General features: G+C 70.4%; 56 protein-coding genes and 1 tRNA gene (1 of these 57 only partly in view). 32 read left to right on the top strand and 25 right to left on the bottom strand.

The features are described from left to right. On the bottom strand, positions 1 to 308 hold the 5' portion of the coding sequence (locus ABS772_RS17405; protein ID WP_350396053.1) for a Wadjet anti-phage system protein JetA family protein. 1,105 nt of this gene lie to the left of the window's left edge; only the first 308 of its 1,413 coding nucleotides appear in the window; the start codon lies at positions 306 to 308; the stop codon falls past the left edge of the window. A 98-nt stretch (positions 309 to 406) separates the two neighbouring features. Further along, positions 407 to 643, bottom strand: a complete 237-nt coding sequence (locus ABS772_RS17400; RefSeq protein ID WP_350396052.1) for a hypothetical protein — start codon at positions 641 to 643, stop codon at positions 407 to 409. Between the two features lie 171 nt (positions 644 to 814). Here ABS772_RS17400 and ABS772_RS17395 point away from each other — a divergent pair, with 171 nt between their 5' ends. Together ABS772_RS17395 and ABS772_RS17390 are read left to right on the top strand one after the other, a co-directional pair. Beyond that, positions 815 to 1,489 carry an HAD family hydrolase gene (locus ABS772_RS17395; RefSeq protein ID WP_238254700.1) on the top strand — a complete coding sequence of 225 codons (675 nt, stop codon included), beginning with the start codon at positions 815 to 817 and terminating at the stop codon, positions 1,487 to 1,489. Positions 1,490 to 1,714: 225 nt separating this feature from the next. Beyond that, positions 1,715 to 2,083 carry a hypothetical protein gene (locus tag ABS772_RS17390; protein WP_238254701.1) on the top strand — a complete coding sequence of 123 codons (369 nt, stop codon included), beginning with the start codon at positions 1,715 to 1,717 and terminating at the stop codon, positions 2,081 to 2,083. A 67-nt stretch (positions 2,084 to 2,150) separates the two neighbouring features. Here ABS772_RS17390 and ABS772_RS17385 read toward each other — a convergent pair whose 3' ends face one another. Further along, a complete protein-coding gene (locus ABS772_RS17385) occupies positions 2,151 to 3,047 on the bottom strand; it encodes an HpcH/HpaI aldolase/citrate lyase family protein (RefSeq protein WP_238254702.1) in 897 nt (298 codons plus the stop codon). A gap of 179 nt (positions 3,048 to 3,226) precedes the next feature. Between ABS772_RS17385 and ABS772_RS17380 the strand changes: the two genes are divergently transcribed. Continuing rightward, positions 3,227 to 3,616 (top strand): tautomerase family protein, encoded by a 390-nt coding sequence (locus tag ABS772_RS17380; RefSeq protein WP_009864586.1) that lies wholly within the window; start codon positions 3,227 to 3,229, stop codon positions 3,614 to 3,616. Here the strand turns inward: ABS772_RS17380 and ABS772_RS17375 are convergent. Continuing rightward, positions 3,600 to 4,514, bottom strand: a complete 915-nt coding sequence (locus ABS772_RS17375) for a LysR substrate-binding domain-containing protein (protein ID WP_350396050.1) — start codon at positions 4,512 to 4,514, stop codon at positions 3,600 to 3,602. The genes ABS772_RS17380 and ABS772_RS17375 overlap by 17 nt on opposite strands. Before the next feature lie 113 nt (positions 4,515 to 4,627). Between ABS772_RS17375 and ABS772_RS17370 the strand changes: the two genes are divergently transcribed. From ABS772_RS17370 to ABS772_RS17355, 4 genes are all read left to right on the top strand, one after another. Next, on the top strand, positions 4,628 to 5,830 hold the full coding sequence (locus ABS772_RS17370) for an MFS transporter (RefSeq protein WP_350396049.1): 1,203 nt from the start codon (positions 4,628 to 4,630) through the stop codon (positions 5,828 to 5,830). 154 nt (positions 5,831 to 5,984) lie between these two features. Next, positions 5,985 to 6,350, top strand: a complete 366-nt coding sequence (locus ABS772_RS17365) for a hypothetical protein (RefSeq protein ID WP_350396048.1) — start codon at positions 5,985 to 5,987, stop codon at positions 6,348 to 6,350. Between the two features lie 140 nt (positions 6,351 to 6,490). After that, the gene (locus tag ABS772_RS17360) at positions 6,491 to 6,718 is read left to right on the top strand and encodes a hypothetical protein (RefSeq protein WP_350396047.1); all 228 of its coding nucleotides are present in this window, start codon (positions 6,491 to 6,493) and stop codon (positions 6,716 to 6,718) included. Further along, positions 6,719 to 7,000 (top strand): hypothetical protein, encoded by a 282-nt coding sequence (locus ABS772_RS17355; protein ID WP_238258391.1) that lies wholly within the window; start codon positions 6,719 to 6,721, stop codon positions 6,998 to 7,000. A 582-nt stretch (positions 7,001 to 7,582) separates the two neighbouring features. On the opposite strand, the gene ABS772_RS17350 is transcribed toward ABS772_RS17355, so the two are convergent. The 4 genes from ABS772_RS17350 to oxlT all read right to left on the bottom strand — a co-directional run bounded on the left by ABS772_RS17350 (position 7,583) and on the right by oxlT (position 12,391). Beyond that, a complete protein-coding gene (locus tag ABS772_RS17350) occupies positions 7,583 to 9,163 on the bottom strand; it encodes an acyl--CoA ligase (protein ID WP_350396045.1) in 1,581 nt (526 codons plus the stop codon). 2 nt (positions 9,164 to 9,165) lie between these two features. Continuing rightward, positions 9,166 to 10,173 (bottom strand): 2-dehydropantoate 2-reductase, encoded by a 1,008-nt coding sequence (locus tag ABS772_RS17345; protein WP_238258268.1) that lies wholly within the window; start codon positions 10,171 to 10,173, stop codon positions 9,166 to 9,168. 119 nt (positions 10,174 to 10,292) lie between these two features. After that, positions 10,293 to 11,069 (bottom strand): fumarylacetoacetate hydrolase family protein, encoded by a 777-nt coding sequence (locus tag ABS772_RS17340; protein ID WP_238258270.1) that lies wholly within the window; start codon positions 11,067 to 11,069, stop codon positions 10,293 to 10,295. 11 nt (positions 11,070 to 11,080) lie between these two features. Beyond that, complete coding sequence (gene oxlT / locus ABS772_RS17335) at positions 11,081 to 12,391, bottom strand: oxalate/formate MFS antiporter (RefSeq protein WP_350396044.1); 1,311 nt, start codon at positions 12,389 to 12,391, stop codon at positions 11,081 to 11,083. A 300-nt stretch (positions 12,392 to 12,691) separates the two neighbouring features. Here oxlT and ABS772_RS17330 point away from each other — a divergent pair, with 300 nt between their 5' ends. Both ABS772_RS17330 and ABS772_RS17325 read left to right on the top strand, forming a co-directional pair. Continuing rightward, entirely contained in the window at positions 12,692 to 12,895 is a 204-nt protein-coding gene (locus ABS772_RS17330; RefSeq protein ID WP_350396043.1) for a CsbD family protein, read from the top strand. 132 nt (positions 12,896 to 13,027) lie between these two features. Beyond that, positions 13,028 to 13,444, top strand: coding sequence for a CsbD family protein (locus ABS772_RS17325; protein WP_238255049.1), 417 nt, complete (start codon positions 13,028 to 13,030; stop codon positions 13,442 to 13,444). Here the strand turns inward: ABS772_RS17325 and ABS772_RS17320 are convergent. Further along, positions 13,428 to 14,360 carry a sensor domain-containing diguanylate cyclase gene (locus ABS772_RS17320; protein ID WP_350396041.1) on the bottom strand — a complete coding sequence of 311 codons (933 nt, stop codon included), beginning with the start codon at positions 14,358 to 14,360 and terminating at the stop codon, positions 13,428 to 13,430. The genes ABS772_RS17325 and ABS772_RS17320 overlap by 17 nt on opposite strands. A 158-nt stretch (positions 14,361 to 14,518) precedes the next feature. Here ABS772_RS17320 and ABS772_RS17315 point away from each other — a divergent pair, with 158 nt between their 5' ends. The 3 genes from ABS772_RS17315 (at position 14,519) to ABS772_RS17305 (ending at position 16,541) form a co-directional block, all read left to right on the top strand. Further along, positions 14,519 to 15,295, top strand: coding sequence for a creatininase family protein (locus ABS772_RS17315; protein ID WP_350396040.1), 777 nt, complete (start codon positions 14,519 to 14,521; stop codon positions 15,293 to 15,295). A gap of 140 nt (positions 15,296 to 15,435) precedes the next feature. Next, positions 15,436 to 16,131 carry a hypothetical protein gene (locus tag ABS772_RS17310; RefSeq protein WP_350396039.1) on the top strand — a complete coding sequence of 232 codons (696 nt, stop codon included), beginning with the start codon at positions 15,436 to 15,438 and terminating at the stop codon, positions 16,129 to 16,131. Then, entirely contained in the window at positions 16,128 to 16,541 is a 414-nt protein-coding gene (locus ABS772_RS17305) for a PIN-like domain-containing protein (protein ID WP_350396038.1), read from the top strand. The genes ABS772_RS17310 and ABS772_RS17305 overlap by 4 nt, the downstream gene beginning before the upstream one ends. Here ABS772_RS17305 and ABS772_RS17300 read toward each other — a convergent pair. The 4 genes from ABS772_RS17300 to ABS772_RS17285 all read right to left on the bottom strand — a co-directional run bounded on the left by ABS772_RS17300 (position 16,526) and on the right by ABS772_RS17285 (position 21,469). Then, entirely contained in the window at positions 16,526 to 17,797 is a 1,272-nt protein-coding gene (locus ABS772_RS17300) for a glycosyltransferase (protein WP_350396037.1), read from the bottom strand. The two genes, ABS772_RS17305 and ABS772_RS17300, sit on opposite strands and share 16 nt — an antisense overlap. A 50-nt stretch (positions 17,798 to 17,847) precedes the next feature. Beyond that, the gene (locus tag ABS772_RS17295; RefSeq protein ID WP_350396036.1) at positions 17,848 to 19,134 is read right to left on the bottom strand and encodes an alpha/beta hydrolase; all 1,287 of its coding nucleotides are present in this window, start codon (positions 19,132 to 19,134) and stop codon (positions 17,848 to 17,850) included. Between the two features lie 274 nt (positions 19,135 to 19,408). Then, a tRNA-Thr gene (locus ABS772_RS17290) sits at positions 19,409 to 19,484 on the bottom strand. Between the two features lie 248 nt (positions 19,485 to 19,732). Continuing rightward, the gene (locus ABS772_RS17285; protein WP_350396034.1) at positions 19,733 to 21,469 is read right to left on the bottom strand and encodes a putative bifunctional diguanylate cyclase/phosphodiesterase; all 1,737 of its coding nucleotides are present in this window, start codon (positions 21,467 to 21,469) and stop codon (positions 19,733 to 19,735) included. A 415-nt stretch (positions 21,470 to 21,884) separates the two neighbouring features. On the opposite strand from ABS772_RS17285, the gene ABS772_RS17280 reads away from it, so the two are divergent. Next, positions 21,885 to 22,223 carry a DUF167 family protein gene (locus ABS772_RS17280; RefSeq protein WP_350396033.1) on the top strand — a complete coding sequence of 113 codons (339 nt, stop codon included), beginning with the start codon at positions 21,885 to 21,887 and terminating at the stop codon, positions 22,221 to 22,223. Here the strand turns inward: ABS772_RS17280 and cmk are convergent. Beyond that, positions 22,210 to 22,842: a (d)CMP kinase gene (gene cmk, locus ABS772_RS17275; RefSeq protein WP_350396031.1), complete on the bottom strand. Its 633-nt coding sequence runs from the start codon at positions 22,840 to 22,842 to the stop codon at positions 22,210 to 22,212. The two genes, ABS772_RS17280 and cmk, sit on opposite strands and share 14 nt — an antisense overlap. 29 nt (positions 22,843 to 22,871) lie before the next feature. After that, a complete protein-coding gene (gene aroA, locus ABS772_RS17270; protein ID WP_350396030.1) occupies positions 22,872 to 24,233 on the bottom strand; it encodes a 3-phosphoshikimate 1-carboxyvinyltransferase in 1,362 nt (453 codons plus the stop codon). A 354-nt stretch (positions 24,234 to 24,587) separates the two neighbouring features. Here aroA and ABS772_RS17265 point away from each other — a divergent pair, with 354 nt between their 5' ends. Further along, a complete protein-coding gene (locus tag ABS772_RS17265) occupies positions 24,588 to 24,854 on the top strand; it encodes a hypothetical protein (RefSeq protein ID WP_238258893.1) in 267 nt (88 codons plus the stop codon). A gap of 167 nt (positions 24,855 to 25,021) precedes the next feature. Next, positions 25,022 to 25,396, top strand: a complete 375-nt coding sequence (locus ABS772_RS17260; RefSeq protein ID WP_238258892.1) for a TIGR02300 family protein — start codon at positions 25,022 to 25,024, stop codon at positions 25,394 to 25,396. Between the two features lie 31 nt (positions 25,397 to 25,427). Here ABS772_RS17260 and ABS772_RS17255 read toward each other — a convergent pair whose 3' ends face one another. The 3 genes from ABS772_RS17255 to ABS772_RS17245 form a co-directional block, all read right to left on the bottom strand. Further along, entirely contained in the window at positions 25,428 to 26,150 is a 723-nt protein-coding gene (locus ABS772_RS17255; RefSeq protein WP_407942999.1) for a ferredoxin reductase, read from the bottom strand. Between the two features lie 13 nt (positions 26,151 to 26,163). Then, complete coding sequence (locus ABS772_RS17250) at positions 26,164 to 26,769, bottom strand: sulfite oxidase-like oxidoreductase (protein ID WP_350396025.1); 606 nt, start codon at positions 26,767 to 26,769, stop codon at positions 26,164 to 26,166. A 139-nt stretch (positions 26,770 to 26,908) separates the two neighbouring features. Then, a complete protein-coding gene (locus ABS772_RS17245; RefSeq protein ID WP_350396023.1) occupies positions 26,909 to 27,436 on the bottom strand; it encodes a hypothetical protein in 528 nt (175 codons plus the stop codon). Positions 27,437 to 27,762: 326 nt separating this feature from the next. Between ABS772_RS17245 and ABS772_RS17240 the strand changes: the two genes are divergently transcribed. The 4 genes from ABS772_RS17240 to ABS772_RS17225 all read left to right on the top strand — a co-directional run bounded on the left by ABS772_RS17240 (position 27,763) and on the right by ABS772_RS17225 (position 32,389). Then, the gene (locus ABS772_RS17240) at positions 27,763 to 29,961 is read left to right on the top strand and encodes a TonB-dependent siderophore receptor (RefSeq protein ID WP_350396022.1); all 2,199 of its coding nucleotides are present in this window, start codon (positions 27,763 to 27,765) and stop codon (positions 29,959 to 29,961) included. A gap of 42 nt (positions 29,962 to 30,003) precedes the next feature. Then, positions 30,004 to 31,185, top strand: coding sequence for a PepSY-associated TM helix domain-containing protein (locus ABS772_RS17235; RefSeq protein ID WP_350396021.1), 1,182 nt, complete (start codon positions 30,004 to 30,006; stop codon positions 31,183 to 31,185). Positions 31,186 to 31,264: 79 nt separating this feature from the next. Further along, positions 31,265 to 31,996, top strand: coding sequence for a Crp/Fnr family transcriptional regulator (locus ABS772_RS17230; RefSeq protein ID WP_350396020.1), 732 nt, complete (start codon positions 31,265 to 31,267; stop codon positions 31,994 to 31,996). 180 nt (positions 31,997 to 32,176) lie between these two features. Then, entirely contained in the window at positions 32,177 to 32,389 is a 213-nt protein-coding gene (locus ABS772_RS17225; protein ID WP_350396019.1) for a DUF4287 domain-containing protein, read from the top strand. A 767-nt stretch (positions 32,390 to 33,156) separates the two neighbouring features. Here ABS772_RS17225 and ABS772_RS17220 read toward each other — a convergent pair. Further along, complete coding sequence (locus ABS772_RS17220) at positions 33,157 to 34,938, bottom strand: ATP-binding response regulator (RefSeq protein ID WP_350396062.1); 1,782 nt, start codon at positions 34,936 to 34,938, stop codon at positions 33,157 to 33,159. Positions 34,939 to 35,404: 466 nt separating this feature from the next. Here ABS772_RS17220 and ABS772_RS17215 point away from each other — a divergent pair, with 466 nt between their 5' ends. The 9 genes from ABS772_RS17215 to ABS772_RS17175 all read left to right on the top strand — a co-directional run bounded on the left by ABS772_RS17215 (position 35,405) and on the right by ABS772_RS17175 (position 44,143). Next, a complete protein-coding gene (locus ABS772_RS17215; RefSeq protein ID WP_238257066.1) occupies positions 35,405 to 36,154 on the top strand; it encodes a response regulator in 750 nt (249 codons plus the stop codon). A 156-nt stretch (positions 36,155 to 36,310) separates the two neighbouring features. Further along, positions 36,311 to 36,580, top strand: coding sequence for a hypothetical protein (locus ABS772_RS17210; protein ID WP_350396018.1), 270 nt, complete (start codon positions 36,311 to 36,313; stop codon positions 36,578 to 36,580). A gap of 11 nt (positions 36,581 to 36,591) precedes the next feature. Beyond that, a complete protein-coding gene (locus tag ABS772_RS17205) occupies positions 36,592 to 36,795 on the top strand; it encodes a hypothetical protein (protein ID WP_350396017.1) in 204 nt (67 codons plus the stop codon). A 172-nt stretch (positions 36,796 to 36,967) separates the two neighbouring features. Further along, positions 36,968 to 39,247, top strand: coding sequence for a HAMP domain-containing sensor histidine kinase (locus ABS772_RS17200; protein WP_350396015.1), 2,280 nt, complete (start codon positions 36,968 to 36,970; stop codon positions 39,245 to 39,247). A 20-nt stretch (positions 39,248 to 39,267) separates the two neighbouring features. Next, a complete protein-coding gene (locus ABS772_RS17195) occupies positions 39,268 to 40,893 on the top strand; it encodes an ABC transporter substrate-binding protein (RefSeq protein WP_350396013.1) in 1,626 nt (541 codons plus the stop codon). Between the two features lie 246 nt (positions 40,894 to 41,139). Further along, positions 41,140 to 42,087 (top strand): helix-turn-helix transcriptional regulator, encoded by a 948-nt coding sequence (locus tag ABS772_RS17190; RefSeq protein WP_283206867.1) that lies wholly within the window; start codon positions 41,140 to 41,142, stop codon positions 42,085 to 42,087. Positions 42,088 to 42,349: 262 nt separating this feature from the next. Then, positions 42,350 to 43,210 (top strand): serine O-acetyltransferase, encoded by an 861-nt coding sequence (gene cysE, locus ABS772_RS17185; protein ID WP_238255543.1) that lies wholly within the window; start codon positions 42,350 to 42,352, stop codon positions 43,208 to 43,210. A gap of 137 nt (positions 43,211 to 43,347) precedes the next feature. Next, positions 43,348 to 43,563 carry a DUF3126 family protein gene (locus tag ABS772_RS17180; protein ID WP_003604163.1) on the top strand — a complete coding sequence of 72 codons (216 nt, stop codon included), beginning with the start codon at positions 43,348 to 43,350 and terminating at the stop codon, positions 43,561 to 43,563. 250 nt (positions 43,564 to 43,813) lie between these two features. After that, positions 43,814 to 44,143, top strand: coding sequence for a DUF6949 family protein (locus ABS772_RS17175; protein WP_238255542.1), 330 nt, complete (start codon positions 43,814 to 43,816; stop codon positions 44,141 to 44,143). Between the two features lie 27 nt (positions 44,144 to 44,170). Here ABS772_RS17175 and ABS772_RS17170 read toward each other — a convergent pair whose 3' ends face one another. Next, positions 44,171 to 44,803 carry a S24 family peptidase gene (locus ABS772_RS17170; protein WP_238255541.1) on the bottom strand — a complete coding sequence of 211 codons (633 nt, stop codon included), beginning with the start codon at positions 44,801 to 44,803 and terminating at the stop codon, positions 44,171 to 44,173. 222 nt (positions 44,804 to 45,025) lie between these two features. Between ABS772_RS17170 and ABS772_RS17165 the strand changes: the two genes are divergently transcribed. Continuing rightward, positions 45,026 to 45,391 (top strand): DUF952 domain-containing protein, encoded by a 366-nt coding sequence (locus ABS772_RS17165; RefSeq protein ID WP_350396011.1) that lies wholly within the window; start codon positions 45,026 to 45,028, stop codon positions 45,389 to 45,391. Beyond that, positions 45,388 to 46,464 (top strand): quinone-dependent dihydroorotate dehydrogenase, encoded by a 1,077-nt coding sequence (locus ABS772_RS17160; protein WP_350396010.1) that lies wholly within the window; start codon positions 45,388 to 45,390, stop codon positions 46,462 to 46,464. Before ABS772_RS17165 ends, ABS772_RS17160 begins: the two co-directional genes overlap by 4 nt. Before the next feature lie 24 nt (positions 46,465 to 46,488). Here the strand turns inward: ABS772_RS17160 and ABS772_RS17155 are convergent, their stop codons facing one another. After that, positions 46,489 to 46,818, bottom strand: coding sequence for a hypothetical protein (locus ABS772_RS17155; protein ID WP_350396009.1), 330 nt, complete (start codon positions 46,816 to 46,818; stop codon positions 46,489 to 46,491). A gap of 26 nt (positions 46,819 to 46,844) precedes the next feature. After that, complete coding sequence (locus ABS772_RS17150; RefSeq protein ID WP_350396008.1) at positions 46,845 to 47,135, bottom strand: hypothetical protein; 291 nt, start codon at positions 47,133 to 47,135, stop codon at positions 46,845 to 46,847. Positions 47,136 to 47,501: 366 nt separating this feature from the next. Here ABS772_RS17150 and ABS772_RS17145 point away from each other — a divergent pair, with 366 nt between their 5' ends. Continuing rightward, on the top strand, positions 47,502 to 49,820 hold the full coding sequence (locus ABS772_RS17145) for an FdhF/YdeP family oxidoreductase (RefSeq protein WP_350396007.1): 2,319 nt from the start codon (positions 47,502 to 47,504) through the stop codon (positions 49,818 to 49,820). Further along, positions 49,817 to 50,119 (top strand): hypothetical protein, encoded by a 303-nt coding sequence (locus tag ABS772_RS17140; protein WP_350396006.1) that lies wholly within the window; start codon positions 49,817 to 49,819, stop codon positions 50,117 to 50,119. Before ABS772_RS17145 ends, ABS772_RS17140 begins: the two co-directional genes overlap by 4 nt. A 22-nt stretch (positions 50,120 to 50,141) precedes the next feature. On the opposite strand, the gene ABS772_RS17135 is transcribed toward ABS772_RS17140, so the two are convergent. The 3 genes from ABS772_RS17135 to ABS772_RS17125 all read right to left on the bottom strand — a co-directional run. Next, positions 50,142 to 52,064: a PAS domain-containing sensor histidine kinase gene (locus ABS772_RS17135; RefSeq protein WP_350396004.1), complete on the bottom strand. Its 1,923-nt coding sequence runs from the start codon at positions 52,062 to 52,064 to the stop codon at positions 50,142 to 50,144. Positions 52,065 to 52,411: 347 nt separating this feature from the next. After that, entirely contained in the window at positions 52,412 to 54,559 is a 2,148-nt protein-coding gene (locus tag ABS772_RS17130; protein ID WP_350396003.1) for a TonB-dependent receptor, read from the bottom strand. Positions 54,560 to 54,709: 150 nt separating this feature from the next. Beyond that, a partial coding sequence (locus tag ABS772_RS17125; RefSeq protein WP_350396002.1) for a DNA translocase FtsK occupies positions 54,710 to 55,209 on the bottom strand: 500 nt, incomplete at its 5' end.

Below are 55,209 nucleotides of genomic sequence, written 5' to 3'. Positions count from 1 at the left end.
TCGAAATCGACCACCGGCACGTAGCGCTCGCGCCGCTCCACCAGCCACCCCGCCTCGATCAGCCGCCGGAACACCGCCGAGCGCCGCTCGATCGGATCGACGGGGGTGGCCTCGTCGTCGGCGATCTCGGCCTGGCTCCAGCCGACGGAGAAATCGCCGATCGCCGCCAGAAGCTCGCTCTTGCGCAGGGGCTCGGCGGCGTCGCCGAACACGCGCGCGTGCAGGTGCAGCAGCAGGGCCGCGTTGAAGGCGCGGCTCGGCGAGGCCAGCGGGCGGAAGAGGTCGTCGGCGAGATGGGTGAACAGCATTTTTTCGCGCCCAGCCGGTATCACACCGCGCGCGGGCTAGGCCAATCCGGACGCCTCTGTCCGCCGATTTGGCTCTGGATGCCGGCGTCTCGTCGCGATCACCGCACCGTGGTCAGCGCCTCGGGCCTGCCGAGCAGGTTCAACGGGCAGCACCGGGCGAGGCCGGGATCCGCGGCGCATACCTCGCCGAGGATCGCCCGCAGGTCGTCGAGACGGGCAACCGCGAACTTCGCCGCGAGAACGGGACACCACAGCGCGACATCGAGCGCTTCGAGTACGAAGACAGCTTTTTCCGGACCACACGGCATGTCATCAAATGATGCCATGCCGTCCACCTGATTTCCACTCCGACCACGACGATCCTTGAACGGAGAAGATCAGTCGTGACCGTCCGAATGAGGCGGGCAATGCATCCCGGCCCGGCACCGGCATGAAGCGCCGGAGGCGCGTCGCGGGAACGCATCGTCGGCCGAGCCCCTTCCATCACGGAGACCGCAGGAGCCCCCATGCGCATCGAAACCGTCTTCCTGTTCGACCTCGACGGCACGCTGGTCGACAGCGTCTACCAGCACGTGCTCGCCTGGAAGGAGGCGCTCGACGCGGAGGGGATCCCGCTCTCGGTCTGGCGCATCCACCGCAAGATCGGGATGAGCGGCGGGCTCTTCACCAACCAGCTGCTGCGCGAGACCGGGCTCGACATCGATCCGGAGCGGATCGACCGGCTGCGGCGGCTGCACGCGGAAGCCTATGGCCGGCTCTCGAAGGGCGTCGTGCCGCTGCCGGGCGCCAAGGAGCTGCTCGCGACGCTCACCGACAACGGCATCCCCTGGGCCATCGCCACCAGCGGGCGGATGGAGACCGCGGGCCACAACCTCGTCGCCCTCGGCGTCGATCCCGATCAGGTGCCGGTGGTGACGCGCGACCTCGTGAAATACGCCAAGCCCGATCCCGACCTGTTCCTCGCCGCCGCCGAACGGCTGAAGGCGCCGATCGAGCACGCGGTGATCGTCGGCGACTCGATCTGGGACATGCTGGCGGCCCGCCGCTGCCGCGGGCTCGGGGTCGGCCTGCTGTCCGGCGGATACGGCACGGAAGAGCTGGAGCGTTCGGGGGCCGTCAGGGTCTACGACGACCCCGCCATGCTTCTGCAACATCTCGACGAGGTCGGCGGGCGGCGCTGAGCGCGACGGCGGCGATACGGCCAAGTTCAGATCGGCGCTGAGCCGCAGTCAAACCCATGCATGGTGCAGCCGCGCGATCCTGACAATTGGATGAACGGGCGCTTGCACCAACGTTCATGCGACAGGATGCAACGTGAGCTTCGGCACATCGAGAGTGAACCGAATCCAGCACGTGCTCGTTGGGGTGCCAATGGATCGGCGATCCACCTCTTTCGGAGAGACTTGATGAAGAAGCTTGCGATTCTGTCCGCCGTGGCCGTGCTCGGCGTGGGCGCCCTGTCCTCGACCGATGCCGAAGCCCGCTGGCGTGGCCGCGGCGGCGGCGGCGCGATCGCGGCCGGCGTCGTCGGTGGTCTCGCGGCCGGCGCGCTGCTCGGCGCGGCCGCCTCGAACAGCTACGGTTACGGCGGCTACGGCTACGATTACGGCTATGCCCGTCCGGTCGCCGGCTACGGCTATGGGTACGGCTACGGCCGTCCCGCTTACGGCTACCGCAGCGTCGGCTACTACGACGACGGCTACTACGCCCCGCGTCGCGCCTATGGCGGCTACTCCTGGGGCGGCCCGGCCTACGGGTACGGCTACGGCTGGTAAGCCCTTCCGCCGTCACGGCCTCTCATGACGGCACGGCCGCGCCCTCCCGGGCGCGGCCGTTTCGCGTTCAGGACGCGGAGGCGGCGTCGCGGGCGGCGATGGTCTCGGACCAGACCACGGCGCGGCGGGCCATGTCGATGTGCTGGCGCTCGTACATGCGGCCCTCGACCTTGATCGCCGCACGCTTGGCGTTCTCCGGCAGGTTGAACGCCTCGATCACGAGGCGGGCGCGGCGCACCTCCTCCTCCGTCGGGGCGAACGAGGTGTTGGCGGGCTCGATCTGGTTGGGGTGGATCAGCGTCTTGCCGTCGAAGCCGAGGTCGCGCGCCTGCCGGCACTCCTCGCGGCACCCTTCCGGATCGGCGATGTCGTTCCACACGCCGTCGAGGATGATCAGCCCCTCGGCGCGGGCCGCGGCCAGGGTGAACATCATCCAGGGCAGCATCGGCACGCGTCCGGGCACCAGCTGCGCCCAGGTGTCCTTCGCCAGATCGTTGGTGCCGAGCACGAAGCCGGTCAGCCGGTTGCGGCGGTCGCGGCGCGCCTTGGCGATCTCGTGAATGTTGAGGATCGCGGCCGGCGTCTCGATCATCGCCCAGACGGCGATCGATTCGGGCGCGTCGAGCGCTTCCAGCGCGTCGGCCACGCTCTCCAGCACCGCCGGCGACGACACCTTGGGCATCAGGATCGCGTCGGGCTTGGCCTGGATCGCCGCGCGCAGGTCACCGTCGCCCCAGGGCGTCTGCGGTGCGTTCACCCGGATCACGAGTTCGCGATGGCCGTAGCCGCCGCCCATCACCGCCGCGCAGACCTGCTCGCGGGCGAGCTCCTTCTGCTCCATCGCAACGGCGTCCTCCAGATCGAGGATCAGCGAATCGGCGGGCAGCGTCTTCGCCTTCTCGAGGGCGCGCGGGTTCGATCCCGGCATGTAGAGAACGCTGCGGCGCAACCGTAGATCGGACATGTCTCACCTCCTCCTTGGGGGCCGATGAGGGGTGCCGCGCCCCGCTCCCTGCCCTCGTTTGAATGCATAATACGAAAAATCCCGATCGGTTGGAAGCGGCCGGAAGCGAGGCTACTTAACCGCGGGCGCCCGGCGACCGCCAGGGGCGCATCCCCGCCGCGAGTTCTGGAGAGTGATTCATGCCCCTGATGCGTTTCGACCTGATCGAGGGCCGCAGCGACGCGGAGCTGAAGGCTCTGCTCGACGCCGCGCACGAGGCGATGCTCGAAGCCTTCCAGGTGCCGCCGGGCGACCGCTACCAGATCGTGACCGAGCACAAGCCGTCGCGGATGATCGTGGAGGATACCGGCCTCGACATTCCCCGCACGCGGGACGTGGTGGTGGTGCAGATGATCACCCGGCCACGCGGTCGCGAGAAGAAGGAGCTGTTCTACCGGCTGCTCACCGAAAAGCTTCAGGCGGCCTGCGGCATCGCCCCGGCCGACGTGATGGTCTCGACGGTGGAGAACACCGACGAGGATTGGTCGTTCGGGCACGGCCGGGCGCAGTTCCTCACCGGGGAATTGTGAGGGGCCTCGTCGGGACCGGCCGCGCGCCCTCCGCTACCAGCCAATCGATGAAGGCGGTGAGGGCGGGCGACTTGTCGGCGTCGAACGGCGTCAGGGCGAAATAGGCCGCCCGCTCGACCCGGATCTCCGGAAAGGGCGCGACGAGCCGGTCTGCCGCGACCATCCGGTCGAGGACCGGGAACGGCCCGATGCCGAGGCCGGCGCCATCCTCCACGGCCTGGAGCGTCACGAAGAAATGGTCGAACACCCGGCGGCGGACGCCGCCGGGCAAGGTCACGCCGGCTGCCGCCAGCCAGTCGGTCCAGTCCCCCGGACGGGTCTCGGTGCCGAGGAGGACGTGGCCTTCGAGGTCGCGCAAGGTTTCGAGCGGCCTGTCGCGCAACAGGGCGGGGCTTGCCACCAGGGTGTCGGTCTCGGTCAGGAAGGGCACCGCACGGTGCTGCGGCCAGGGCTCGGGGCCGCGCCGGACCGCGAGATCGAACCCGCCGCGCAATGCGTCCTGCAGCGTCGTCGTGGTGGTGACCCGGACGTCCGTGCCGGGACGGGCCGCGTGGAAGCCTTCGAGGCGCGGGATCAGCCAGCGCATCGCGAAGGTCGAGGGCGCGCTGACCCGCAGGACCCGCGGCGCCTGGGGCCGGCCGCAGGCTTCCGCCGCCGCCGTGAGCCGGTCGAACGACAGGCTGATCTCCTCGGCGAAGACGCGGGCCGCCGGGGTCGCCACCATCCGCCGCCCGACCCGCACGAACAGGCGCTGGCCGAGCCACGTCTCCAGCGCGGCGACCTGACGGCTCACCGCCCCGTGCGTCAGCCCGAGTTCGAGGCCGGCCTGGGCGTAGCTGCCGGCCCGTGCCGCGACCTCGAACACCTGCAGCGCGTGGAGCGGCGGCAACCGGCGCATTCCTCCTCCCATCCGTGAGGAAACCGCACGAAACCCGTGCATCGAGCGGCACTCATCCCGCAAAGCTCACGGGTCTAGGCTCCCGGCGCAAGCGTTTGGCGAGGATTTTTCGTGTGAACCAGGCCGTTCGACTCGACGGATCGATGCGCGGCGACGGCGTGCGCCCCGATGCTCCACGGCGCAGCCTCGGCGGGGCCTGCCTCGCCCACGCCCTGCACGACGGCTACACCGACCTGCTCTACGTGCTGCTGCCGGTCTGGCAGGCGGAGTTCGGCCTCGGCTATGCCGGCCTCGCCGTCCTGCGCAGCCTCTACTACGCCACCATGGGCGGGCTGCAGATGCCCGCCGACCGGCTGGCGGCGCGATGGCCGATCCGCGCGAGCCTCGCCGTCTCGACCGTGGTCGCCGCCGCGGGCTTCTGCGTGATGGCGCTGAGCGGCAGCCTGGCCGGGCTCTGCGCCGGACTGGTCCTGGCCGGGATCGGCGCGAGCATCCAGCATCCCCGCGCCTCGCTCCTCGTCGCGCAGGCCTATGGCGGCGCCGCGCGCGGGCCGCTCGGGATCTACAACTTCGCCGGCGATCTCGGGAAGGCGCTGTTCCCGGTCACCGTGGCGCTGCTCCTCGGCGTGCTGGCGTGGCGGCCGGTCGCCGGGCTGATGGCGGGGGTGGGGCTCGCCGTGGCGCTGGCGCTCGCCCTCGTCCTGCCGCGGGGCTCGCTGGCCGCGCCGCCGACGCGGGCCGGCCGGATCGGCGGCGAGGGCCGGGGCTTCGCCCTGCTGATGACGGTCGGCGCCCTCGACACCGCCACGCGGATGGGCACCCTGCTGTTCCTGCCCTTCCTGCTGGAGGCGAAGGGCGGCACCGGCACGACCACGGGGCTCGCCCTGGCCCTGGTCTTTTCCGGCGGCGCCTTCGGCAAGGCCGTGTGCGGCTGGCTCGGGGCGCGCCTGGGCGTCGTGCCCTGCGTCGTCGCGACCGAGACGGCCACCGCCGCGGGGATCGCGGCGCTCCTCGTCCTGCCGCTCGGGCCGACCCTGGTCCTGCTGCCCGTCCTCGGCCTCGTCCTCAACGGCACCTCCTCGGTGCTCTACGGGACCGTGCCGGACCTCGCGCCGCGGGGCGATGTCGGCCGGGCCTTCGCGCAGTTCTACACCGCGGTGATCGGTTCGGGCGGCCTCGCGCCGATCGCCTACGGCGCGCTGGGCGACCGGGCCGGCACCGGCATCGGCCTCCTCGCTGCCGCCGCCACGGCGCTCGCCATCGTTCCGCTGGTGCTTCGGTTGCGCCGGCCGCTCGCGGCCTGCAACCCGGGTTGAGCGCGCGGTTGTGCAAGAACAAGCGCGGCTTTGACAGCCGGTTCTCCTTGCACGGCCAAGGTGCCGTCAAGTCAATCTGCCTTGTGCAGGTCAACCTTTCGTCAAGATCGAAGGCCAAGGGCGTCCCCGAACTGCTTTTCGAAGGGACGAACGGATGCGAAAGACCTGCCTCGGCGCCTGCGCCGGCCTCGCGTTGCTCGCGGGATTGTCGGCACCGGCGCAGGCCGAGAACCGGACCGCGATGGGCGTCGGCGCGGGGGCCGTGGCCGGCGCGCTCGTGGCCGGACCGGTCGGCGCCGTGGTGGGTGCGGTGGCCGGCGGCGTCATCGGCTCGAACAGCGGCGCGCGTCCCCGCTCCGCCCGCAAGCGCCGCGCCGCCCTGCGTCGGCAGGTTCGCGCCCCGCGCCGCGCCGCCATGGCCGAGCCCGCGCCCGCCCGCACCGAGGCGCCCCGCGCCATGACCACCGGCGGCACCGGCAACGCCGCGCCGGTCCGCTCCGGCTGGAAGGATCCGCGCTGAGCCGCGGGCCGGCCGCCGGAACTGTCGCTTTCACGTCACAGGCAGGGAAATGCGCAAGCGTGACCGCTCCGGTGCCATTTTCATGACGTGATGCGGCGCGCAGGATCAGCCTCGTGCAAACGTCCGAGAGCGAGGAAGCGATGGCTGATCCGAGCGCCGACCCGAACCGAACGGACCGAATGCAGACGGCGGCCTGCCTTGAGCGGCCCATCGTCAGCCGGGTGACCAAGGGTGTCGCCTCCGCAATCGGCAAGCGCCTCTCCGTCGACACGGACGGCGCCCTGCCCGATCGCCTCGCCTTCCTCGTGGATCGTCTCCAGGCCGGACCTCTCGGCCGCACCTCCCTCAAGCATCGTCGAGTTGCCTGAATGTCCAAGTTCGATCGTGCCCTCAACGAAGCCACCGTGGTCCCCTTCCCCGCCGCCGCCACCGAGGCGGTCGCCGACGAGAACGTCGCTTCGATCATCGAGGTGCTTCAAGATCAGCTCAAGCTCGCCCGCGAGGGCAAGCTGCGCTCGGTCGCCGTGGTCTCGGTCTCGAACGACGGCAGCGCCATCGGCACGCAATGGTCCTGCGCCCACGGCGACGTGGCGAGCCTGATCGGCAAGCTCACCGTGCTGTCCCACGACATGATGGCCGCGCGGAACTGATTCTTTATTTCGATCGCTTCGGCTGGATGGGGGGCGGCACCTCGTGCGCTGCCCTCTTTGCTGTCGAACGTCCGGTGTTTTGCCGCGTCATCATAGGCGGCATGGCTGACAAGACACCGTCGAGACTTATCTGAGCCCGCTCGACCGCCGAGCTGCAGCGCTCGCACCGCACACCCCTGACGAGTATTCAAATTGCAATAAATGTTTTGATTGCACCTGCATCCAGGGCGCTCATATTGAGAGCGTTGGATGCAAACTTCCCGTTACGACGACCCTGCGGCTACGGGGCTTACGGCGACTTAGCCGATCGCCGTCCGTGAGTAGGCAGACGGGAAGGGGGTAAGCAATGTGCTGATGATTCCGCTTCTGCGGATCACGATCACAAAAAACCCGAGCGGTGAATGGTCTGTGACCATCACGCTCGGGTTCTTCTAACCTAGGTCCAACAAGAGGGCCCACAGGTAGCCGCCTGTGGGCCCTCACCCATATTATGGGCCGCGGTTGCAGCGAAAGCAAACCACACTAGCGGCGAGCGTCAGCGAAGCGGATCCCGTCGCCGCGACGGCGACCGGACCGCCCGCCTCAAACCAGCCCAAGCTTCTGCGCCAGCCCGATGCGCTGGAGCTTGCCGGTCGCCCCCTTGGGGATCTCGTCGAGGATCAGAATCTTGGCCGGCACCTTGAAGGCGGCGAGCCGCTCCGAGGCGAAGGCACGGATCTCCTTCTCGATCGCCTCGGCGCCCTCGCGCAGCACGATCGCGGCGGCGACGTCCTCGCCGAGCTTGTCGTGCGGCACCGCGAAGGTGACGCATTGCGACACCGCCGGGTGGTCCATCAGGATCTCGTCCACCTCGCGCGGGGAAATCTTCTCGCCGCCGCGGTTGATGATCTCCTTCAGGCGCCCGGTGATCGAGAGGTAGCCCTCGGGGCTCAGCACGCCCTGGTCGCCGGTGCGGAACCAGCCCTGCTTGGTGAAGGCGTCGGCATTGGCCTTGTCGTTGTTCTCGTAGCCCTTCATCACGTTGTCGCCGCGGATGACGATCTCGCCGGTCTCGCCCGCGGGCAGCGGCTCGCCGTCATGATCGACCACCGCGATCTCGGGACCCGCCGCGAGGCCGACCGAGCCGGCATAGTGGGGCCTGGGCGGCAGCGGGTTCGACGCCATCTGGTGCGCCGCCTCGGTCATGCCGTAGGCCTCGATCACGGGCGCGCGGAAGGTCTCCTCCAGCTCGTTCATCACCTGCGGCGGCAGCGACGAGGACGAGGAGCGGATGAAGCGCAGCGGATTGCGCGCGATGATCTCCGCGTTGCGCGCGGCCCGGCCCAGGATCGCCTGATGCATGGTCGGCACGCCGGTGTACCAAGTGGGGTTCACCTCATCCATCCAGCCGAAGAACTTCAGGGCGTTGAAGCCCGGCGTGCAGGAGACCTGCCCGCCCGCGGAGAGCGGGGCGAGGATGCCGGCGATCAGGCCGTGGATGTGGAACAGCGGCATGATGTTGAGGCCGCGATCCTCGGGCCCGAAGGCGAGCGCGGTGCGGATGTTGCGCGCCGAGGCGCAGACGTTGCGCTGCGTCAGCGGCACGATCTTGGGCCGCGAGGTCGTGCCGGAGGTGTGCAGCACCAGCGCGATCTCGTCGGCGCTGGCCGGACCGCCGGTCTCGGCAGGGGTGGCGCTGCCGTCGGCGAAGTGCAGCGTGAAGCTGCCCGCGCCCTCCTCCGGCGTCGGCCGCAGGCGGGCGACCGACACGCCGAGCCTCTCCGCGACGCCGATCGCAGGCGAATCGGAGCCCTCCGCGACCAGCAGCAGCTTGGCGCCGAGGTCGCTCATGTAGAACTCGAACTCGTCGGCCTTGTAGCTCGGGTTGAGCGGCGCCGAGGTGGTGCCGGCGGCCACCGCGATGAAGGCCGACGCCATCTCTGGGCCGTTCGGCAGCACGATCGCCACCCGGTCGCCGCGGCCGACGCCGCGGGCGTTGAGGTCGGCGACCGTGCGGTCGGTCAGCGCGCGCAGGGCCTGGAAGGTCAGCGGCACGCCGCCGGGGCTCGACAGGGCGGTGGCCGCATCGGCGCCGGCCTGGATCAGCTCGTGAAGAGTCGTCGCGGGCACGCTGGCCTCCTTGGAGTCGGTGGGGGGAAGGGCGGACGTCTCGGGCAGCAGCATCGTCACGCTCCCTGGATCGCGAGGCGACCTTGGGCGCGCTCCAGGCTCTGCGCCAGGAGCCGCATCAGGGCGAAGACGGTGTCGATATGCGGGGTCGGCGTGCCGGTGAGGCGGCCGAGCTCGATCACCGAGCCGACCAGCGCCTCCAGCTCGATCGGGCGGCCGGCCTCGACGTCCTGCAGCATCGAGGTCTTGTGCGGGCCGACCTTCTCGGCGCCGGCGATGCGCTTGTCGATGCCGAGGCGGAAGGTGACGCCGAGCCGGTTGGCGATGATCTCGGCCTCGCGCATCATCTCGGCGGCGATCGCCCGGGTGTCGGGGAAGCGGCAGATGTCCTCCAGCGTCGCGTGGGTCAGCGCGGAGATCGGGTTGAAGCTGAGGTTGCCCCACAGCTTGAGCCAGATCTCGGCGCGGATGTCGCTGGTGACGGGCGCGCGGAAGCCCGCCTTGGCCAGCCGCTGGGAGAGGGCGAGCACCCGCTCCGACTTCGAGCCGTCGAGTTCGCCCAGACCGAAGCGGTTGCCCTCGATCACCTTCACGGTGCCGGGATCGGTGAGCACGGTCGCCGGATAGACCACCGAGCCGATGACGTGCTTCGGGTCGAGATGGTCGGCGATCAGCCCGCCGGGATCGGCGCTCTCCAGCCGCGTGCCGGCATATTCGCCGCCGTGGCCGCCCATGAAGTACCACCACGGGATGCCGTTCTGCATCGTGACCACGACGGTGTCGGGGCCGATCAGGTGCTTCAGGTCCGCGGCGATCGGGCCGACCTGGTGCGCCTTGACCGTCAGGAGCACGACCTCGTGCACGCCCGCCTCCTGCGTGGAGCGGGTCGCCTTCACGGTTTTCGAGTGGATCTCGGTGCCGTCCTCCTCAATCAGGCGCATGCCGTTCGCCCGGATCGCCTCCGCGTTCGAGCGGGCGATGAAGGTCACGTCCTCGCCGGCCTCAGCCAGCCTGACTCCGAGATATCCGCCGATGGCGCCGGCGCCGACGATCGCGATGCTCATGTCTCTCACCCGTGCTGCCGTTTCCGCTCCGCCGGCCGAGCCCTGAAACGCCGTTTCCTAAGAACGCCGATCCGGCCGATTTCGTCCGCCCGCAGAGACCACTTTTGCTTGAGTTCCGCCTACTCGAAACGATTGCTGAGCGTTCCGATCCCCTCGATCACCACCTCGACGGTGGCGCCTTTGGGGATCGGTCCCGACCCCACCGAGGTACCGCAGGCGATCACGTCGCCCGGCTCCAGCGTCAGCCCCTGCGAGAGCTGCGCCACGAGCCGGGGGACCGGGATCAGCATGTCGCTGATCGGAAAGCTCTGCCGCTCGCGCCCGTTCACCAGGGTGCGCACGGTCAGCGCCTCCGGGTCGAGCCCGGTGGCGATGACGGGCCCGAACGGACCGAAGCCGTCGAGCCCCTTGGCGCGGGCCCACTGCGTGAAGCTCGCATCCGCCTTGAGGATCGCGGCGGAGGTGACGTCGTTCACGCAGGTGAAGCCGAACACGTGGCGGGCGGCCTCCTCCTCGGTCAGGTCGCGGGCCGCCCGGCCGGGCACCTGGCCGATCACGATGCCGAGTTCGCCCTCGTAGAGCGCCCGGCCCGACGCCTCCGGCACCGCCACGACCGCGCCGGAGGGCCGGTAGGTGTTGGCGGGCTTGATCAGGAAGAGCGGCGCCTCGGGCCGCGACAGCTCCAGCTTCTCCATGAGCGCCCCGAAATTGTTCCACAGGGCGATCATCTTGGAAGGGCGGCAGGGCAGGTCGAGGCTCACCTCCGCGAGCGGCAGAACCTGCCCCGTCGGGCTGTTCTCGCCGAACAGGTCGCCCTCGCAGACGGCGATGTGCTCGCCGTCGAGGCGGCCGAAGCCGTGCCTGCCGTCGTGGACGAAGCCGATCCAGCGCGTCACGGTTCCCCTCCTCACTGGTTGCGGGCGACGAAGCGGGCGCGCATCGGCTTCAGGACGAAGAGCGCGAGGAACCCGGCGACGAAGGCCATGCCGGAGGCGAGGTAGAACACGTTCTGCCAGGAACCGGTGGCGGTCTGGATCGCCAGGAAGGCGGGCAGCATCAGCGAGGCCGTTCCCTTGGCGGTGTAGAGCAGGCCGGCATTGGCGGTGGCGTTCTTGTCGCCGTAGGTGTCGGCGCAGGTCGAGGGGAACAGCGAGTAGATCTCGCCCCAGGCGAAGAACACGAGGCCCGTGAGCAGCACGAAGGCCATCGGCGAGTGGGCGAACATGCCGAGCGCCAGGATGCCCGCGCCCTCGATCATGAAGGCGAAGAACATCGTGTTCTCGCGCCCGATCCGGTCGGAGATCCAGCCGAAGACCGGCCGGGTCACGCCGTTGAGCACCCGGTCGATGGTGAGCGCGAAGGTGAGCGCCGGCAGGGTCAGGCCCATCAGCGAGACGGGGATCGTGTCGACTTGGAAGTCCTTGGCGATGGGGGCGAGGGAGGCGGTCGCCATCAGGCCGCCCGCGGCCATCATCACGAACATCGCGTACATCAGCCAGAAGATCGGCGTCCGCACCATCTGGGCGGAGGAGTACTGGCGGCGGCTCGTGGCGTTGGGGGACGTGCGGCCGACCAGCATCCGGTCCTTGTAGGCGGCGCTCGGCGCCGAGAGCAGCAGGGCGGCGACCATCACCACCAGCCCCTGGCCGAGGCCGAAGGCGAGGAAGGTCTGCTCGTAGCCGCTGTCGCGGATCATCGCGGCGATCGGGATGACGGTGAGCGCCGAGCCCGCGCCGAAGCCGGCGGCGGTGAGGCCGGCGGCCAGCCCGCGGCGATCCGGGAACCACTTGAGGGCGTTGCCGACGCAGGTGCCGTAGACCGCGCCCGCGCCGATGCCGCTGATGGCGGCGGCCAGATACAGGAACCACAGCGAGTCGGCGACCGAGTTCATCGCCCAGCCGATGCCGCAGAGCGCGCCGCCGAACAGCGTGACGACCTTCGGGCCGTACTTGTCGACGAACCAGCCCTCGATCGGAACGAGCCAGGTCTCGGTGAGGACGAAGATCGTGAAGGCGACCTGGATCGCCGGCTTGCCCCACTGGTACTTGTCGTTGATCGGGTTGACGAACAGCGTCCAGCCGTACTGCAGGTTGGCGATCATCGACATGCACAGCACGCCGAGGATCAGCTGTCCCCAGCGGCCGCCGACGGGCGTGTCGGCGCGTGACGGGGAATAGGTGCTTGCGCCGGGCAATGGATCGGCGGCTCGAACGGCCATGGAGCGGTCCCTGATCTCACATTTTCTTGGCGGACCGGGACGGCTGCCCGGCTTAGCCGCAGTGGAATTTTGGATACCGCATACGTAGCCTCTCGTGACCCGAGCGCTGACAGGAAAATATTTGGCCGTTGCGCAGATATTTTTTGAACGGGCCCGCGAAATGAATGCATTTTGCCGGCGTTCACGTCCGTGTGCGGCGATGCACACCCCATCATAGGAGTGGAACCAAGCGCCCGGGGATCCGTTCAGCTTGCCGAGAGCGCCGAGAGACGGCGCGAACACAATGAGCGGAGAAACGCGATGAGCAGCACGACCGACAAGATCAAGGGTGCCGCCAACGAGATCGCCGGCAACGTCAAGCAGGGCGTCGGCAACGTCACGGGCAACGACAAGCTGAAGGCCGAGGGCAAGGCCCAGGAAGTCGAGGGCAAGACCCAGCGCACCGTCGGCGAGGCCAAGGAAGGCGTGAAGAACGCCGCGGACGCGGTGAAGAGCAAGCTCTAACCGTTCGCACCGAAGGCATCTGCCAACAGAAATCCGACGGCCGGAGCCGCACCCGACCGGGTGCGGCTTCCTCGTTTCGAGCCCTGCCGCGGCGCGGGCTCGGCGGACGAATTTGATTCAAGGAATTTCATCATGAACAGGGACCAGATCGAGGGCGGCCTGCGCAACCTCAAGGGCCGCGGCCGGACCGCGCTCGGCGCCGTGGCGGGTCGTGCCCGTCCCCAGGTCGAGGGCGCCTACGAGCAGGTCGCCGGCGTGGCGCAGTCCGCCTATGGCCGGACACGCGACCGGGCCGAGGACATCTACGAGGACGGTTACCGCCTCGCCGACGAGGCCGTCTCCCGCGGCCGGCATCTCCGCGACGAGGCCGTGGGCCGCGGACGCCACCTCCACGACGAGGCCCGTACCCGCGGGCGCCACTTCCGCGACGAGGCGAGCCGGCGCGGTCGTGCCCTCGCCGTCCGGGCGGACGAGAACCGGGGTACGACCCTGGCCCTGGTCGCCGCGACGGCGTTCGGGCTCGGCCTGCTCGTCAGCCGCCGCCGCTGACGGCGGCCTTCGTCCCTGTCGTCTCGGCGGCCGTCTTGGCGGCCGTCTTGGCCTCGTAGAGAGCGCGGTCGGCCCGCGCGAGCAGAGCATCGACCGCGTCGCCCGACGCCGTCGTCCAGGCGGCGCCGAGGCTGGCGCTCACCCGAACCATCCCGGCTTCGACGGCGATGGGCTCGGCGACGGCGGCGCGGACGGCCTCCGGTAAGAGGTCCGCGTCCTCCGGCACGATCAGGATGAATTCGTCGCCGCCGGGTCGTGCCGCGAACAGGCCGTGCGATGCGGCGAGCCCGGCGAGCCGTCGGCCGATCTCCCTCAGGACAGAGTCGCCCGCGGCGTGGCCGAGGCGGTCGTTGACCGGCTTGAAACCGTCGAGGTCGAGGCTGAGCACGCCGGGCCGCTGCCCGGCCTCGAGCCGTCCGGCGAGATGCTCGCGCAGATACATCCGGTTCGGCAGCCCCGTGAGGTCGTCGTGGCGGGCGATGTGGCGGAGCCGCGCGTTCGCCGCCTCCCGCTCGGTCACGTCCCGGTCGATGCCGCGGTAGCCGCGGAACGCGCCGTCGGCGCCGAACAGCGGCACGCCGCTCGTCTCCAGCACGACGAGGCTGCCGTCCTTGCGGAGGTTGCGGTTGAGAAGCTGGGCGAAGGGCCGCCGCTCGGCGGCGATGGCGCCGAAGATCCGTCCGACCCGCTCCGCCTCGTCCGGCGGCATGAAGTCGAAGGGCGTGCGTCCGACCACCTCCTCCGGCTCGCGGCCGAGCAGGGCGACGCATTGGCGCGAGGCGTAGGTGTAGCAGCCCTGCGCATCCACCTCCCAGATCCAGTCCGAATTCTGCTCCAGCATCTCCCGCAGGCGGACCAGCTCGGCCCGCATCGCCCCGGCCGCATCCTCATCCGCCGCCCCGGGATCGGGCGGCATCGCGGCAGGCCTGTTCGGAGGAAGCGTGTTCACGGACGGTCGGCGCTGGCCACGGGGATGGTCCCGCAAGTCTTGGGGCATCTTGACTAACGAGCGGTTGAGACGGGAAGCGTCCGGGATCCGCGAGCCCTCAAACCCGCGATCAGGGAGATGACAGCATGCCGGCGCGATCCTGGCTCGACCTCACGACGGCGGAGATCCGCGCCCGCGACATGGGCCGGGCGATCGCGGTGCTTCCGGTCGCCGCGGTGGAGCAGCACGGGCCGCACCTGCCGCTCGGCACCGACACCCTGATCGCGGAGGGCTATCTGGAGCGGGTGGCCCGCCTCGTGCCGGAGGCGCTCGACGTGCTGCTCCTGCCGGTCCAGGCGGTCGGCAAGTCGGACGAGCACGATTCCTTTCCCGGCACGCTGACCCTGACCGCCGCGACCGCGCTCGCCGCCTGGACCGAGATCGGCGCGAGCCTGCACCGGTCGGGCTGCGCGAAGCTCGTGATCGTCTCCTCCCACGGCGGCAACAGCGCGCTCATCGACCTCGTGGCGGGCGAGTTGCGCGGCCGTTTCGGCATGGTGGCGGTGACGACCTCGTGGAGCCGCCTCGGCCTGCCGGAGGGCCTGTTCCCCGCCGACGAGATCCGCCACGGCATCCATGCCGGCGGCATCGAGACCGCGCTGATGCTGGCCCTGCGGCCCGACCTCGTGCGGCGGGACCGGATCGCGCAGTTCGAGCCCCGCACGATGGCGATGGAACGCGATTTCACCCTGCTGCGCGCCGGCCGCCCGGCGGCCTTCGCCTGGAAGACGGAAGACCTGCACCCGTCCGGCGCCCTGGGCGACGCCCGCCTCGGCACGGCGGAGACCGGCGCGGCGGCGCTCGATCACGGCGCGCGCGCCTTCGTGCGGCTGCTGGAGGAAGTGGATCGCTTCTCGTTGTAGGATCGCGGATGACGCCGCCCATCGATCTCGAAGCCTCGTCCGCTTCCTGAGGAGACGTTCTGGACGGGACGAGGACAGCCCACGCCCCTCTTGACGATGGAGGAGGGTGCGGCACAACCTTTTCGGGTGTGGAGCAGGGCGTGAGACACTCCGAAAACAATCTGATCGGCATCGGGCTCTACACGCCCGCGGAAGCCGGCCGCCTGCTCCGGATCTCGCCGGCAAAGATCTCCCGATGGCTCAGGGGCCATGAGGTGGCCGGCCGGCGCTACGAGTCGCTCTGGACACCGCAAGTCGATCTCGGTGACGAGGGGTTCGCGCTCGGCTTCCGCGATCTGCAGGAGGTGCGCGTCGCCGACGCCTTCATCAAGCGCGGCCTCAGCCCTCAACGGGTCAGGCAGGCGATCGAGATGGCGCGCGCGATCGTCCAGGATGAGCGGCCCCTCTCGACGGCCCGCTTCCGCACCGATGGGCGGAGCGTCTTCCTCCAAGTCGCCGAGGAGGACGGGGAGGCGAAACTCATCGACCTCTTCAGGAAGCAGTTCGCCTTCAAGGAGATCCTGGAGCGAAGCTTGGTCCATCTCGACTACGATGAGGCAGGGATTCCCTCGCGTTGGTGGCCACTTGGGCGGTCACGGTCGGTCGTGATCGATCCCGCCCGCTCGTTCGGACAGCCGATCGAAGCCGAGACGTCCGTTCCCGTCGAGGCCCTCGTCAACGCCGTGACGGCGGAGGGTTCGCCCGAGGCCGCGGCGCTGGCCTGGGATGTTCCGGTCCGGGCGGTCAAGCGGGCCCTCGCGTTCCGGCGCGAGATGGATGCGCGGCAGGCCGCTTGAGCGTCCGGGTCTTCTTCGACAACTGCACCTCGCCGGTGCTGGCCGAGACGGTCGGCGGCTATCTCAGGCATCTCGGTCAGCGCGCCGACCACATCCGTGATCTCCCCTGCGGACGCCACGCATCGGACTTCGAGTGGATCGCGTATCTGGCCGGCACGGGCGATGAATGGCTCACGGTCACGGGCGATGGCCGGCTTCAGAAGAACAAGGCGGAACGGGCAGCCTTCCGCCGAGCCGGCCTGAAGGGCGTCGTCCTCGCTCCGGCCTACCAGAAGACACCGCTCAACCAGCAGACCTCCTTCCTGATCTGGCGCTGGCCGGAGATCCAGTCGCTGCTCAAACTGGCGCCGCCGTTCCTGTTCGAAGTGCCCATGGGCAAAGCGAGCGGCATTCGTCAATTGCCTCTCTGACAATGCTCTGCCCCGGCGCAAAAGGCTTCCACCGCGTCGCAGGCCTCCGCGACGCCGTCCTCCTGTGCCATCCGCGCCTTGGCCGCCGTGCAGGCCTGGGCGACGCGGGGATCGGTCAGCAGCCGGCGCAGCGTCGGCACGGCGCGGGCCGGGGTGAAGCGGCGGCGGCTCAGGGCAGTGCCGACGCCGAGACGGCCCAGCCAGCGCGCCTCGTCGAAGTGATCGAAGGCGACGGGCACTACGAGTTGCGGAATGCCGGCCGCGAGCGCCTGCGCGACGGTGCCGATCCCGCCATGGTGGATCAGCGCGGCGCAGCGGGGCAGCACGCGGCTGAACGGCGCGTAGGGCACGTGCAGCACGCTCGGGGGCAAGTCCGCCGGCACCTGCCCGCCCTGCGGCGCGAGGAGGAGGCCGCGCCGGCCCAAGCGGGTGCAGACGCGCAGCGCGGTGCGGAAGAAGGCTTGGCTGCGCGACATGGCCGAGCCGTAGGTGAAGGCGAGCGGCGGCGGCCCCGCCGCCAGAAACCCCGCGACGGCGGGCTCCGGCTCGGCGACGTCGCCGAAGCGATCCGCGAGCGGGAAGCCGACCTGCAGGGATTGGGGCATCCGGTGGGGCTGCGGCGCGGCGTACCATCGGGGAAACGTGAGCAGGACGCGCTGCGGGCTGCTCCACCAGCGGCGAAGCCGGCGCACCGGCGGCAGGTCCAGCCGCGCGCGAAACCCGTTGAGCGCCGGCAAGGCCGCGGGCCCGATCACGAAGCGATCTGCTCCCCACCCGATCCAGTGCCGGATGCGCGCCGGCAACCGCTCGGGAAGGGGCAGGCCGGGCAGGATCGGCGGATCGGTGCGGCTCCCGGCGAGCAGCGGCATGAGGTGGACCGTGACGACGTCGAGGCCGAGCTTCTCCTGCGCCACCCGCGCTCCGAGGGCCAGCGTCGAGGCGAGCACGACGCACTCGCCGGGCCGTGCGGTCCCGGCGAGCCAGCCGTAGACCGGCTCGGTCGCGGCCGAGACGTGGCGGAACATCGCCCCGATGCCGCGCCAGGGCCGCCAGAGACCGGTCTCGGTCGCGGCGCGGCGGTAATCCTCCTCCGTTCCGAGGGCGAAGAACGGCACGCTCGCCCGGGCCGCCTTCGCGGCGAAGGGAGCGGGCGCGGCGAGCGTGACCGCGTGTCCCCGCCGCCGCAGCTCGGTCGCGATGGCGAGGAGCGGCAGGACATCGCCGTGGCTGCCGACGGCAACGACGAAGATTCGCATCGGTCTCTCGGCCGGCTTGCGCCCGTCGGGCGCGGGGTGACGCGTCCGGATCAGAGCAGAAGAGCGGGCTCGCGTTCGCGGCAGGCGACGGGGGCGAGCACCTGCTCGCGCAGCCGCCGCGGGCCCAGGGTCATCGCGAAGAAGTCATAGGCGCCGGGCCGCTCGTTCGCGAGGAGGAACTGGAAGTGCATCCGGAACGGGCGGAAGCGCACCCGCCGGTAGGTTTCCGGGCAGAGCAGGTCGCGAAAGCGGGCCGAGCGCACGAGGGGGTTGGCGACCGGTTGCTGCCCGCACAGGCGGAGCTTGAGGTCACGCAGCGGGTTGAAGCCGGGGAAGTTCATCCAGTCTTGGGGCGCGTGGAAGTCGCACCAGACGACGCGCCGCTCCGTGACGAGGCGCGCGATCTCCGCCCGCAGGGACGCGGCCGCGGGCTGCATCGCCACGAGCGGCAGACCGGACCCCAGCGTCACCAGCGAAAGGCTCGCGCCCGAGGCGCCGATCGACGCATCGCGGGCGAGCAGCCGAGCCGCGACCTCGACCGCCGTCAGCCCGCCGGAGGAATGGCCGACGATCATCACCTCGTCGGTGGGCTGCCCGGTCTCGGTCCGCGCCGCGAGCGCGGACAGGACGTGCCCGGCAAAGGCGTCGAGACGCCGCTCGTAATCCGGCCGCCAGCCCTGGCCGTGCTGCCAGTTGAACACCCAATCGTTCAGAAGCTGCCAGAAGAAGATACGGTTGAGGAAGGCCTCGATCAGCTTGATCCAGGCGACGCCCGCGACCACGCCCAGCGGAAGCGAGATCCAGAGCGGCCATCCGAGGCTGTGGCCGAACCAATCGCCCAGATGGGCATGCACGCCCACACCGATGGCGACGGACAGAGCGGTGAGGAGGATCACCATCACGAAGGGGTAGAGGATGACGTTGCCGTACTTCCAGCTCAGCCGGTAGAAGCGGAACAGCAGGCCGGACACGATCATGTGCGCGGTGCCCGCGATCAGGAGCGCGACGCTGAGGAAGCGGGAGCGGGCGAAGTCGGCGGCGACGATGTCGTCCCACAGGAGCACGTCGTATCGGGTCTCGGCGCCGTCGCCCTGTTCGGGCGCGCTCACGGCCCAGCTCTGGACCAGCCCGTTCTCGCTCAACTGCGCGCACGAGACCGTTCGCCTGCCGCCGTCGAACCGCTTGGTGTAGCGGGCCCATTCCCGCACGAACAGCAATCGGTAGCGGGTTCGCGCCTCGGGATCGTAGCCGGGAATATAGAAGACGTAGCGGTGGCGCACTGCTTCGAGCCGCGCCTCCTGTAGATCCGGCGGCGTGAAACTCAGCGAATTGCGCATACGCCCGAACGCCCCATCCGGACGATTGCTCTCGCGCGGTGGCCGAGCAGGTCCGTCCCACACCGAGTGAGCCCTAACCCTCTCCCCCATGCATTATCATTCATTACAGTTTTAGAACTTGTGAAAAGAGAGGGTGCGTTTCGCGCGCGATACCAGTTTCAGGCGATGCGCGGCGATCGAAGGGGCCCGTCCGCGTCGCGAACGGACAAGCCAGCACTGATCACGTGAGGGATGACGGGTTGGATCCGATCGTTCCGTCGGATCGAGAGCCCGGTGGTGCCGGTTGCGGGACTCGAACTCGCGACCTACCGCTTACAAGGCGGTTGCTCTACCAACTGAGCTAAACCGGCAGCGCCCAATCCGCTATCAGCCTGCCCCGGACGGCGCAAGCGCATCCCCGGCCGTTCTCCGCGCTTTGACAAGCCGTGAGCTGTCTCTTGCGCACAACTGATCTTCGTCTCAACGGCCGAGTTCAAGCATTCGGGTCGGACGAGACTCGGGTCATCCGCACGTAGTCCCGTTAACCGCTCGCTTCACACAGCATCGTGCCGGGCCTCGCTGACGGCCCCGCGGAAGCGACGGGCCGGGACGGCCGGCATCAGGCCGCCTCCGGCTGGCCCTGGACACTCGGTCGATCGTCTCGCGACAGCGCGGCCCGACGCGCGGGCCTTCGCAGCTCGACCGTGCGGTCGAGGCGGGCCGCGGCCTCCGGACGGCCGAACAGGTAGCCCTGGAGATCGAGCCCACGTTCCTTGGCGAGCAGGCGGCGCTGCTCCTCCGTCTCCACGCCCTCCGCCGTCACCGCGAGGCGGAGGCTGCGCGACAGGCCGATGATGGCCCGCACGATCGCCGTCGCCTGCGGATCCCGGCCGAGCCCGTGGACGAAGCTCCGGTCGATCTTGAGGCGGGTGAGCGGGAAGGTGTGGACGAAGCTCAGCGACGAGTAGCCGGTGCCGAAATCATCCAGCGCGATCATCACGCCCAGAGCCCGCAGCCGCTGGAGCAGGCCGAGCGCCACTTCGCGGTTCTGGAGCACCGCGGTCTCGGTGATCTCGAGTTCGAGCCGGTGCGGCGGCAGACCGCTCGCGGCCAGCGCCCGCTCGACGGCATCGATGAAGAGGGCGCTGCGCAGCTGCGTCGCCGAGACGTTCACCGCCACGGTGAGATGCGCGGGCCAGGTCGCCGCCTCGCGGCACGCCTCGGCCAGGATCCAGGCGCCGATCTCGGGCATCAGGCCCGCCTCCTCGGCCACCGGCACGAACTCCGCGGGCGACGGCGCCACCGCGTCCGGCCGCCGCCAGCGCAGCAGCGCCTCGAAACCGATGGTCGCGCCGCTGCGGGCGCGGACGATCGGCTGGTAGTGCAGGACGAATTCGCGCCGCGCCACGGCGCGGCCGAGGGCGTTCTCCAGGCTCGTCCGCGCCGCGACGCTGTCGCCCATCGCCGGCTCGTAGAAGCTGTAGCGGCTCCGGCCCTCCTTCTTGGCGTCGTAGAGGGCGAGGTCGGCGTTGCGCAGGAGGATGTCGGCATCGCCGCCGGCCAGCGGCGCGACGGCGATGCCGATGCTGGCGCCCACACGGATCGGCATCTTCTTGACCGTGTAAGGCTGGTTGAGGGCTTCGAGGATCTGCCGGGCAACGCCCGCCACCCGGTGAGGGTCGGCGGGTCTGAGGATCAGCGCGAACTCGTCGCCGCCGAGGCGGCCGACGACGTCCTGCGCCCCCGCCATCCGCCGCAGGCGCCGGGCCACCTCCTGGAGCAGCTGGTCGCCGACAGAGTGACCGAGCGTGTCGTTGATCGGCTTGAAGCGGTCGAGATCGATGTAGAGGACGGCGCAGCTCTCCCCCGTCCCGGAGGCGAGCGCCTCCGTCAGGGCCTGACGGAGCGTCGCGCGGTTGGCGAGATCCGTCAGGGGATCGTGCCCGGCGAGGTGCTGGATCCGATTCTCGGAACGCCGCCGCTCGGTGCAATCGCGGGTGACCTTCGCGAAGCCGATGAAGCAGCCATCGTCGTCGTGGATCGCATCGATGACGACCTGCGCCCAGAAGCGGGAGCCGTCCCTGCGCAGGCGCCAGCCCTCCGACTCGAACCGACCGTCCCGCCGCGCCGTGCGGAGACCTTGCTCGGGCAATCCCGCGGCGCGATCCTCCGGAGCGTAGAAGCGGGCGAAGTTGCGCCCCACGATCTCTTCGGCCGTGTAGCCTTTGGTGCGCTGCGCCCCCGCATTCCAATTCGCGACCGTGCCGTCCGGGGACAGCATGAAGATCGCGTAGTCCGTAACCCCCTGTACGAGCAGGCGGTACATGATGTCGGCGTCGTCGCGGCGGTTCGGCATTGTCGAATTCTTGCGGTGCCCGTCGAACCGCAGCAGAAGCTACAAAGGTTAATTCTTGTAGCGCTGCGGGCGCCCGCGTCCGGGGGGCAAGGTGGCAACGATCATTTCCGCCGCCGCGTTGTCGGAGCTGAGGTTGCATTCATCGGAGAAGACACAACCGATCCGCCGCATGTGGAGCGTCTCGCCCCAACATCCGGCTCAAACATCACGAAGGCGTGAGGCTATTCGGCCGAGGGCGGCGGAGGATCCGCACAGGTCTCGCGACGAAGACGCTGAGGCCGAACGGCCGTTGCCATCCCGTGCCGTTTGGGACCGTTCGAGGCGCCGGGATGACAGCCGGCCTCGCCGGATGGCACAGCGCGACCGGGACCCACTTCCCCGCGATCAGGACCACGGCGTCCGCGAGACCTTGCCGATGCAAAGCCCCTTCACCCTCGACGCGGACGGCCTCACCCTCGCGGTGCGGCTGACGCCGCGGGCGAGCCGCACCGGCCTGGACGGCGTCCGCACGGAGGCGGATGGGCGTCCCGTCCTCGCGCTGCGCGTGGCGGCCCCGCCGGTCGAGGGCGCCGCCAACGCGGCCCTCACCGCCTTCGTCGCCCGGAGCCTCGGGCTGCGCAGGGCCGAGGTGACCCTCGTCGCAGGCGAGACCGCGCGCAGCAAGCGGCTGCACCTCTCGGGCGATCCGCAGGTGCTCGCCGCGCGGGTGGAGGCTTGGATCGGCGGCGCGGACGCGCCGCTCAAGCGGTCCTGAGCCGCTCGACGATCGCGACGGCCTCGGCGAAGGCGGCCTCGGCATCGAGTTCGGTGGTGTCGAGCACCACCGCATCCTCGGCGGCCTTCAGCGGGGCGGCGGCGCGGCTCGAATCGCGCGCGTCGCGGGCGCGGATGTCGGCGAGGATCGCGGCGAGCGTCGTCTCCTCGCCGCGGCCGAGCAGCTCGCGATGGCGCCGCCTTGCCCGCTCCTCGGGCGCGGCGATGATGAACAGCTTCACCCGGGCCTCGGGGCACACCACCGTGCCGATGTCGCGCCCGTCGAGCACCGCGCCCTCCGCGCCTTCGGCGAAGCGCCGCTGCCAGGACAGCAGGGCGGCGCGCACCTCCGGCACCGAGGAGACCCGCGAGGCCGCCTCGCCCATCGCCCGCTCCCGCAGGCGCGGGTCGGACAGCCGGTCGGCCGAGAGGGCGGTGGCCGCCCGCGCCGCCGCCGCCCTGTCGTCGAGGTCGCTCCCCTCGTCGATCAGGGTCAGCGCCACCGCGCGGTAGAGCAGGCCGGTATCGAGATGCGGCAGCCCGTAATGCAGGGCGAGCCGCTTGGCGAGCGTGCCCTTGCCGGAGGCGGCCGGACCGTCGATGGCGATGACGAGGGGCATGGCGGGCCGATCGCTCACAGCAGCCGAATTCATGCGGCGGCCCCGTCCTCGATCCGGGCACCGAGGGCCAGCATGGTCGGACGGAAGCTCGGGAAGCTCGTGGCGATCATCGCGCCGTCGTCGACGGTCACGGGGCGCCGGGTGGCGAGCCCCATGACGAGGAAGGCCATGGCGATGCGGTGATCGAGATGGGTCGCGACCGTGCCGCCGCCCGCGGGGGCCTCGCCGGTGCCGGTGACGATCAGGTCGTCGCCCTCGACCGCGTGGGTGACGCCGTTGGCGGCGAGCCCCGCGGCGACCGCCGCGAGCCGGTCGGACTCCTTCACCCGCAGCTCGTGCAGGCCGTTCATCCGGGTCGTGCCCTCGGCGAAGGCCGCGGCGACCGCGAGGATCGGGTACTCGTCGATCATCGAGGGCGCCCGCTCGGCCGGGACGTCGACGCCGCGCAGGCGGCTCGCCCGCACCCGCAGGTCGGCCACGGTCTCGCCGCCCTCCTCGCGCTCGGCGAGGCGCTCGATCTCGGCACCCATCTCGATCAGCGTGGTGATGAGGCCGGTGCGCAGCGGGTTCATCATCACGCCGCGCAGGGTCACCTCGGAGCCCGGCACGATCAGCGCCGCCACCAGCGGGAAGGCCGCCGAGGACGGGTCGGCCGGGACGACCACGTCGGTGCCGCGCAGGGTCGGCTGACCGGTCAGCGTCACGGTGCGGCCGTGACCGCCCTCGCCGGACAGCGTCACGCTCACCTCGGCGCCGAACAGGCGCAGCATCCGCTCGGTGTGGTCGCGGGAGGCGGCGGATTCGATGACGGTGGTGGTGCCCGGCGCGTTGAGCCCGGCAAACAGCACCGCCGACTTGATCTGCGCCGAGGCGACCGGCAGCTCGTAGCGGATCGGGATCGCCTCGCGCGGACCCTTGAGCGTCAGCGGCACGCGCCCGCCCTCGGCCTCGGACACGACCTGCGCGCCCATCTTCAGGATCGGATCGAGGATGCGCCGCATCGGCCGCTTGCGTAAGGAGGCATCGCCGTCGAAGGTCGCGGTGACTGGCTGGCCGCCGACCACGCCCATCATCAGCCGCGAGCCGGTGCCGGCATTGCCGAAATCGAGCACGCCGGCCGGGTCCTGCATCCCGCCGATGCCGACGCCGACGATCCGCCAGCGCCCCTCGCCCTCGCGGGTGACCCGGGCGCCCAGCGCCTCCGCGGCGGCGGCGGTGCGCAGCACGTCGTCGCCCTCCAGAAGGCCCTCGACCCGCGTCTCGCCGATGGCGAGCAGGCCCAGGATCATCGCCCGGTGGGAGATCGACTTGTCGCCCGGCGGCTTCAGCGCCCCTCGCAGGGGGCCTCCGGGATGCGCGGTGACGGGCTGCGGTTCGGAATCGTGCGACACGGGGATCTGACGTCTTGCTCGAGCGCTGGGCTGAGGCGCGTCGGCACCCGCGAGGGCACCGAGGCCGCCCGCCGGACGGACCCGGCGCGACCGGCGCCCGTTACCATGCGGACCGGCCCGCGTCATCCGCGCGTCCGGAGGCGCGGCGCCCGACGCGCCCGTCCGAGGCATCGTCCGGCACCCGTCACGCTCGCACCATGCATCCGGATACCAATTCACTTGGCGATAAACTGCAATTCGAAGTCAGGTCTGCTTCGGACGATCGCTTATCCGGCGCCCGCAACTTGCCTCCGTGGAACCGTTCTTGTGTGAAGCAAGCGTCAGCAAGCACTCGACAAGCCGCATCATATGTTTATGTTGGCGCGCATGACGCCCGTGATCCAGTGCCTGCGCAAGGTCGATCATGCTTCCGCCGTCGCCGATTCGACGGTCTCCAAACGCGTCCTCGAAGCCCTGAACGAGCTGGAGAGCGCCTATCGCCGACCCAGCGAGCGCATCGTTGCCCTCGAAGCGGTCCTGCAGGAGTTCGACCGCCGTGGCTGCCTGAGCGGCACCCCGTTCGGCCGGCTCCTGCGCCTCACCGTCGAGCGGCGGCAGAACAAGTGGTCCCGCTGCGCCTGACGCGGTTCTCCCCTCCGGTCACGACCGTCCCCGCCGAACGCCCCGCGCCGGCTGCGGCGAGCGCACGACAGGCCGTTTGACGTGGGCGTTTGACATGGGCGGAGGCTGCGACTAACGGGGCCGCTCTCCCGGATCCCTTTCCCTTCCGTCCCCAGAGGTTTGCAGCCGTGGCTAGACCGGAACTCGGCGTCAAACGCCAGTGCATGAATTGCGGTGCCAAGTTCTACGATCTCGACCGTGATCCGGCGACCTGCCCGAAATGCGGCACGATCTACCAAGTCGCGACCTCCCGCGTCGCCCCGCCCGTCGCCAGCCGCTCGGATGACGACGAGGACGAGGAGGAGAAGGGCGGTCCGGAGATCGTCTCCCTCGACGAGGCCGAGGCCAGCGAGGACGATACCGATATCAGCGTCGACGACGACGAGGGCGGCGACGATGCCAGCGGGGGTGCGGACGACGACACCTTCCTGGAGGAAGAGGACGGCGACGACGACGTCTCCGACCTGATCGACAACGACTCGGACGGCGACGAGGAGGGCTGACGCCCTCCCCTCCGGCGGCTGATCGGAACCATCAGCCGCCGAAGCGCTCCGTGCGGACCACGCCCGGCTTGACGCCGGCATCCACCAGGAGGTCGGCCACGGTGCCGACGAAGCCGTTGCCGCCGCAGACGAAGGCGTGGCGCGGCATGCCGAGGCACTCGATCGCCGTATCGATCATCACGCGGTCGATGCGCCGGCCCGCGGTCGCGCCCTCGCGGGTGAGAAGCAGGGTCAGGTCGAAGCCGGTCTCGTCGCGGGAGCGGGCGGCGAGCTCTCCCCGGGCGATGGCCTCGGCGGCGCTGCGCACCGAGTAGATCAGCAGCATCGGCACCGCGGGCGCGCGCAGGGCGCGCTCGCGCACCATCGCGAGCAGCGGCACGACGCCGGAGCCGCCGCCGATCAGTAGCACCGGGCCGCCATCCTCCGGCCCCCAGGCGAAGGCGCCGAGCGGTCCGCGCAGTTCGATCGCGTCGCCGATTTCGGCCACCGTGTCGAAGTAGCCGGACACCTCCCCCGCCTCCAGCCCCTCGATCATCAGCTCGATACCGGCGGGGTCGCCGGGTGCCGAGGCGATGGAGTAGCTGCGCTGCGCCTGGTAGCCGTCGGGCGCGGTCAGGCGCACATCGACGTGCTGGCCGGCCCGGTGCGGCCGATCGAGGGAATCGAAGCGGAAGCTCTTTACCCGCGGCGTCACGGGCGTGATCGCCCGGATCGCCGCGGCCCGCCAGGGTGACGGCGAGGGCGCGGTGCTCACTCGGGCAATCCTCTCAGTCGCCGCTGAAACGCTGCTCGCGCCAGGGATCGCCGTACATGTGGTAGCCGCGCAGCTCCCAGAAGCCGGCCTCGTCGCGCTCGGTGAAGCGCAGGCCCGTCACCCACTTGGCGCTCTTCCAGAAGTAGAGGTGCGGCACCAGGAGACGCGCCGGGCCGCCGTGATCGGGCGGGATCGGCTTGCCGTCGTAGAGCGTCGCCACCATCGCCTTGCCGCCGGTGAGATCCGCTACGGGCACGTTGGTGGTGTAGTCGTCGTGGCTCTCCGCCAGGAGGAAGCCCGTCGGCGCCTCGAGGCCGGCCGCCGCGAGGATGTCGTCGAAGCTCACGCCCTCCCAGGCGGTGTCGAACTTGGACCACTTGGTCACGCAGTGGATGTCGCCGCCCCAGCGGGTGCGGGGCAGTTGCGCGAACTCGTCCCAGCTCCAGCTCGCCAGCGGCCGCGAGCCCTGGCGCAGGGTGAAGCGCCAGCCCTCCGTCGAGACCCGCGGCGTCGGTCCGAGCTGGAGCACGGGGAAATCGTCGGTGAGGTACTGGCCCGGCGGAAGCCGCTCGCGGATCGCCGCGGCAGGGGGCCGCCCGGTAAAGCCTCGCGTCGCCATCACGCTCCTCCGCCGCCTTGCTGGGTCGTGTCGCCGAGTGGTCGTGCCCGCCGGAAGGCGGTGCCGGCGCACGCCCCCCTGTATCCGCTACGAACCCCAGGGGCCGCAACGAGGCTTGGCGCGAAAGCGTTCCGCACCGTCACGCTGATCCGGTCTTCCCCGGGATGCCGTCGGGCCGGGACAGGTCGGAGCGGGGAAGCCGCAGGATGCGCGGCCGCCAGATGCCGAGCACGACGTTGAGGATCGCCACGGCGAGGATCACCCAGAGGGTGTTGCGCTCGGCCGCCAGCGCGCCCGTGAGGGTGGCCGGATCGATCTCGCCCCTGAGCGCGGCGGCGCTGCGCCGGGCCTCCTCCTGCATCGGCCCCTGGATGCCGACGAAACCGCCCTCGAACACCAGCACGCCGGTGGCGAGCTTGACCCAGGCCCAGCCCGCCTCGCGGAAGCCCGGATGCAGCGCGACCGCCAGCAGCCCGGCCACCAGCGTCAGGGCGAGGGAGGGCAGGAAGATCCAGGTGGCGACCGCCCCCATCGCCCCGCGCATCAGGGCGTAGCCGGCGAGCGCGTCCGGCGGCGGGGTGAGGCTCAGGAGGACGATGAGACAGGCCATCGCCCCCATCAGCCCCACCGCCCCCATCGTGTGGAGGAACTTGAGAAGGCGTCGCATCCCGGTGCGCCCCCGCCGCGGCAAACCTCCGTGGATTGTAGACACGAAAGCGAACGCAACGCGAGCGGCCCCTCACCGGGGCCAAGCGTGGTTCGGTCGGCAGCTCAGACCGACGGCTGGTCTCGACCGAAATCATCCATCCCGAGAGAATGGCTCAGAAACACTTCTACATTAGACTTGGAATAAAATGTTGTTCTGCCGCAACGACATGCCGATACCCTACCAAATCCCCCAAACTCTTCGGGCGAACGCTTGCCGCATATGAGGCAACATAGGTAAAGGCGCCGGACCGGCTCCGGGGAGCCGGCTCTCCAGACGGACCGGCGATGAACACCACAGCACAGGGACATGGGCGTCTCGATCGAGGCGGGTCGACCCCCCTTTCCGCCGGTTCGGGCGTCCCGTTCGCTCTCGCCGTGTCCGTCCTCGCCCTGTCCTGGCCCCTCGCGGCGCGCGCGCAGACCGTCGCGCCGGACGGCGCCGAGGCCGTGCTGTCCGAACTCTCGGTCACGGGGAGCGGCGAGCGCGCCGGCGGCCCCGTCGTCGGATACCGCGCCACGCGCTCGGCCACCGCGACGCGGACGGACACGGCGTTGCGCGACACGCCGCAATCGATCCAGGTCGTCCCGCGCGAAGTCCTGGTCGATCAGCAGGATGTGCGCCTCACCGACGTGCTCACCAACGTCAGCAACGTCCAGCCGGGCGGCACCATCCAGGGCCGCTCCGACACCTACATCCTGCGCGGCTTCCGCACCCAGACCTACGCCATCGACGGCCTCGTGCTGAACCCGGCCAACGCGTTCCAGCCGACGCAGCGCGACCTCGCCAACGTGGAGCGGGTGGAGGTGCTGAAAGGTCCGGCCTCGGTCCTCTACGGCCAGGGCGATCCTGGCGGCCTCATCAACATCGTCACGCGCCAACCCACCCTCGCCCCGTCCGCCGACGTGACGGTTCAGGGCGGCTCGTTCGCGTTCCGGCGGGTGCAGGGTTCGGTCTCGGGGGCGATCCCGAGCGTGGAGGGGCTCGCCGCCCGCTTCACCTTCGCGACGCAGGACGAGGCGACCTTCCGCGATTTCGGCGGGCCGGAGAACTCCCGGCACTTCTTCGCCCCGGCCTTCGTCTGGACGCCCGACCCGTCGACGCGTGTCTACCTCAACGCCGAGTTCACCCGCCAGCACAGTCAGTACGACGAGGGCCTGATCGCCTTCCGCGGCCGGGTGCCGCTCGACAACGTCCGCCGCTTCTACGGCGAGCCGTGGTCGCGCTACTACGGCGAATCGAACTCGATCACCCTGCTCGCCGAGCACGACGTCAACGAGAACCTGACCCTGCGGCAGGCCGTGAACGGCCAGTGGGGATCGTTCGATCTCCTGGCGACCCGGGCGACGGGCGTGAACGCCGCCGGAACCACGGTGACGAGGCGCCTCACGGAGGGCGATTCGATCTACCACTCCATCGACAGCCGGACGGAGGCGGTCGGACGCTTCGTCGACCCGTTCGGCTTCCGCCACACGGCCCTGGCCGGCTTCGAGATCGTCGACGGCTACCGCCACCCCTTCACCACGCAGGGGACGGCGACCTCGGTCTCCTTCCTCAACCCGATCCGGGGCTCGGTGCCGCAGGTCGGCACGCTGACCCTGCAGAGCGATCTCAGGCAGAAGCTCAGCCTGTTCGGGATCTACCTGCAGGACCAGATCGAGTTCTTTCCCGGCCTGCAGCTCGTCCTCGGCGTGCGGTTCGACACGGCCGACCAGCTCTATTTCCAGCGCACGCCGACCACGCGGACGATCCCGCCGGAGCAGAACCTCACCGGCACCTCGCCGCGGGTCGGCCTCGTCTGGCGGCCGGTGGAGCCGCTCACGCTCTACGGCAGCTACACCACCTCCTTCGTCCCGCAGACCGCCAACGTCCTCAACGTCGCGAGCCCGCCGCCGGAGACCGGCGAGCAGCTGGAGGTCGGCGCCCGCTTCGACCTGATCCCCGACCGGCTCACGGTGAGCGCCGCCGCCTTCCGCATCCTGCGGGCGAACGTCGCCGCCTCCGATCCGGTCAATACCGGCTTCTCGATCATCACCGGCGAGCAGCGCGCGCAGGGGTTCGAGGGCGACATCGCCGGCGAGATCCTGCCGGGCTGGAAGATCATCGGCGGGATCGGCTACCTCGATGCCACGGTCACCAAGGATTCGACCGTCGCCGTCGGCAGCCGGCTGCCCGCGGCGCCGGTCTTCAGCGCCAGCGTCTGGTCGACCTATCAGTTCCAGGGCGGCCCGCTGCGGGGCTGGGGCTTCGGCGGCGGCCTCACCTATGTCGGCGAGCGCTTCGGCGACATCACCAACACCTACAAGGTCGGCGCCTATGCCCGCCTCGACGCGGCCGTGTTCTACGAGATCGACCCGACCTGGCGCTTCGCCGTCAACGGCCGCAACCTCACCGACCGGCGCTACATCGAGCAGCCGTTCAACCAGTTCAACAACCTGCCCGGCGCGCCCCTGACGGTGCTCGCCAGCCTGAGCGCGCGCTACTGAGGCCGGACCTTCCCGGCAATCGAGCGCCCTGATCGGAGCGTCATGCCCTCCGCCTTCTCTCCCGCCCGCACCCTCCTCTTCCGCCTGCACTGGGCCCTCGGCCTCACCGCCGGGCTCGTGCTCGCGCTCATGGGAGTCACGGGCGCCCTGATGAGCTACGAGGAGGCGATCACCGCCCTGGCCAACCGCGACCGGGTGGAGGTCGCGGCGGCCCCGGACCGGCCGCCGCTCGCGCCCTCGGCGCTGGCCGCGCGGATCGAGGCGCAGCGTCCGGGGCAGCGGGTCGCCGCGCTGACCCTGTCGAGCGATCCCGGCCGGAGCGCGGTGGCGCGATTCGCCCGCGACCGGGCCGGCGGCGAGCGGCCCGCGACCGTCTACGCCGACCCCACGGACGGGACCGTTCTCGGCCCCGTGCGGCTGGAGACATTCTTCGCCACCGTGCGGGCGCTGCACCGCTGGCTGCTGATCCCCGGCGAGGGCAAGGGCTGGGGCCGCACGGTCACCGGCCTCTGCGCCATCGCGCTGCTCGTCTTCCTCGCCACCGGGCTCACCCTGCGCTGGCCCGGACGGCACGGCTGGCGGGTCTGGCTCCGGCCGAACCTCGCCCGGCCCGGCCGGGCCCGCTGGTGGTCGCTGCACGCGGTCGTGGGGACGTGGCTGCTGCCGGTCTACGCGGTGGCCGCCCTGTCGGGCCTGTGGTGGTCCTTCGACGGGTATCGCGCGGGCGCGACATGGCTCCTCACCGGCCAGGCGCCGAAGGAGCGATCGGAGGCGCGCGCCGCCGACCGTTCGGCCGAACGCGCGGCGCCCGAGGGCAGGCCGGCGATCGACGCGGCCTGGGCGGCGTTCTCGGCCGCGCACGCGGCGGACCACGCGACCCTGACCCTGCCGGGACCGGAGGCGGCGACGATCCGCATCCGCTGGACCACCCCGGACGCGGTGCTGCGCAACGAGGCCACCTACGACGCCCGCACCGGCATCCCGCTCGGCGACCAGCGCGCCGCCGCGTCGAGCCTCGGCCGGCGCATCGCCGACAACATGCTCGAAGTGCATCGCGGCCGCTTCTTCGGCGCGCCCGCCGCCCTGCTGTTCTGCCTCGCGGCGCTGGCGCTCCCCGGCTTCTTCGCCACCGGGCTGACGCTCTACGCGCTGCGCCGCCGGGCCGGGCGTCGGCGCGTTCCCGGCCGCTCACCCCGGCCGGCCGAGGCGTCCGCGCGCGGGTGACCGCGCGGCCGCCGCGATCAGCGAACTCGCGGTCCGGGCCGGGGTTCTCGCAAGAACGGGCGAGGGATCGGGACCGGAAATGAGCGTATCATCAACGAGAAACCGCCTGCTTCAGGCGCTGCCGCCGGCGGAGCGGGAGCCGCTCCTGGCGCAGTTCGAGCGCGTGCAGGTGCAGAAGGGCGAGGTCCTCTGGTCCGTCGGGGATCCGCTGGAGGTCGTCTATTTCCCGGAAGCCGGACTGTCCTCGAACGTCGCCGTCATGAGCGAGGGGCGCCGGATCGAGGTCGGCTGCTTCGGCCAGGAGGGCATGGTCAGCACGGCGAGCGTGCTGGGGGCCGATCGCGCGCCCCACGAGCTGATCGTTCAGGTCGGCGGCCCGTGGCTTCGGATCGGCACCGGGGCGTTCCGCGAGGCGCTCGGGCGCAGCCCGATCCTGCACGGCCTGCTGCTGCGCTACGCCCACACGGTGATGATGACGGTCAGCCAGACGGCGATGTCGAACGGCGCCTATTCCGTCGAAGAGCGGCTGGCGCGCTGGATCCTCATGGCGCATGACCGGTTGGAGGGCGACGAACTCTCCCTCACCCACGATTTCCTGTCGATCATGCTGGCGACGCAGCGATCGACCGTGACGCTGGCGATCCAGGCGCTCGAGGGCTACGGCGCGATCCAGGCCAGACGCGCCCTGATCATCGTCCGCGACCGCGGCATGCTCTGCGACCTGGCCGGGAACAGCTACGGTCCGGCGGAGGCCGAGTACGAGCGCCTGATCGGCCCCTTCCGTGGGACGGCGGCCGCGTCGTCCGGCTGAGGGCTTTTGGCGGCGGCCTCTTTGTGGTCCGAACCGGACGGTTGGTGTCCCCTGCCAGGGGGTGCTTTCGCTCCGTAGCGGGCACCGGCAGCGGTGTTGCGCCGCCTCGAGAGAAGGTGTTGCGCCATCGTCAATTTGCGGCGAAGCCGACACATGCCGATGTCAAAGGGAGGTGATTTCATGTCTCACGAACCGATCAAGGGACCTGCCTCATACTTTCCCTCCATCGAGAAGAAGTACGCACGTCCTATCGGCGAGTGGCAACAGCTTGTCCGCGACCGACTTCCCGCCAAACATATGGAATTGGTGAAGATCCTGAAGGAGGAGCACGGAATGGGGCACGGCCACGCCAACGCAATCGTCGCTCATGTGCTGTCGACGGGAAAAAGGTAGCCGATTTCAGCTACGCAGGCCCCACGATCTCTTCCCAACTCATGCAGATTGCTGTTCGTGGAGCTGCGCGGGCGTGGAAAGACGGACGATCTTCTCGTATTTTCAGACGTCGACCGGCCTCGGTTCGAGAGTTCGATTCGCAGATTTATAAGTATTATCTGCCATCATTGCACAATGATACCGTTTCCGATTGATTGGTTCGGTTCAGCCCCACCCCCGGCATCCCGGGGCCGCGCAGCGGAAACCGGGATCCACCCGTGATGCGCGGCTCAACGTGGCATCAAGGGTGGATTCCGGGTTCGCCTCCGGCGCCCCGGAATGACGGGAAGCAGCACCGAAGGCATCAACCGGAAACCGTATGCAATGTCTTCGAACGGAGCCGCGTGATGCCTTCAGATTGGAGGATATTTTGGTGGCATCCTGCACTTTACCTTAGTTCCCTCGCTGTGCGGGTTTGGTATGGCAATGTGGAATCAATCGAAACGGAATGTCTGATTTTTTCAATCGGTTGGATCGCAGCGTTTTTCATATCGATTGGCATAGATCGCGCGTTATCTCGGGTTTCTACAGCCGAAATAGCGGGAACGCGACATGATTCGTCGGTTCATTCGTGGAAAAAGTGCCGATCGGACCAACTCCAAGAATGCCCGGAAACAATGATCGTGCAGCGATCATTTCAAGGCGTCGCATCAGGTCCGTGACACGGTTTCAGGCTGAGCGGTTCGGCCATCACCACCGGCATCAGCCGGAAATCGTATCGAACCCCCCTACACCAGCCCCACCGCCTCCTTCGGGAACCGCATCGAGAAGGTCGCGCCCCGCCCCGGCCCCTCGGAGAACGCCTCGGCGCGGCCGCCGTGGAGTTCGGCGATGCGCTTGACGATGGAGAGGCCGAGCCCCGTCGATCCCTCGCCGCCGGTGGGCTTGGCCGAGAGGCGCTGGTAGCGGCCGAAGAGACGGCCGGCATCCTCCGGGGACAGGCCGGGGCCCTGGTCGGCCACCGCGCAGACGTAGTCGCCCGACTCCTCCCGCACGCTCACGGTGATCGCGCCGCCGGGAAAGGAATACTTGATCGCGTTCGAGACGAGGTTGTCGAACGCCTCGCGCAGCCGCTCGGCGTCGCCGCAGAGATGGAGCGGGACCGCCAGATCCAGGGCCAGGCTCTGGCCCTTCGATTCGGCGAGCGGCCGGTTGGCCTCGCAGACCTCGCGGGCCAGCGCGGCCAGGTCGACGGGCTCGCGCCGCAGGGTGATATCGAGGGCGTCGTTCATGGCGTCGGCCATGAGGCTGTCGATCATGTCGATCAGGCGCGTCGCCGAGGTGCGAATGTGATCGACCTGGGTCCGCATCGCGGTCCGGGCGTCCTCGCTGGCGGCGGCCGGCGCCGGATCGAGGCCGATCAGGTCGGCCAGCATCTCGGAGCGGCCCAGGATCACCGAGAGCGGGTTCTTCAGGTCGTGGGCGATGGTGCCCAGGATCTCGGTCTTGAGACTGTTGGCCCGGCGCAGGTCCGAGCGCTGCATGTCGAGGCGGCGGTTGGCGCGGATCAGCTCGGCGGTGCGCTCGACCACCCGCTGCTCCAGGGTGACGTTGGCGCGCTGCAGCCGCTCGTAGAGGATCACGTTGTCGAAGGCGACCGAGAGACGCCCCGCGAGCAGGGTGATCAGCGCGCGGTCGGTATCGGAGAGCGGGCGGTCGGTGTCGATCAGCGCGACGATCTCGCTGCCGCTCGCGGTCTGGACGTAGAGCGTGGAGAGGTGGTCGCCGAAGCTGTGGCGGCGGGCGGCGAAGGCCTGCTCGACCAGGGGCTGGATGCCGGGATCGAGCGGCCAGCCGGGATCGCGGCCGACATAGCCGCCGTAGAGTCCCGAGCCGGCGAGCACGCAGAAGCCGCCCTCGTGCCGGTCGCCGGCCTCCCGCTCGTCCTCGCGCAGGACGAGGATGCCGGCGCAATCGACGTTGAGGAGCGAGGCGACCTGGGTCAGCACGCCCTCGGCCAGCCGCTGCATCGACTTGTGGTCGAGCAGCATCGGCGCGGCGTCGATGATGATCTCGAGACCGCGCCGGGTCTCGTCGAGCCGCCGGAGCTGCTGGTAGGCCCGGAGCGCCGCGGTCAGGCTGGTGAAGAGCTTGTCGGCGGTGAGTTCGGTCTTCGCCTTGTAGTCGTTGATGTCGTAATCGACGATGACGCGCCGCTCCGGCGCCTGCCCCGGCTGGCCGGTGCGCAGGATGATCCGGACGGTCTCTTCCCTCAGCTCCCGGCGGATGTAGTCGATGAGCTGGAGGCCGGCATCGTCGGTCTCCATCACCACGTCGAGGAGCACGATGGCGACGTCGCGCCGCTCGGCCAGCAGCGTCCGCGCCTCCTGCGCCGAGTGGGCGGAGAGGATGTCGAGGCCCCGCCCGTCGAGGCTGTAGCCGGCGAGCGCGTAGCGAGTGCCCTCGTGGACCGCCGGATCGTCGTCGATCACCGCGATCGTCCAGGCACCGGCCCGGGCCGGCGCCTCCGCCGCCTCGTCGGGAATCAGTTCAAGCCAGTCGTCGTCCATCGCGTCGTCGGTCGCGTCGTTCATCGCGTGAGGGCCTTTCGAGGTCTTTGAGGCCACCCGCATGCCTGTGCTGATCGCGTCAGCGTAACGAGCGCCCTCTCGTCGCTCTTGGTGAGGCGGCGCGTGCGGTCGCGCCGTTCGAAAGCACACATCGCGATGTCTTAGCGAGAAGTTGCGAAGAAATCTTATCGAAAGACGGCTGGTCTCAACACTTGTCTCATCGGCGCGCGCCGGTCGGCTACAATGATCGCGCACGAGGCCGCTGTCACCCGCTCCGCAAGAGCCGTTGATTGCCGCTTCGACGGCGTCGCCAAGTCCGGCACGATCGGGCATGGTGCGGGCGAAAGCTGTCGAGTTCGGCCGAGTGCGCCCTGTTCATGTGCCCGTTTCGCGTGCCCTTTTCGAGTCGAGGGAAGATCGAGGTGACGACACGTTTCTCTTCACCCAGCCGGACGGGCGGCCGGCCATGACGGCGACCGGCCCCCATATCGCCGTCGTCGACGACGAGGCGGATGCCCGCGCCATGGTCGGCGATTATCTGCGCCTGCACGGCTTCGACGTGGCCCTGTGCGAGGGCGGCCGGGCGCTGCGGGCGCACCTGCAGATCCGCACGCCGGACCTGATCGTGCTCGACCTCAACATGCCCGAGGAGGACGGCCTCTCCATCGTGCGGGACCTGAAGGCGAGGAGCCCGATCCCGATCATCATGCTGACGGCGACCGCCAGCCCGATCGACCGGGTGGTGGGGCTCGAACTGGGCGCGGACGACTACCTGCCCAAGCCCTGCGAATTGCGCGAACTCGTCGCTCGGGTGCGCTCGGTGCTGCGGCGGGCGCAGGGCGCGCCGTCGGCGCCCGCGCAGGCCCCGGCGAAGGCGCCCGCGCCCGAATCGGCGGCGCCCTCGCGGACCGTCCGGTTCGGCACGAAGTGGCTCGAACTCGACGCCCTGCGCCTGCGCGACGACGCGGGGGTGGAGCAGCCGCTGACCCGCTCGGAATTCGATCTCCTCAAGGCCTTCGCCGACCATCCGAAGCGCGCCCTCTCCCGCGAGCGGCTGCTCGACCTCGCCGACGCCCGCGATCCGGACGCGTTCGACCGGGCGATCGACGTGCGAATCAACCGTATCCGCAAGAAGGTGGAGCCGGACCCGGCCAACCCGCGCTTCATCCGCACCGTGCGCGGTCTCGGCTACATCTTCCGGCCCGAAGGTGATTAACCGCACCGCGGAGGCCGAATATTTCGTCGGCGGGGCGTTCGACGCAACAAACGCCCCTTGATCCGGTGATCCTGTGACCGGCGACGCAAAACGCCGGACACGCCCCCTCCCTAAAACCGTCCCCATCGACGACGGCGAAGCCGCGAGGGGGATGTCATGCAGGGATTGGTTACGATGATCGCCGCGAGCGCGGTGCTGTCCGCCGGCCTCGTCGCCGGCTTGGCCGCGACGGACGCCGCCGCCCTCCCGAAGGCGACGACCGCGGCGCCCATCGAGGCGCCCAAGGTCTCAGCACCCACCGTGACGGCGCCCAAATCCGACACGTCGAAGACCACCGCCCCCTGCGCCGCCGCGTGGCCCTACCAGCCGGCGGCCTGCGCCGCCGACGGGCGCAAGGTGCGCATCATCGCTCTCACCGGGAACTGAGGAGGGCTGCGATGCCGCATTTCTCGAAGGAGGCCCTGGAGGCTTCGCCGGAGGCGCTGGCCAACCTGCGGGAGATCCTGCACGGGCGCCAGCAGGGCGGCCGCACCGGCCGGACCGTCCAGACGACGCCGACCAAGGAGGGCCGTTTCGGCGGCGCGGGCGGCCGGCCTGCGCCGGTGCGCAAGCGGTGCCACACCGCTCCGGCCAGCGTGTGAGGGCGGCCCCGCCCGTCGTTCCCATCGAGAGCATCGTCCCGAAAGGCGGCCGCCGGCTTTCGGAAAAAGATGATGCTCTCGCCTGGGCGAGGCCCTTGTCCGGAGACGGTTTTCCGGCGACGATCCCGCCCCGAGCAACGAAGCTCCCGAGGGAGCCCGCGACGGGGCGAGGATGCGGGTCGGCCGGAAGATTGCCCTGGTCGGCGGTGTCCCGATCCTCGTCGCCGCGGCCATCGCGGCGGCGGGCTGGTTCCTGCTCGCGCAGGGGGAGCGGGCCCGGGCCGGCGCCCTGCTCGCCGCCCGCGTCTTTCACGACCTGACCCTGGCCCGGATGGTCCGCGACGACTTCGTCGCCGCCCGCGCCGACGAGCGCGCCGCGATCGAGACGCAGTTCTTCGACCTGACCGACAAGGCCGGAAGCGGCCTGAAGACGCTTCAGAACCAGGCCCGCACCCGGGGGCAGGCCGAGCGGGCCGCCTCGGCGCGCCAATCCCTCGACCGCTACGTGGCGCGGATGCGCGAGTTCTCGGCGGTCGCCCGCGAGAACGACGGACTGATCGCCGAGATGGGCCGGCGGGCGGGCCGCCTGACCGACCTCGCCGAGCAGGCCCGCCAGCGCCAGCAGGCCTCGAACGTCGATCTCGCCTGGACGCTGACGGGGAAGGTGAACCGGCTGCGCGCGACCCGGGACGCCGTGACGGGGCTCAACGCCGTGCTGGCCGCCGCGTGGCCGCTCGCCCTCGCCCGCGACCGCGGCGGCGCGACCGACGCCGCGCGCACCGAACGCACCCGCCTCGTCCATGCCGGCCGCGACCTCGCGGCGGCCCTGCGCGCCACCTCTCGCGAGACCGAGGCCGCCGAGGCCGAGAGCCTGACCGCCGCCGATCCGGCCGCGGGCGAGCGGCTGACCGAGTGGGGCGAGCGCCTGCTCAAGATCGTGACCTCCGAGCAGCGCACGCTCGACGACGAGGTCGCGCAGCTCCTCGCCTATGCGGGGGAGGCCAACGCGACGGGCCAAGCGACGCAGAACATCGGCATCACGACGCTCAAGCTCGGCCAGCGCACGGCCGAGGCGCTGGCGCGCCGGGACGCGGAGGCCGTCTCCGCCATGCTCGGCGAGGGCGAGCGGCTCTCCGCGAGCGCCTCCGCCCTGCCGATCTCGCCGCTGATCCAGTCCGACATGATCGAGGCCATCGACGGCTGGCGCGCGCGGCTCGCCACCACCGTCGAGGGGCTCAAGCGGCAGAACGCGATGATCGCCGAGATGGACGGCCTCGCCGCCCGGCTGAGCGAGGCCGCCCGCGCTCTCAACGACGACGCGGTCGAGGATGCCGACCGGTTCGGCACCTTCCTGGGCCAGCTCCTCCTGGCCGGGGCGGCGGCCGGCCTGCTGCTGGGCGCCCTCGTCGCGCTGGCGGTCGCCCGCTCGATCCTCGTGCCCCTGCGCCAGCTCCAGGGCGACATGATCGCGCTTGCCGCCGACCCGAAGGCGGAGGGGCTCTCCGGCACCCAGCGCACCGACGAACTCGGCGACATCGCCCGGGCGACGAACTTCTTCGTCACCGAGATCGGCCGGCGGGAGCGGGCGCTGCGGCGGGCCAAGGACCAGGCGGACAACGCCCTGCACGATCTGCATCAGGCCCAGGACGACCTGATCCGCGCGGAAAAGCTCGCCTCGCTGGGGCAGCTCGTGGCCGGCGTCGCCCACGAGATCAACACGCCGCTCGGAATCGCGCTCACCACCGCGACGCTGGTCCGCGACGAGACGCGGGCCTTCCAGGGCCTGGTCGCCGCGGGCACGCTCTCGCGCTCGCGCCTGACCCATTTCGTCGACCGCGTCGGGGAAGGGACGCAGCTGCTCTGCGCGAACCTGACCCGCGCCGCCGACCTCGTCCACGGCTTCAAGCAGGTGGCGGTGGACCGGGCGAGCGACGAGCGCCGTCGCTTCGATCTCGATGTCTGGCTCGGCGAACTGCTCACGAGCCTCCAGCCGATGCTGCGCAAGGGCGGGCACAAGATCCGGCGCGGCGACCCGTCCGGTATCGTCGTGGACACCTATCCCGGCGTGCTGGCACAGGTGGTCACCAACCTCGTCGCCAACGCCGTCGTGCACGGTTTCGCCGGGGCCGAGCGGCCCGGGACCATCACCGTGCAGGTGACGCCGGCCGGACCGCTCGTGCGGCTGGAGGTGAGCGACGACGGCGGCGGCATCGCGCCGGAGCATCTCGGGCGGATCTTCGACCCGTTCTTCACCACCGCCCGCTCCCGCGGCAGCACCGGGCTCGGCATGCACATCGTGCACAATCTCGTGACCGCCAAGCTCCAGGGCCGCATCGCCATCGAGAGCGAGCCGGGTCGCGGCACCCGCGTGCGACTCGAATTCCCGCGGGCGCCCGGCGACGTCGAGCGGCCGGCCACGGCCCGCCGGCCCGCCGGGGCGCAGGCACCATGAGACGCCGCATGAGACGCCGCATGAGAGATCGCGCCCGCGCCGCAGGCATCGCCGCCGTCCTGCTGGCCGCGATCGCCGGCCCGACGGGTGCGTCGCCGGCTCAGGCGCGGACCCTGGTCTACTGCTCGGAGGGCAACCCGGAATCCCTCGATCCCGGCCTCGTCACCACGACGACGGCGATGAGCGCCGTGTGGCAGATGTTCAACAGCCTCGTCGAGTTCACCCCGGGCACCACCGAGCTGCGGCCGGCGCTCGCCGAATCGTGGCAGGTCTCCGACGAGGGGCGGACCTACGATTTCACCCTGCGGGCGGGCGTGCGCTTCCACGCCCATGCCGGCTTCACGCCGACCCGTCCGCTCAACGCCGACGACGTGCTGTTCAGCTTCCTCCGCCAGTGGAAGCCGGACCATCCCTATCACCGGGTCGGCGGCGACTTCGCCACTTTCCGCGATCTCGGCCTCGCCGGCCTGATCGAGGGGATCGAGCGGCTCGACGAGCACCGGGTCCGCTTCCGGCTGAAAGAACCGGACGCGACCTTCCTGCCCAACCTCGCCCAGGCCTTCGGCGCCATCCTCTCGGCGGAATATGCTGAGCATCTCGCGCGCCGGGGAATCCCGGAGGCGCTCGCCCGCGCGCCGGTCGGCACCGGCCCGTTCCGCTTCGTCGATTACCGCCCCGACGTGGCCGTGCGCTACCGCGCCTTCCCGGATTACTGGCGCAGGCCGGCCGCGCCCCAGGCGGGCGCCGTCGAGGGGCTCGTCTTCTCGATCACGCCGAACACGGCGGTGCGGCTGACCAAGCTCAAGGCGGGCGAGTGCCACGTCATGGCCTTCCCCGGCACGGCCGACCTCGACGCGGTGCGGGCCGACCCCGACCTCGCGCTGCTGTCGGGCGAGGAGCTGAACGTCGCCTACCTCGCCCTCAACACCGCCCGCGCGCCGATGAGCGATCCGCGGGTGCGCCGCGCCGTCAACCTCGCCATCGACCGCCGGGCCATCGTCGAGGCCGTCTACGGGCCGGCCGGCACGGTGGCGCACAACCCGCTGCCGCCGTCGACCTGGGCCTTCCACCGCGACCTGCCCGAGCCCGCCTTCGACCGCGAGGCGGCCGCGCGCCTGCTCGCCGAGGCGGGCTTCGCCGACGGGTTCGAGACCGATCTCTGGTTCCTGCCGGTCAGCCGGCCCTACAACCCCAACGGCCGGCGCGTGGCGGACATGATCCGCGCCGACCTCGCCCGCATCGGCATTCGCACCCGGCTGACCACCCGCGACTGGACCGCGTACCGGGCGGCGCTCTACGGCGGCGAGCCGACGATGATGCTCTACGGCTGGACCAGCGACAACGGCGACCCGGACAACTTCATGAACGTGCTGCTCGGATGCCGGGCGGCGGCGCCGGGGGGCGCCAACCTCGCCCGCTGGTGCGATCCCGGCTACGATGCGGCGGTGCAGGCCGCCCGCCGCACCGACGACCGCGCGGTCCGCACCCGGCTCTACCGGGACGCGCAGGCCCGCTTCCGCGAGGCCGCGCCCTGGGTGCCGCTCGCCCACACCGTCGTCCATATGGCGATCCGGCGCGCGGTGAACGGCTTCCGGACGGATCCGCTCGGGCGCACCCTGTTCGAGGGGGTCGCGTTGACGGAGTGATTTTTTGCAGTGCCATATACCGCATTGCGGGATAGCATATATTATCCACCGGCGAGTGCGCATGGATGCCACGCTTGGGAAACGGGTTGCGCTGCAGCCTGCCAGTCTCCAGATGTGCGCCTCCTCCCGCCATACCCGCGCGCTCCGGCCCGCGTATTGCAGCGGGCATCGCTCGGCCGGGACACCGGACGAGGGGGCGGTGTTCCGGGCGAGAGGCAGGGGGCCCGTTGGGGACACCCGGCATGGATTCGGATAGAGGCGGGCGTCGGAAAGGACGATGAGGTGAGTGTGGCCATGACCGACGCGGCCGAACAAGAGGCGAGCTTCCTGAACGAACTCGGCCGACGGGTGCGCCACGCCCGGACGGTGCGCGGGCTGTCGCGCAAGCTGCTCTCGCAGGCTTCGGGCCTGTCCGAGCGCTACATCGCCCAGCTCGAGAGCGGTCAGGGCAACGTGTCGATCATCCTGCTGCGGCGCGTCGCCAACGCGATGGGGATGCGGCTCGACGATCTCGTCTCGAGCCAGGAAGCGTCCTCCGAATGGCGCGTCATCCGCGACCTGCTCGACCAGGCGAACCCGGACCAGATCGCCCTGGCCAAGGCGGCGCTCGCGGGCTCGACCGGCGCGGAGGCGCGCACGGTCCGCCGCCGCGTGGCGCTGGTGGGCCTGCGCGGCGCCGGCAAGTCGACGCTGGGCCGGATGGCCGCCGCCCATCTCGGCTGGCGCTTCGTCGAACTCAACACGGAGATCGAGCGCGAGAACGGTCTCTCGGTGCGCGAGATCTTCGCGATCTACGGCCAGGAAGGCTACCGGCGGCTGGAGCAGAAGGCCCTGCGCGGCCTCGCCGAGCAGCCGGGCCCGATGGTGCTCGCCACCGGCGGCAGCATCGTCGCCGAGCCGCTGACCTACGATCTGCTGCTTTCATCCTTCTACACGATCTGGCTGCAGGCCCGGCCCGAGGAGCACCTGCAGCGGGTGCGCGACCAGGGCCATGTCGAGGGCAAGGGCGATCCCGCCTGGGTGCTGGACGACCTGCGCGCCGTGCTGCTCAGCCGCGAGCCGCTCTATGCCCGCGCCTCGGCCGTGGTGGATACCTCCGACGTGCCGGTCGAGATCATGGCCGCGCGCCTGATCGAGGTGATCGAGACCCAGGTCAGCGGCAACGACAACGGCGGCAAGCGCCCGGCCGCGTGACCGCGGCGGCGCCATCCGCCGCAGGGTGGGACACGGCCTCTTGATGCGGCGCCGGGCGACACCAAGCTGTATGGCTTGAACCCGGCGCGGGCGAAGACGCTTCTCTCCCGCGCCGTTCTCGCGATACGCGTCGTATCCGAGCGTCCCGTTCGGCGGCACGATCCGTCCCGCCGCGCTGAAGGGGCGCGAACACGCTGCCGGCCGCGACCCGCGTCGCGGCCTTGAGGCCGGATCGACAATCCGCGCCGTCGAGGAGGAATGCATGTCCGCCAGTCCGTCGCTCAGCCCGGCTTCCGGGCGCGAGGGGATCGCCGGAATTGTCGATCCGCTCTGGACGCGGGTGCGCACCGAGGCCGAGACGGTGGTGCGCGACGAGCCGCAGCTCGCCTCGTTCTTCGTGGCGACCATCCTCAACCACCCGAGCCTGGAGGCGGCGGTGGCCCACCGCGTCGCCACCCGCCTCGGCCACGCCTCGCTCCCGACCGAACTCGTGGCGCACGGCTTCCACGAGGCGCTTCAGGACGATGCCCGCATCGGCCAGAGCATGCGCGCCGACATCCTCGCCGTGATGGATCGCGACCCGGCGACGACCCGCGCGATCGAGCCGCTGCTCTATTTCAAGGGCTTCCACGCGATCCAGGCGCACCGGCTCGCCCACTGGTACTGGGGCCACGACCGGCGCGACCTCGCGCTCTATCTCCAGAGCCGGTCGTCGGAAGTCTTCCAGACCGACATCCACCCCGCCGCCCGGATCGGGCGCGGCGTGTTCTTCGATCACGCCACCGGCCTCGTGGTCGGCTCCACCGCGGTGATCGAGGACGACGTCTCGATCCTGCACGCGGTGACGCTCGGCGGCACGGGCAAGCATGGCGGCGACCGCCACCCGAAGATCCGCCGCGGCGTGATGATCGGCGCGGGCGCCAAGATCCTCGGCAACATCGAGGTGGGCGCCTGCGCCCGCGTCGCGGCGGGCTCCGTCGTGCTCCGCTCGGTGCCGCCGCACACCACGGTCGTCGGCGTACCGGCGCGGGTGGTCGGGGCCGCCGGCTGCGCCGAGCCCGCTCGCTCCATGGACCAGCTCGTGGCGATGAGCGAGTTCGTCGATATCGCCGGCGGGATCTGACGCCGCGCTCCCTGCCTCCGCCGGGTTGCCTGCCCTAGCGCGACGTGGCAAGCCGCCGACCACCATCCGAAGCCCCCACAGCGCTGCCGCCGGGATCGCGCGTCCCGGCGGCAGCGCCTCGCAAGAAGGTTGACGGCGTGACCAAGACCGAAGTCGCCAAGCTGCAGGATTACCTGCGCCGCAAGTTCGCCAACGCCAGCATCCGCGTGGTCGCGATGAAGACCGGCGATTCCGCCGAAGTGTTCATCGGCGACGAGTCGATCGGCGTGCTCGCCGACGACAAGGAGGACGGCGACGATTCCTTCACCTTCCGGATGGCGATCCTCGATATCGACCTGGAAGAGGACGCCTGAGGCGCCGCAAGCCTCCCGATCACGGATCTCCGCGCCGCCCCGGGCTCAGAGCGCTCTCCGCCGAAGTGGATACCGGTTCGGCGCAAGAGAGCGCGTCAAAACACGAACTTGGAGCCGTGTCCGATCGCAGCGCGATCGGACACGGCGCCAGAGCCTGTGGGCGGCGTTAGCGTTAACGAAACGTCTTTCTTAACAAGTCGTAAACGATCGGCCAGATTGCGCGTCACATCCTGAGAAGGAGCGTCGCGTCATGACCCTGAGCCCCTCTTCCATCGAATCGATTCAGGCGCTCGTCGTCGGCCTCGCGCTGGCGGGTCTGCTCGCGAGCGCCTTCGAATTCGCCACGAACCGGCGGGCGAGCTTCAAGCTGCTGGAGGCCGGCGGCGTCGCCGCGCTGGCCGCGCTGCCGATGATCGCGGTGGTCGCGCCCTTCATCATCCTGCGCAATACCCTGCGGGGCCGTCGCTTCGAGCACCGGCCGATCCCGTTCGTGATGATCGCGACGATGATCGCCTGCGGCTGGAGCCTGCTCTCGGGCCAGGTCGCCCTCGGCATGGCCCACCGGCTCGCCGGCCTGTAGGCGTCAGGCGCCGAACGCTGCCGAACGCTACTGCCGCACCCACATCACCCGCGCCATCCAGGCGACGTCGGCGAGCGGCACCGCCCGGTCCTCGTGGTCGGGGTTGAGGGAGGCCAGTTCGATGGTGCGGGCGGTGCGGCGGCGCAGTTCCTTGGCCAGCACCTCGCCGTTGTTCAGCCGGGCGACGATCCGGTCGCCCTTGCGGATGCCGGCATTGGGGGCGACGATCAGCACGTCGCCGTCGCGGTAGAGCGGCAGCATCGAATCGCCCTGCACCTCCAGGGCGAAGGCGTGGTCGTCGCCGAGATCGGGAAACTCGATCTCGTCCCAGCCGGGTCCGCCCGTCGGAATCCCTTCCTCGTTGAACAGACGGCCCGATCCGGCCTGGGTCAGGCCGATCAGCGGCACCATCGTCCGGGTCTGGGCCTGATCGGAATCGACGAGGTGCAGGAAGTCGTCGAGGCTGGCGCCGGTGGCGGCGAGCACCTTCGCGATCGACTCGGTGGAGGGCCAGCGCTTGCGCCCGTCGGGCCCGACCCGCTTCGAGCGGTTGAAGCTCGTGGCGTCGAGGCCCGCACGCCGGGCGAGACCCGAGGCGGAGAAGCCGTGGCGCTCGGCCAATCGGTCGATCGCAGTCCAGATCTGCTCGTGCGACAGCATAGCGGCCTCAAACCGGCGCGTGTGCCGTTGAGACATACGGCCTAAAGTTAGGAAACTAGAACCCGCCGAACCCGGACGCAATCGGAGCATCCGGAGAGGCGAGTGTCGCATCTGAGCGGCCTTCGGTGAAGGCGCGAACGCCGTATCCGGTAACCCATGGCGACGGTTGCCGCGGGCAGGCCTGCGTTCTATCGCTCCGGAAGATTTACCCCCGGAGATCGGATGGCCCTCGTCTACAAGATCTGCCCGCGCGGCCTCTGGCGGGAGGCCGAGGCGCTCGGCCGCTTCACCGGCGCGCCGGTCGACCGCGCCGACGGCTTCATCCATTTCTCGACCGCGGATCAGGTCGCCGAGACCGCCGCCCGGCACTTCTCCGGGCAGGCGGACCTGCTGCTCGTGGCGGTCGAGGCCGAGGATCTCGGCGGGGCCCTGCGCTTCGAGCCGTCGCGGGGCGGCGCGCTGTTCCCGCACCTCTACGGCGACCTGTCCTTGAGCGCCGTGCGCTCCGTGGCCGACCTGCCCCTCGGGGCGGACGGGCGGCACGTCTTTCCCGCAGAGATCCCGCCGTCGGAGATCCCGCAGGCATGATCGACGCGCTGTTTCCCCTCGCCCGGCCGCTGCTGCACGGGCTCGACGCCGAGACGGCGCACGACCTGACGATCCGCGGCCTCTCGCTGCTGCCGCCGCGCCGGCCGCCGGCCGACGACGCGGCGCTCGCCGTCGAGGTGTTCGGGCAGCGTTTCCCCAACCCGGTCGGCCTCGCCGCCGGGTTCGACAAGGGCGCCCGGGTGGCGGACGCGCTGCTCGGCCTCGGCTTCGGCTTCGTCGAGGTCGGCGGGGTGGTGCCGCGGCCGCAGCCCGGCAATCCGCGGCCGCGGGTGTTCCGCCTGCCCCGCGACCGGGCGGTGATCAACCGCTTCGGCCTCAACAGCGAGGGGCTCGACGCGGTGGCCGACCGGCTCAAGGCCCGCGCCGGCCGCGGGGGCCTCGTCGGCGTCAATATCGGCGCCAACAAGGAGTCGCCGGACCGGCTCGCCGACTACGTCGCCTGCACCGCGCGGCTCGCGCCGCACGTCGCCTTCATCACCGTCAACGTCTCCTCGCCCAACACGCCGGGCCTGCGCGACCTCCAGGGCGAGGCCTTCCTCGACGACCTGCTCGCCCGCGTCGTCGCCGCCCGCGACGCGAGCGGATCGCCCGCCGCGGTGCTGCTCAAGATCGCCCCCGACATCGCGCTCGAAGGGCTCGACGCGATGACGGCGACGGCGCTCCGGCGCGGCATCCAGGGGCTCGTCGTCTCGAACACCACGATCGCCCGGCCCGCGACGCTGGCCGAATCCGCGCTCGCCAGGGAGACCGGGGGCCTGTCCGGCCGGCCGCTGTTCGGCCCGGCGACGCGGCTCCTCGCGGAGACCTATCTGCGCGTCGGCGACCGGATCCCGCTGGTCGGCGTCGGCGGCGTCGACTCGGCGGAGGCCGCCTGGACCAAGATCCGGGCCGGCGCCCGCCTCGTTCAGCTCTACTCCGCCCTCGTCTATGAGGGGCCGGGACTGGTCGGCACGATCAAGCGCGGGCTGAGCCAGCGGCTGCGCGCGGAAGGGCTGACGAGCCTCGCGCCCGTCGTCGGGCGGGACGCGGCGGAGTTGGCAGGCAGACCGTAGCCGGAGAGGGGAGTTGGGTCGGCTTCAGTAGCCGGCCTGTTGCGGCGTCTCGGAGCCGCCGGCGCTCAGCGCGACCAGGACGTTGCGCAGAAAGGCCAGATCGTTGCCGATCTCGGGGTCGGGATCGTCGTCGCGGTCGAAATGCCGCTGCATCTGATCGACCCGCATCGCCACGGCGGATCGCATGATCTCGGCCACCGGATCCGGAACCTCGACATAGGCGGCGGCCGTATGATCTTCGCTCGACCAGTTCTCCCAGGCCGCGCGCGGACCGTCCCGCAGGACACGCGCCTCGACGAGGGCGTGAGTTGCGTCCTCGGCAAATCGGAAAGCTTTGGCGGAAAGTCTGACCATGCTGCGTCGTCCCGATCGCTGCCCGCTCAGCGGAACCGAAGATTCGCCTGCATGAGCAACGATCTGTAGTCGCTCAACGGCATATCAACACCTGGCTCCCAGGACCAGTGGTCGCCATGATCGTTCTCCACGAGCAGGAGAGGTCCGTAATCGTAGCCCGCCGGTAATCGCCACCATCGTCCTCGATCTTGCCTCGGGTTTGCGAAGGTCGAGATGCCGCCCGTACCGGCACGCACCCAGACCACACCGCCGACGTGGAAATGCGCGAGATCGACCGGGCGAACGTGATCGAGGCGTGCCCCCGCCGCATTGCCCATTCGAAACAGATCGAGCCTCGTTCGCCCCACCCGGCGCCGTCTCCCGCGAGGATGTACCCGATCGTCTGTCACGCGATCGGATCACTCGGAGGTTGTAATTCTTAAGGCCAAGCTATCGCGAACGGCAAATGGGAAACCGGGGTGGGGCCGTGGGGGAACGCCCGGCGCCGGCTTGGGTGAAGGGGCCGCGAACCTCGCACCGTGAACGATGATGCCGACGAGAGTTGCCCTTAATGCATAGCAATGCATTCTACCCGTCGAGCCAAGCTTTGAACGCATGAGAGGACTGCGACCGAACCCGATTGTGAGGGGCCGCGCCGCGCGATTATCTGCGGTTGCGACCACAGCGTTCCCCAGGATTTCGGCATGGACCGTTCGAACGGGCCCCTCAAGCGTTCCTCCGCCGCGGGCGGCTGGGGCGCGCTGAAGAGCTGCGGCAAGTTCCTGCTGGGGAGCCGCGCCCCGCTTTCCGGCGCGCGGGCCCTGCTCTCGGCCAACCAGCCGGACGGCTTCGACTGCCCCGGCTGCGCCTGGGGCGACCCGGCCCACGGCTCCTCCTTCGAGTTCTGCGAGAACGGCGTGAAGGCGGTCTCCTGGGAGGCGACCGACAAGCGCACGACGCCGCGCTTCTTCGCCAAGCACACCGTCTCGGAGCTGCGCGGCTGGACCGACTACGCCCTCGAGAGCGAGGGCCGCCTCACCCATCCGATGCGCTACGATGCGCAGAGCGACACCTACCGCGCCGTGGAATGGGACGAGGCCTTCGCCGAGATCGGCGCGACGCTGCGCGGCCTCGACCATCCCGACCGGGCCGAGTTCTACACCTCCGGCCGCGCCTCCAACGAGGCGGCCTACCTCTACCAGCTCTTCGCCCGCGCCTACGGCACCAACAACTTCCCCGATTGCTCGAACATGTGCCACGAGGCGAGCGGCATCGCCCTCGTTCAGGCCATCGGCATCGGCAAGGGCACGGTGCTGCTCGAAGACTTCGAGAAGGCGGACGCGATCTTCGTCGTCGGCCAGAATCCCGGCACCAACCATCCGCGCATGCTGGGCGACCTGCGCCGGGCCGCCGAGCGCGGCGCGCGGGTCGTGGTGCTGAACCCCGTGCGCGAGCGCGGGCTGGAGCGCTTCGCCGACCCGCAGAACAGCGTCGAGATGCTGCGCGGCGCGAGCCGCCCGATCGCCAGCCACTACTACCAGCCGAAGCCCGGCGGCGACATGGCCGCCTTCCGCGGCATCGCCAAGGTCGTCTTCGCCCGCGACGCGGCGGCGATCGAGGCGGGCAAGCCCTCGCTCCTCGACCACGCCTTCATCGCCGCCCATACCAGCGCCTTCGCCGAGTACCGCGCGGCCGTCGAGGCGACGGCGTGGGAGGCGATCCTCGACCAGTCGGGCCTGACCCGCGAGGCGATCGAAACCGCGGCCGACGTCTATCTCGGGGCCGACCGGGTGATCGCAACCTGGGCGATGGGCGTGACCCAGCACCGCCACTCGGTGGCGACGATCCGCGAGATCGCCAACCTCCTGTTCCTGCGTGGCCATATCGGCCGGCCCGGCGCGGGCCTGTGCCCGGTGCGCGGCCATTCCAACGTGCAGGGCGACCGCACGGTCGGCATCAACGAGAAGCCGCCGCTCGGCCTGCTCGAAGCGCTCGACCAGGAATTCGGTCTGACGACGCCGCGCCAGCACGGCCACAACGTGCTCGGCGCCATCGGCGCGATGCTCGACGGCTCGTCGAAGGCGTTCATCGGGCTCGGGGGCAACTTCGTGCGCGCCACGCCGGACACGCGGCTGGTCGAGAAGGCGCTCGCGGCGTGCGACCTCACCGTCCACATCGCGACGAAGCTCAACCACTCGCACCTCGTGCCGGGCCGGGTCGCCTACCTGCTGCCCTGCCTCGGCCGCACGGAGATCGACCGCAACAGCCGGGGCAAGGTGCAGATCGTGACCGTCGAGGATTCGATGAGCATGGTCCACGGCTCGGGCGGCATCAACAAGCCCGCCTCGCCGCATCTGCGCTCGGAGATCGGCATCATCGCCGGCATGGCCGCCGCCGCCGTCGGTTCCGAGCGGATCGACTGGGCCGCCCTCGCCGACGATTACGATCGCATCCGCGACCTGATCGAGCGGACGATTCCGGGGTTTGCCGGCTTCAACACCCGGGTGCGCCGACCGCGCGGCTTCATGCTGCGCAATCTCGCCGCCGAGCGGGTGTTCGAGACGGCGACCGGCCGGGCGGGCTTCTCCAGCGGGCCGCTTCCCGTGGCGACCGAGCACCAGCGCGCGAGCCGGCAGGGCGACACCTTCGTGCTGCAGACCTTCCGCAGCCACGACCAGTACAACACCACGATCTACGGCCTCGACGACCGCTACCGCGGCGTCTACGGAGAGCGCCGCGTCGTGTTCGCCAACCCGGACGACCTCGCCGAGCTGAAGGCGCGGGCGGGCGAGCGGGTCGATCTCGTCTGCGTCCACGCGGAGGACGGCGTCGAGCGGGTGGCGGAGGATTTCCGCCTCGTGCCCTTCGACATGCCGCGCGGTTCGCTCGCCGGCTACTATCCCGAGCTCAACGTGCTGGTGCCGCTCTCGGCCTTCGGCGAGTTCTCGGACACGCCGACCTCGAAATCGGTGCTGGTCCAAGTGCGCGCCCGCGCCGCGACCGCGACGGGCCAAGCGGCGTGAGCGAGCCCGCGGCCGACGCCGAGACCTTTCTCGCCGCGACCGACACGATCGCGGCCCTGCGCCCCGAATTGAGCATGCTGGAGGCGGGCATCCTCGCCGGCCTGCATCTCGGGCTGGCCGCGGACAGCCGCAGCTTCGCCCGCATCTTCGGCGTCGAGCACGCCCTGGTGCTGCGGGCGGTGGAGGGCCTCGCCGGCGAAGCGCTCCTGACCGTGACCGCCCGCGACGGCCGCACCCAGCGCACCCGCTACGCGACGAGCCCGGCGGGGGCCGCGGTGCTCACCGCGCTCGCGGCCTGAACCCCGGCCCTGACGGCGGGTCTCAGGCGGTGCTGATCGCGCCGAACCGCTCGCCGAGCGGCAGCTCGATGGCGCAGCGCAGCCGCGTCTCGCCGAGCTCGTAGCGGGTCTTGGCGTTGAGCGCGTAGGGCATCGCCTGCTCGATCAGCTCGCGTCCGTAGCCGCGCCGCGTCGGACCGCGCCCCTCGCGCGGCCGGCTGATGCCCTCCTCGATCCACTCGATCAGCAGGGTCCCGCCGCCCCGATCGTCTGCGTCGGCCCGCCACGTCACCGAGAGGCGGCCGTGCTCGCTGGTCAGAGCCCCGTACTTGCGGGCGTTGGTGGCCAGTTCGTGCACGGCGAGCGCGAGGGTCTGCACCGACGCCTTGCGCAGGCGCACCGGCGGGCCGGCGATATGGATCCGGTCGGCGTAGTCGCCGCCTCCCAGCGCCTCCAGCTCGGTCCGGATCAGGGTGCGCAGGGTGATCGGCTCCTGATCCGAGCGCGACAGCAGGCCCTGGACCCGCGACAGGGCGGCGAGCCGGTCGTTGAACTGCTCGCGGAAGCGCTCGGTCGGGCCGGTCTGCACCATGGTCTGGTGGGCGATGGAGCGCACGACGCCGAGCAGGTTGCGGGTGCGGTGCTGCAGTTCGGCGACGAGAACGGCCTGGCGCTCCTGCAGATCGTGCAGGTCGTGGATGTCCATGGCGGCGCCGATCCACTGGGTCACCTGCCCCTCGGCATCGACGATCGGCGCCTGCCGCACCAGGAACCAGCGATACTGCCCGTCGTGCCGACGGATGCGCTGCTGCACCTCGATCAGCCGCTGCTGCTCGCGCCCGGTACGGAACGCCGCGCTGGCCGCCTCCCGGTCGTCCGGGTGGATCGCTTCGAGCCAGCCCCCGTCCTGCGACTGCTGCGGGGTCTGGCCGGTATAGGTGAGCCAGGCCTCGTTGAGCGAGTTGTGCCGCCCGTCCTCGTCCGTGCGCCACAGCAGGACGGGGATGAGGCGGGCCAGGGCGCGGAAGCGCTCCTCGCTCTCGCGCAGGGCCGCCTGCGCGATCTCGTCGCGAAGCCGGAGCACCTCCTCCTGGGCCGCCTTCCAGGCCGAGATCTCCTTGGTGGTGGTGGCGACCCCGTCGCCGAGCTTGACGGCGCACTGGAAGAACCAGCCGTCGAACTGCTCGTGGACGTAGTGGTGCTCCGCGGTCGAGGGCTGGCCGGTCTCCGTCACGCGCTTGAAGGTCTCGAAGATGCCTTCCTGAATCACGCCGGGATTGCGTTCGAGCAGGCTCTCCCCGCGCACCCGACCGTACAGGCTCTCCGAAGTGTGGTTGTTCAGGATCCACTCGAAATCGACGATCTCGCCGGACGCGTCGCGCACGGCCTTGAAGACCTGGATCATGTCCATGGAGCTGTCCATGGTCGCCTTGAGCAGGTCGCGGCTCGCCTGAAGCTCCGCCGTCCGCTCCTGGACCTGCTGTTCCAGCTCGGCCCGGAAGCGGGCCTCGCTCTCGCGAAGCGCGCGGTCCGCCAGCACCCGGGCCGTGGTTTCGAGCAGGACGACCAGGATGCCCGCGATCTCGCCCGCCTCGTCCCGGAGCGGGCTGTAGGTCAGCGTGAACCACGCGTCCTCGACGCGGCCCGACCGCGACAGGGGATAGAGCGCGTCCTCGAAGGTGAAGGTCTCGCCGCCCCAGACCCGATCGTAGATCGGCGCGTTGATGTGCCAGACCTCGGGCCAGCACTCGCGTGTCGGTTGCCCCAGCCCGGCCGGATGCTTCAACCCCATCAGGTCGCGGAAGCCGTCGTTGTAGACCTGGATCAGGTCTCGCCCCCACAGCGCGATCATGGGGAAGCCGCAGCCGAGGAGCAGGCTGATCGTGGCCCTCAGGCTGGGCGACCACGTGTCCGCGGCGCCGAGGGCCGTCGCCGACCAGTCATGGGTCCGGATCCGCTCGGCCATCTCGCCGAAATCCGATCGGGCAGGTGGAATGCCGTCCTCCATCCCGCACCTTTGCTCGGCCTTCCGCACCGTATTCCGCAGACGGAACGGGCGGCACGGCCCGCAGTCCCACCGAGATCGTTACGGCAAATCGTCAGGCTGGCAATAGATGGAATCAATGCGTGCGATCTTCTCCCTCCAACAATTTTGCGTCGTGCCCGGAGATACGGCCACTCTGCGCTGCACTTACAAAATACGACGCATGATTTCTGTAAGCCCCTGGCTGTCAGACGCGGCTTCCAGGCTCCGAAACGTCGGCGCTGGGTGGACGGCGCGCCCGGTCCGTGGTCCGAGCGCCCCCGCGGCGTTCAGAACCGCGCCGTGAGGAAGAGCCGCAGGTTGCGGCCCGGCAGGATCACCTCGTCCTTGCGGAAGGACGCGGCATTGCGGATCACGTCGTCGAGCAGGTTCGTGCCGCGCAGGCCGAGCGTCACCTCGCTCAGGCCGTGGACCGCCGGATCGAGGGGACGGCTGTAGGCGATCTCCGCCTTGAGATCGTTGTAGCCCGGTGTCGGCGTCTCCAGCGTCCCCGTCTGCGTCTGGGCGAAGGCGTGCAGCAGGCTCAGCTGCGCGAACCAGCCGTCCGCCCGCAGGAAGACGCCGCCGCCGACGCGGTGGGGCGGGATGCGCGGCACGTAGCGGCCGTCGTCGAACTGCGCCCGCACGAAGTCGTACTGAGCGCTGATCCCGGCAAAGCCGTCGCCGACCGGCACGAGATCGACCTGGCTGGCGATCTCGGCGCCAGCGAAGGTGGCGCCGGCCTGCGAATAGGTGACCTGACGCAGGTCCCCGCCCCCGAGGCCGCAGCTGTCGAAGGTGTCGCCGCAGGTGAAGCCGGTCAGGCGCTTGTAGACGAAGCCGGTATAGCGCGTGACGTATCCGGTGGCGTCGAAGCGGAACGGCCCCTCCGCCCGCCGGATCGCCACCTCGACGGTGCGGGCGCGCTCCAGCTTGAGGTTCGGATCGCCGATCTCGAAGGTGGCGGAGGCCGCGTGCGGCCCGCGCGAGAACAGTTCGGGCGAGGTCGGGGCGCGCTCGACATAGGAGCCGGTCAGGCTCGCGACGAAGCCGTAGGGCAGGTCCTGGAGCGCGCCGAGGCTCGCGCTCTTCGGGGCGAAGCGGCGGATGCGGCGCGATTCCACGGGCTCGTCGCCGGGGCCGTCGGGCAGGAAGTCGGACGGGAACAGCGCCTGGGTGCCGGCGACGCGGTTGCCCTCGATCCGGCCCGCCGCCTGGAACCGCAGGCCGCCGAGTGCCAGTTCCTCGAACAGGTAGGCCGCCTGCACCCGCGTGTCGGTGGGGCGCAAGAGCCCTCCTTCCGCTCCCGAGATGCGGAGCTTGCGTCGGTCGGCCTGGACGCCGAGCTGTCCGCTCAGGGTGCCGAACGCCGTCTCGACCGGCACGTGGTCGACCTCGATCCGCCCCTCCGCAGCGCGGTTCTTGAACACCGCCGCGATGCCCTCGACGCCGTTCGCGTCGGTGCCGAACTCGTTGTGCCGGTAGTTCGAGCCTCCGGCCCAGAACCGGATCGCCGCGATCGGCCCGTCCAGCGGACGGTACTCGCCCCTTGCCTGGAGCTTGTCCTGCACCGGGTCGAGGCGGGTGCGCTGCACCGCGGAGCTGATTCCGGGGATGCCGTAGACCGAATCGAAGTGGCTGAAGGTTAGGCCGACGATGCCGCGGTCGAACAGGTACGAGGTGCCGAAGGCCCCGCCCTGCGATCGGTTGTAGGAGTTGCGCTGGGGGCCGAGCGGCGTGTCGTAGTCGTCCGCCGCGCTCTTGAAGGCGTCGGCGTGGACGGCGACGTTGTCGCTGCCGGCATCGACGGTCGCGGCGACGTTGCGGCCGTTGTCGACGGCCGAGTATCCGGTCGTCACCCGGCCCGCGACGCCGCCGGGCGGAATGCCCGTCGGGATGCGGTTGTTCTCCACCGAGACGACGCCGCCGACCGCCTGGGAGCCGTAGCGCAGGCCGGCGGGCCCGCGGATCACCTCGATCCGGTCGTTGATCAGCGGGTTGATCGGCACGGCGTGGTCCTCGCCGAGATCGGACATGTCCTGCACGCCCGTGCCGTTCTCGAGGATGCGGACGCGGTGGTTGTCGAGGCCGCGGATGATCGGCCGCGAGGCCGAGCCCGGCGCGTAGGTGGTCGCCGACAGGCCCGGCCGATCGAACAGGGCCTCGCCGAGCGAGGTCGGCTGCGAGCGGGCAAGGTCGGCGCCGGAGACCACGGTCACCGTCGAGATGCGATCGGTCACCACCGGCAGGACGCCGAGCCGGCCGGCCGGGTCCGGCGCCGGTCCCGCCGCCGCGCCCTCGCCCGTGCGCCGCGCCGACCTGTCCGAGGTCACGCTGATCTCGTCCAGGGCCACCTCCTCGGCCTGGAGCGGCGTGGCGGCGAGCCCGGTGAGCCCGATTCCGACCCAGCGACCCAGCCCATAGCGCTTTCTCGACATAGAACCTCTCGCTCCGAATTATAGCTGATGCTATAATTTCGAGCGTAGCCGTTGTCGAGTCGGAAAGGGGTCGGAACGCGAAAGCGCGCCGCCCTCTTTCGAAGGCGGCGCGCCGGACGGATGTTCGGTTCGCGAGGGGGAAGCGGCGGATCAGTAATCCTGCGCCTCGGCCTCCACCAGGATCTCGCGTTTTCCCGCGTGGTTGGCCGGCCCGACGAGACCTTCGGTCTCCATGCGCTCCATCAGCGAGGCGGCGCGGTTGTAGCCGATCTGCAGGCGGCGCTGGATGTAGGAGGTGGAGGCCTTCTTGTCCCGCAGCACCACGGAGACCGCCTGCTCGTAGAGGTCGGCTCCTTCGCCACCGCCGAACTGGCCGGCATCGAAGACCGGGCCGTCCTCGGAGGCGGCGGCGCCGGCCGGGATCTCGCCCTCCTCCGCCGTGACCGCCTCCAGATAGGAGGGCCGGCCCTGGCGCTTGAGGTGGGCGACCACGCTCTCGACCTCCGAGTCCGAGCAGAACGGCCCGTGCACCCGCGTCGTGCGTCCGCCGCCAGCCATGAACAGCATGTCGCCCTGACCCAGAAGCTGCTCCGCGCCCATCTCGCCCAGGATCGTGCGGCTATCGATCTTGCTCGTCACCTGGAAGGAGA

This window comes from Methylorubrum podarium (genome assembly GCF_040270385.1).
Classification (GTDB): domain Bacteria; phylum Pseudomonadota; class Alphaproteobacteria; order Rhizobiales; family Beijerinckiaceae; genus Methylobacterium; species Methylobacterium podarium.
The sequence above is the reverse complement of the archived record's forward strand: the minus strand, read 5'-3'. Positions and strand labels throughout refer to the sequence as shown.

Bases quoted from the DNA above. Each gene is read 5' to 3' on its own strand.
- cmk (WP_350396031.1), bottom strand. From the start codon at position 22,842: ATGCCCCTCGTCATCGCCATCGACGGTCCGGCCGCCTCCGGCAAGGGC.
- ABS772_RS17235 (WP_350396021.1), top strand. From the start codon at position 30,004: ATGCCCTCCGCCTTCTCTCCCGCCCGCACCCTCCTCTTCCGCCTGCAC.
- ABS772_RS17350 (WP_350396045.1), bottom strand. From the start codon at position 9,163: ATGCTGCTGCCCGAGACGTCCGCCCTTCCCCCCACCGACTCCAAGGAG.
- ABS772_RS17360 (WP_350396047.1), top strand. From the start codon at position 6,491: ATGGCTGATCCGAGCGCCGACCCGAACCGAACGGACCGAATGCAGACG.
- cysE (WP_238255543.1), top strand. From the start codon at position 42,350: ATGTCCGCCAGTCCGTCGCTCAGCCCGGCTTCCGGGCGCGAGGGGATC.
- ABS772_RS17345 (WP_238258268.1), bottom strand. From the start codon at position 10,173: ATGAGCATCGCGATCGTCGGCGCCGGCGCCATCGGCGGATATCTCGGA.
- ABS772_RS17365 (WP_350396048.1), top strand. From the start codon at position 5,985: ATGCGAAAGACCTGCCTCGGCGCCTGCGCCGGCCTCGCGTTGCTCGCG.
- ABS772_RS17315 (WP_350396040.1), top strand. From the start codon at position 14,519: ATGCCGGCGCGATCCTGGCTCGACCTCACGACGGCGGAGATCCGCGCC.
- ABS772_RS17280 (WP_350396033.1), top strand. From the start codon at position 21,885: ATGCAAAGCCCCTTCACCCTCGACGCGGACGGCCTCACCCTCGCGGTG.
- ABS772_RS17150 (WP_350396008.1), bottom strand. From the start codon at position 47,135: ATGGGCAATGCGGCGGGGGCACGCCTCGATCACGTTCGCCCGGTCGAT.
- ABS772_RS17155 (WP_350396009.1), bottom strand. From the start codon at position 46,818: ATGGTCAGACTTTCCGCCAAAGCTTTCCGATTTGCCGAGGACGCAACT.
- ABS772_RS17295 (WP_350396036.1), bottom strand. From the start codon at position 19,134: ATGCGCAATTCGCTGAGTTTCACGCCGCCGGATCTACAGGAGGCGCGG.
- ABS772_RS17395 (WP_238254700.1), top strand. From the start codon at position 815: ATGCGCATCGAAACCGTCTTCCTGTTCGACCTCGACGGCACGCTGGTC.
- ABS772_RS17330 (WP_350396043.1), top strand. From the start codon at position 12,692: ATGAGCAGCACGACCGACAAGATCAAGGGTGCCGCCAACGAGATCGCC.
- ABS772_RS17385 (WP_238254702.1), bottom strand. From the start codon at position 3,047: ATGTCCGATCTACGGTTGCGCCGCAGCGTTCTCTACATGCCGGGATCG.
- ABS772_RS17240 (WP_350396022.1), top strand. From the start codon at position 27,763: ATGAACACCACAGCACAGGGACATGGGCGTCTCGATCGAGGCGGGTCG.
- ABS772_RS17205 (WP_350396017.1), top strand. From the start codon at position 36,592: ATGCCGCATTTCTCGAAGGAGGCCCTGGAGGCTTCGCCGGAGGCGCTG.
- ABS772_RS17285 (WP_350396034.1), bottom strand. From the start codon at position 21,469: ATGCCGAACCGCCGCGACGACGCCGACATCATGTACCGCCTGCTCGTA.
- ABS772_RS17210 (WP_350396018.1), top strand. From the start codon at position 36,311: ATGCAGGGATTGGTTACGATGATCGCCGCGAGCGCGGTGCTGTCCGCC.
- ABS772_RS17245 (WP_350396023.1), bottom strand. From the start codon at position 27,436: ATGCGACGCCTTCTCAAGTTCCTCCACACGATGGGGGCGGTGGGGCTG.
- ABS772_RS17135 (WP_350396004.1), bottom strand. From the start codon at position 52,064: ATGGCCGAGCGGATCCGGACCCATGACTGGTCGGCGACGGCCCTCGGC.
- oxlT (WP_350396044.1), bottom strand. From the start codon at position 12,391: ATGGCCGTTCGAGCCGCCGATCCATTGCCCGGCGCAAGCACCTATTCC.
- ABS772_RS17300 (WP_350396037.1), bottom strand. From the start codon at position 17,797: ATGCGAATCTTCGTCGTTGCCGTCGGCAGCCACGGCGATGTCCTGCCG.
- ABS772_RS17145 (WP_350396007.1), top strand. From the start codon at position 47,502: ATGGACCGTTCGAACGGGCCCCTCAAGCGTTCCTCCGCCGCGGGCGGC.
- ABS772_RS17355 (WP_238258391.1), top strand. From the start codon at position 6,719: ATGTCCAAGTTCGATCGTGCCCTCAACGAAGCCACCGTGGTCCCCTTC.
- ABS772_RS17375 (WP_350396050.1), bottom strand. From the start codon at position 4,514: ATGCGCCGGTTGCCGCCGCTCCACGCGCTGCAGGTGTTCGAGGTCGCG.
- ABS772_RS17225 (WP_350396019.1), top strand. From the start codon at position 32,177: ATGTCTCACGAACCGATCAAGGGACCTGCCTCATACTTTCCCTCCATC.
- ABS772_RS17220 (WP_350396062.1), bottom strand. From the start codon at position 34,938: ATGGACGACGACTGGCTTGAACTGATTCCCGACGAGGCGGCGGAGGCG.
- ABS772_RS17195 (WP_350396013.1), top strand. From the start codon at position 39,268: ATGAGAGATCGCGCCCGCGCCGCAGGCATCGCCGCCGTCCTGCTGGCC.
- ABS772_RS17160 (WP_350396010.1), top strand. From the start codon at position 45,388: ATGATCGACGCGCTGTTTCCCCTCGCCCGGCCGCTGCTGCACGGGCTC.
- ABS772_RS17325 (WP_238255049.1), top strand. From the start codon at position 13,028: ATGAACAGGGACCAGATCGAGGGCGGCCTGCGCAACCTCAAGGGCCGC.
- ABS772_RS17230 (WP_350396020.1), top strand. From the start codon at position 31,265: ATGAGCGTATCATCAACGAGAAACCGCCTGCTTCAGGCGCTGCCGCCG.
- ABS772_RS17170 (WP_238255541.1), bottom strand. From the start codon at position 44,803: ATGCTGTCGCACGAGCAGATCTGGACTGCGATCGACCGATTGGCCGAG.
- ABS772_RS17165 (WP_350396011.1), top strand. From the start codon at position 45,026: ATGGCCCTCGTCTACAAGATCTGCCCGCGCGGCCTCTGGCGGGAGGCC.
- ABS772_RS17200 (WP_350396015.1), top strand. From the start codon at position 36,968: ATGCGGGTCGGCCGGAAGATTGCCCTGGTCGGCGGTGTCCCGATCCTC.
- ABS772_RS17130 (WP_350396003.1), bottom strand. From the start codon at position 54,559: ATGTCGAGAAAGCGCTATGGGCTGGGTCGCTGGGTCGGAATCGGGCTC.
- ABS772_RS17320 (WP_350396041.1), bottom strand. From the start codon at position 14,360: ATGCCGCCCGATCCCGGGGCGGCGGATGAGGATGCGGCCGGGGCGATG.
- ABS772_RS17380 (WP_009864586.1), top strand. From the start codon at position 3,227: ATGCCCCTGATGCGTTTCGACCTGATCGAGGGCCGCAGCGACGCGGAG.
- ABS772_RS17250 (WP_350396025.1), bottom strand. From the start codon at position 26,769: ATGGCGACGCGAGGCTTTACCGGGCGGCCCCCTGCCGCGGCGATCCGC.
- ABS772_RS17175 (WP_238255542.1), top strand. From the start codon at position 43,814: ATGACCCTGAGCCCCTCTTCCATCGAATCGATTCAGGCGCTCGTCGTC.
- ABS772_RS17215 (WP_238257066.1), top strand. From the start codon at position 35,405: ATGACGGCGACCGGCCCCCATATCGCCGTCGTCGACGACGAGGCGGAT.
- ABS772_RS17390 (WP_238254701.1), top strand. From the start codon at position 1,715: ATGAAGAAGCTTGCGATTCTGTCCGCCGTGGCCGTGCTCGGCGTGGGC.
- ABS772_RS17265 (WP_238258893.1), top strand. From the start codon at position 24,588: ATGTTGGCGCGCATGACGCCCGTGATCCAGTGCCTGCGCAAGGTCGAT.